Raw genomic sequence first — 57671 nt, 5'->3', positions numbered from 1 at the left:
TGCCGTATGCGTCGGCTTTCATCACGGCGCAGATTTTCGTTTTGCCATCCATGTGCGATTTAAACTGCTCAATATTATCGCGGAACTGACCTAAGTTTATTTCTAGCCAAGCGTTAGCACCTTGAACTTGCTCTGCTTTTGCTGCTGTATTGCTAATTTGAAGAGGAGCAGCAGTAGCTTGCATTACAGGAATCGCGATTGCAGCAGCGATAGTCAGTGATAGTAAGGTTTTATTTAAGCGCATAAAGTCTCCGTACGCGTTTTTTGTATTGGTTATGTTATTGAGTACTTGGGGAAAGTACCTGACGAAGTAAAACGCTCCAAGTGGTGCTTTGGAGCGTTTATTAAGATAGTGATTTAATATATACCTAAATATACCTCAGTGATGACATTCAATTTAAGCAAATCGGGATTGATTTGGTATCTACTAAGGTATCCACTGAGTTTAACTCAGTTTAAAGCGGCTCATTACATCTTTAAGAGAAATGGATAGCTGGCTTAGTTCGCGGCACGCCTGTGCGGTTTGCTCCGAACCTTGCGAGACCTCTTGAGATGCCAAATGTATGTTTTCAATGCTGCGGTTAAGCTCTTCCGCAACAGAGTCTTGCTGGTTACAAGCCGTGGCGATTTGGGTACCCATGTCTGAGATGTCCGAAATCGAATGCTCAATGTCGCTCATCAGCTGTTTTGATTGAATACCTTGCTCTGCACATTCTGAAATACTGGTTCTAGAAAGTTCAGTGGCTGATTTTGCGTCTTTTGCAAGTGATTGTAGCTGCTCAATGATCGAAGTGATTTCACTCGTTGAATCTTGCGTACGGCCGGCAAGAGTTCGAACTTCGTCTGCAACGACGGCAAAGCCACGACCAGACTCACCAGCACGCGCCGCTTCAATGGCTGCATTAAGTGCAAGTAGGTTGGTTTGATCGGCGATGTCGCGGATAACATCCACGATCACGTTAATTTTATTCGATTGCTGTTCAAGCTCTGCTACGGTATCGCCTGCAGCGCCAATTACGTTTGAAACTTCTTGAATCGCGTCAACCATACCTTGGGTTTCACGAACACCGTGTTGTGTGCGGCGGTTTGCTTCGTTAGCTTGGTTCGCTGAGTCTTCAGTGTTACGAGCCACATCGGCTACGGCCGCTTTCATTTCTGTCATTGCTGTTGCGATGTGCGTAATTTGCAGCTGTTGATCTTTCATACCAGACGCAGAAATATCGGAGATTTGGTTCATCTCTTCGACAGCGCTGCTTAACTGAGTAACTGCAGCAATCACGTTATCGATAACTTGGCGTAAGTCATCTTGCATCTTAGTGGTCGCGTCTGCCAGTTCACCAAGCTCGTCATTGCCGATTGCTTTACGGTCAATGTCACTTGATAGATCACCTGTCGCGATGGCATTTGCTTGCTCAACAACAAGTTTAAGTGGGCCACAAATTAGGCGAGTCAGCACGTATGTCATGCCTACCATGATCAGTAGAATAATCACGTTACTTGCAATTGAAGAATTACTCAATCCATTTACAGAGGACAGGATATGAGTTTTGTTGCTATCCATAGCTTCTTTAAGGAGACGGATTAGTTCGCCTAACTCTGAGTCAACCGCTTCGAAAGCAGACAAAGAGTTCGCCAAAATAGGGTGGGCCTTGCTTTTGTCGTTAGCTAGCATCGCTTCATTGTACTGGTCCATAGTATCCAAGTACTTTTTCCACTGACGCATAAGACGCTGGTAAGTTTGCTGCTCTTCGCCAGGCCAGATAGTTTCACCGTAAGCGTTGAGCTCTCTAGTGATCTTTTCGCGTTCTCTAATATTGTTAGAAATTTTAGTTTTGACTTGGTCTGCGTCTTCATAAGTGTACGCAGCAAATTGAGCTCGGCGCCAGCGAGACAAATGATCTCGAATCGAATCGACCCTTTCCATTGCAGGAAGCGTATCATCGGTATAGTTTAAAAGCTCAGATTTGATGCTTTTGAGCTCTGTAGATAAAAACACGCCAAATGCAATGTTGACGATGGCAATGAGTAAAAACGATAGCGATATCTTTTTCGCTATAGAAAGATTCTTGATAGACATTAGTGATATACCTTGTTTTTCTTATGTTGTGTCGCCAAAGTAAACCACATCCTTATATGTGATATATGTCCATTAAATTACTGCAACTCGTGTAACGTACCATTATTTATTGATATTTTCGATAATGAATTGAGCTTTGTTTGAAAATAAAAAAAGTCAATGATTTTATAAAGGTACGACCACATTCGATATAAAGTTATCAGTAACAAAATATGATGTTCTGTACGCAATCGTGCCAAGAGTAGGGAATTAAATTGTTACAGATGTTACAGCGGTGAAAAGATCAGCGTTCATAACGTGATAGTCGCGTGTTTACCTCGAAGCAGTTACGGACACTAGTATGCGTATGACTTCAGGGCTAATGAAAGGGAACGGGTGCTTATTGGTCTAATTGAATGCCAAATGTACTAGTCAGATCGCTTTTTAAGCACTTAAATAAAAAAGATAAAATTTATTGTTGACCAGATAAATTAATCCGTTAAAGTACGCCTCGTTCTCACGGCAAAGGTCGATGAGACAGATGGTGTCTAACCCATCGCATGATTGCGTTGCCCTGGTGGTGGAATTGGTAGACACAAGGGATTTAAAATCCCTCGGCGTTCGCGCTGTGCCGGTTCAAGTCCGGCCCGGGGCACCATCAAAATCTTTGGTGACAGAGATAAAAAATCAGAAAGGCGCCTTGGCAGAGTGGCTATGCAGCGGATTGCAAATCCGTGGACCTCGGTTCGACTCCGGGAGGCGCCTCCACTATTTCGAAAGCCAGTCTTAAATGACTGGCTTTTTTCGTTTTTAGTCCACCTTTTCGTAACCCTTCGCGCTTTCCTAAAGTCTCCCATGTTTTGATCACCATTCAATATTTTTAACGCGCTAATCATTGATTTTATAAATGTTAGACAACTCAATAATTGTATAGTGTGATTGGTGATAGTTTCTCTTCGATTGTAATCCGAACTTTTTGTATTACAGGCAGCAACCTAGCTAGCGTCATAGTTAGCATCGCTTGGTGCGTATATGCAGAAAGGAGGATTCTAGTCCTTAACGTGAGAGAAAAATAATGAAAACATTCAACCTTAAACCTACACTTTTACCCTTAACTTTGCTGCTCAGTTCGCCTGTAATGGCGGCACAAAATGGCACCATGATGCAGTACTTCCATTGGTATGTGCCAAATGACGGTGCACTCTGGACACAAGTTGAAAACAACGCGCCGGCACTATCGGACAACGGCTTCACCGCGTTATGGCTACCGCCCGCCTATAAAGGTGCTGGTGGCAGCAACGACGTCGGTTATGGCGTTTACGATATGTATGACTTGGGGGAGTTTGATCAAAAAGGATTGGTGCGAACCAAGTATGGCACCAAAGATCAGTACCTAAGCGCCATCAATGCTGCCCATAAAAACAATATCCAGATTTATGGTGATGTAGTGTTTAACCACCGTGGCGGTGCGGATGGTAAATCCTGGGTCGACACCAAGCGAGTCGATTGGAACAACCGAAATATTGAACTTGGTGATAAATGGATTGAAGCGTGGGTAGAGTTTGATTTCCCTGGGCGCAACGATAAGTACTCAAACTTTCATTGGACGTGGTACCACTTTGATGGCGTGGACTGGGACGATGCTGGCGAAGAAAAAGCTATCTTCAAATTCAAAGGTGAGGGTAAGGCATGGGATTGGGAAGTGAGCTCGGAAAAAGGCAACTACGATTACCTTATGTACGCTGATCTAGACATGGATCACCCTGAAGTTAAGAAAGAACTTAAAGACTGGGGTGAGTGGTATATCAACATGACTGGTGTTGATGGGTTTAGAATGGACGCGGTGAAGCACATCAAATATCAATACCTGCAAGAATGGATTGATCACCTACGTTGGAAAACAGGGAAAGAACTATTCACGGTCGGAGAGTACTGGAACTACGATGTGAATCAGCTGCATAACTTTATCACCAAAACCTCTGGCAGCATGTCTTTGTTTGATGCACCGTTACATATGAACTTTTATAATGCGTCTAAATCGGGTGGTAGCTACGATATGCGTCAAATCATGGATGGTACGCTGATGAAGGACAATCCAGTCAAAGCGGTTACCTTAGTAGAAAACCATGACACTCAGCCTTTGCAGGCGTTGGAATCAACCGTTGATTGGTGGTTCAAGCCGCTCGCTTACGCGTTTATCTTATTGCGTGAAGAAGGTTATCCATCCGTGTTTTATGCAGATTACTACGGCGCGCAGTACAGTGATAAAGGGCATGACATCAATATGGTCAAAGTGCCTTACATTGAAGAGCTAGTAACACTGCGTAAAGATTATGCGTATGGCAAACAACATTCTTATCTCGACCACTGGGACGTAATTGGTTGGACTCGAGAAGGTGATGCAAAGCATCCACATTCAATGGCCGTGATCATGAGTGATGGACCTGGCGGCTCGAAGTGGATGTATACGGGTAAACCAAGTGCTCGCTACGTAGACAAGTTGGGTATCCGAACTGAAGACATTTGGACTGATGCGAATGGTTGGGCTGAGTTCCCAGTAAACGGCGGATCTGTCTCGGTTTGGGTTGGCGTTGAATAATCCATTCCTGTGATTTTGATACAGAGTAGGCAATTCTTAATAAAACTTTTCAATGAATCAATGTGTTATTTGATATTCATTCGACAAATGAGTAACTTATATTTGAGCATAATCTAGAGGAAGATAAAGAATGGAATCTATTGCTGATGTATTGGTTGTGGCTATTGTGTTCGGTGCCATATTTGGGGGCGGGATAATAAAGTTAATCTTGAACCATCGTAAAGAAGTAAGAGCGTTGGAGATATCTGAACGTAATACGATGAGCCGAGAAGAACAAGATAACCTTAACAAGCAAATTGGTGACTTGAAGCGACGTGTTGAAGTGTTAGAGCGAATTGTCACAGATAACAAATATCAACTTGAAAAAGAAATTGCCTCTCTGTAGATCACCACTTAATCGTAAAGCCGGCGAAGTCCGGCTTTTTCGTGTCTGTACGTCATACCTTTCGGATGTTTAACTCAGCGTTCATCAAAAAAGTCTTTGTCGCGAATGTATTTACTCATAAAGTGATAAGAGAACGGTCGCATTAACCAACTAAATAAGGAGCGCCCAAGCCGTATGAGCGTTGGGGTGTTCTCGTATATTCTCCCGTTATATAACCATAGCATTTTGCCTACATGCCAATACAAAAAAGGTACGGGCGGCATAAAGGTCACGATGTCGATGTCGCAACAAATCCTGTATGTTTTGTGCCCCAAACGGTAGCGTTTCTTAAACGTCCAATCCCCGACAGCGGGCTGTCCGAAAGTGACCACGCGTTTAATGCTTTTTGGGTATTTTTTCTCAATATAGTCAGCAAAAACACTGCCAATCGCGCCACCTGAAGAGTGGCCAGTAATAGTGATTCTTTTCCCCCTGAGAATAAGTGGTACAACGATACCTTCGAGGCGTTCGATCACGGTCAACCCTAACCGATCTTCATTCCGGCTCGGTAAACTTTCTTGGAACAACAGATGATAGAAACCCGCGTGAATGCGATAGTTTAGTCCCAACCTTCGACAGCTTCTCGTCCACATCGCGAAGTTCAACAACCAATCACTGATACTGTGTGAGCCTTTAATCACTACGACCACTTCACTCTGTTTTTTACTCCAGAGCACGCGAATCATAATCTTACCGTGTTCATTTCTAATGACTCGTTGCCCATTAGGATCGAACCCGTATTGAGTTTGCCTGAAGACGCGAGGGTAGGCGAGATTACAAAGCACCGCATAGCGCTCGTATTGGTATCGTTTTAATGGTTTCACGTTAACTTTCTTAGTGGAGCCTAACGGTTGACTGTAATTAATGAATATTAAAAATACATGAACCTTGATTTAGGGTCGGTAGAGATTCTGTGTATTGGTATCGCGAATGAAAGACTCAAACTGGCTTAAATGCGTCAAGATGGTTTGGCGAGAGAGTTCATGATGTTCGCTAAGCACGTTAATTAGCTTTTTCAAAGCCTTACGATCTTGTTTATTGAGATTTGCTGTCTCTTTGAGTTGTGCGAAAAATTCAATTTGACTTGAAGTGTCGTTAAAGTCACCGAGCTTATCTTGCAATAGTTTTAGTTGTTTCACGTTGTTTTTGTGCTGTTGGGAAGGATAGAGCGTGGAAAACCCTTCTAACAGATAACGCAGAGCTTTGCACTTTATCCGCATCGAATGAATCACGCTGTCACGACTTTTGTCCGAGATCTTGCGCCGTGCTTTATCAACTTTTTTAAATTGATCGTAGATTTTTTGGCTTGCGAAGAGTAACGCAGGTACGTTGCTATCCACTGGTTCGTGTTGCGTACTTCGCAGCAGACTATTCCTGACCAAAGTGCAGTGCGTTGTGTATTCTTCTGTAGCTAGCCAACGCGTAACTTTTGCCTGTTCGTAAGCACGTTCGGCTTCGATAAAGCCAAAAAGCTGCTCAAGAGACGATTTGTGGTTTGGGAGCATTTCAATGTATTGTTTTTTGCCCAAGATAAATACGTCCAAATCACGCAGCTTATTTGTTTTCTTCATCATTATTTTTAAATGAGGTTTCAAAATACGCTGTTCAAAAGGAGGGAGCAGTTCGCGAAGTAGTAAGCATAGTGAGCGTATGCGCCTCAGTGTGACGCGATATTGATGTGTAAATTCAGGATCTAAGTCTTCGATGACTCCCAGCTCCAGAGAGCGTGCATAATCAAATTCACTCAGGAAGAAGTAGGGCACTACGAAGTCGAGTTCGGAATCAGTATGTAGCGGTAATTGAAATGATGACTTTCGAAACATGATGAGCGCTTATTTATCCCCTGCGGTACGAGTTAAGTTTATACCCATACTGTCAATTTGTGCGACTTGTCGATTCCTCATTGACATGAAGTGATGAAGCAAAGTAAACGAGAGCAAAGCATGCTGATGTTCTTGTGAGCAAAATGATCGCCCTTTGTTCGTTTGAGTTGGCTTTTTAACCATTTGAATAAAAAAGACTAATTTTTTGTTGACCAGATAAATTAATCCGTTAAAGTACGCCTCGTTCTCACGGCAAAGGCCGCAGAGACAGATGGTGTCTAACCCATCGCATGATTGCGTTGCCCTGGTGGTGGAATTGGTAGACACAAGGGATTTAAAATCCCTCGGCGTTCGCGCTGTGCCGGTTCAAGTCCGGCCCGGGGCACCATCAAAATCTTTGGTGACAGAGATATAAAATCAGAAAGGCGCCTTGGCAGAGTGGCTATGCAGCGGATTGCAAATCCGTGGACCTCGGTTCGACTCCGGGAGGCGCCTCCACTATTTCTAAAAACCGGCCTTGTGCCGGTTTTTTACTATCTGGTATTGTCAAACTATTCTAATACACATTTATTATTGAATAATTAATTTTTGTACAAATACCAACCTCAATTATCAGTTAATCACTCTTTAACAGGTTTTCCTGAATTGCTATCTATAGCGTTATATTATCAATGTGATTTTAGTTCAATATTGAAAATAAAGTTGTGCATATATCCTGCTTGTTTCTCTATATGTCTCTAGTTGATATTGCACTGTATCGCTCAGTCTGTCTTTTAATCGAGTATAAAGCTAGGTGAGCAAAAAACTTTCACCACTTTAATTTAACGTAAATTTAACAATTAAAGATGGATAATATTACTCATGAGTTGTTGAGGTATATTATTAGAATGACTCGCTATTAAGTTAATGAATTTAAAGGTTATAACTTTATGCGATGAAATTGAGATTGTTTTAGTTAAATTTATAATTGTTTGATTTTTAATGATTTAAATTGGCTGTAGTGCAAGTGATTTATTAAAGTCATTGTTGAATACAAAGGTTGTTCATATAAAACAATCATAAGGTTATTTTAAGTAACTGACAAAAATGGATAAATTTATTATTACACAAACTTAACCTAAATTACTTATCACTCTGGTTGAATTTTGACCGGTTGCTTTGCTATGATTCCGGCTCTTATATTTTTGGTGGTTATCCTTTTATAACCATGTTGATGTATATAGGAACATATTTGGCTTTATAGGCTAGGGCATTTTATTGCCTAAAATTTATATGATTTTACCCTACCATTTCTGCTTATATTGGCGGGAAGGTGAACTCGTTATTAAATTAAAATTAGGTGAAGCAGTGATAAAAAATATTAAAATAAATAGAACAACCCTAAATAAAGGGTTGTCATTTTTATTAGTAATATTCGCTTGTTTACAGAGCATCCATTACGCCAGTGCAGCAGGAAATACGACGGGACAGCAAAATACATTGGTTATCCTGCTGAACTTCAAAGAAAACCCAAATGAGCAGCCATTAACTTTGTCAGAAGCAAATAATCTAATCTTTGGTACAGTGAATGACTTCTACCGTGAAAGCTCTTTTGATCAAATGTGGCTGTCTGGGAAAGTCGTGGGTTGGTTTAATCTACCGTTGTCTAATCAGGTTTGTGACTTTACCGCTGTTCAAGATGCAGCGGATCAAGAAGCCATCGCAGCGGGAGTGAAGCTTGAAGAGTACGATCGTATTGTTTACTTGATGACAAAAACGGCATGTGGTGTCGCTGGATCCGCAACTATTGATGGCATGCCTTCACGCGCGCACATCAATGGTGATTTTTCTCCGATGAATATCGCTCATGAGCTTGGACATAACTTTGGTTTGCATCACTCTCGTGCTCTTGATTGTGGCGAGCATACGCTTTCAGACAACTGTACGTTGCGTGAATACGGTGATACCTATGATGTAATGGGTGGTCCAGACATCGGCTATTTGAATACTTTCCAGCGCGAGCGACTAGGATGGCTAGAGGGAGAGCACGCCTCAAAGACACTGGAAGTTACTCAAAATGGTACTTACTCCATCGCGAATTACGAGACGACTAGTGAGCAGCCAGTTACGATAAAAGTACCTCGTGGTACTGATCCTTCTACAGGTGCAAAAAAATGGTTTTACATTGAATACCGCCAGTCTATTGGGTTTGACGACTTTTTAGATGCTCGTTCTTACTCGTTCTATCGTGGGGACGTTACGGATGGCATCATCATTCGAAGCGCTGTAGAAGGTGATGGGCGCAGCAGTAATCTGCTTCACTTTAAAACTGATTCTGAATATCGTGCGGTTTTTGGCCGAAATGACTGGTTTGACCCATCTATGCCGGTCGGTGGTAGCTATACTGACCCAGACTCAGGTGTAACATTGAGTTTGGTGAGTGCAGCGAACGGCATCGCCGAAGTAAGCGTTGTCTTTGACGGCTCTGACAATGGTAATATCGGGACTTGTACTGTTAATGCTCCATCAGTGACTGCGAAAGCTGCAACAAACAATTCGGTTGCAGCCGGCGATGAGGTTCAATATCAGGTCACTATTACCAACAAAGATAGTGCAGATTGTTCAGCGAGCAGTTTTTCTGTAAACGCGTCAGTGCCAACTGGTTGGAAAGCAAGCAGCAATGCAATCACGCTAGCAGCAGGTGAAACCGGACAAGTAATGATATCAGTCGTATCTTCGGTTGAGGCTAGTGATAAAGACTATGCTTTGAAGATGATCGTGACGCACGGAGAAGACTCAAGTCTGCAAACCGCAGCATCCGTGAATTACTCTGTAACCAATGAAATCTCGCCATCACCAGAGCTCGTTGCTGTTGATGATCAGGTGACTATGTCTTCGAAACAGTCGGTGATTATCGATGTGATGGCAAACGATGTTGTTGGAGAGCAAAACTCTGCAAGCGTGGTTTCTTTTACTAGACCAAGTAAGGGGCGACTAGAGCTGTTATCAGATGGCACCCTGCGTTACACACCTGAGAAGAAATTCAAAAATAATGACAGCTTTACCTATACCATAGGTGATGGTCAAAGCAGCTCGACCGCTCAGGTCTCAGTGAAGTTAGAGTCCTCAGCTGGTGGCGATTCTGGCAACTCTGGTAACAATGGGAAAGGTAAGAATAAATAGAACGATATAGTTCGAAAGAAAACGCCTGACGAGTTAACGTCAGGCGTTGTTTTATTAAGTTGTAAGTAGACCTTATTCAGGGCAGTTAACAGGCTCTGGACAAGTTGGACATAGCGTACATTCTGCAGACGCTGTTATCGCTTCTACGACAACATTACCGAAGATAGTTTCACCACTCGCATCCACAGTATCTGTAAACGCTCTGACTTCTTCACCCGGTAATGGAAGGCCTTCACCATCTCCTGGGATTGGCTCGTAGTTACCAGTAAAGTCGTAACACTCAGCAGGCGCAAGCATACCAACCTGGATTGGATTCGAGTCTTTGTTGTCGATTACGACAATGCCGTCAATGGTGACATCGGAGGTATTACATACACTACCACTGTAATTGACTTGAAGACCGTATTCATTAATACCAGTATCTTCAAATCGATTCACGACGACGACACTACAGTCTTTCTCTAGAGACAATGAACCAGGGATGTTTTGGCTTGGGCATTCCCAATCTGCGTTGTCAGAAACCGCTACACCACCACCAGTTTCAAGTGCTGCGCTTACTTCTGCATAGTTAGTGATACCGTTTTGGTCAATAATAAACGAACCATTAAACTCTTGCGTTTGTCCAACGGCGAGCATCGCTAAATTGAACACATGGTCACCAGCAGCCATATCGTTGTCAACGGCTGTAGTGTCTGTTGCCACAACATCATACAATGCAAAGTCACCGGTGTTTTCTACAGTGAGTTTATAGTTGTATTTCAAAGTGTTACCATTGACAACATCACCAAATGTACAAGTTTTAGTGATTTTAATGTCTGGTACGCCTGGTGTGTAACAGAATGAAATATGACTTAAGCCATAGTATCTACCATTTTTCCCTACAGGTGAATGCAGCAAGGCATCATCTTGATACAATAATCCATCTGTAAAGTAGTTATATAGGTTTCCGTCAGGACCACCTTTTACGAAGATAGCTTGCATAATCACAGGGCTATCACCTTGATCCCAACTGAAGGTTTTTGCCCCAGGTTGTTGATCAATAACCACTTCAAGCATGCCATCACCGAAAGTGCCGTCTGTAACTGGCTCAAGCTTGTATTCTATCAAACCATCGATCCCTGGAAGTAATTGTTGACAGGTGTTATTCCCTTCAACAAATATTGGTTGCACGCCTCGGCTTGAAGGGTCGCCAGCGGATGCGTAAACAATTTGAGAGCTCAGCACTAAGCTAACCGCTATGACCCAAGTAAACAGCTTAAACATGCTGCTGATATTGATCGCTGTAAGTATATTCTGGCTACATAAAGTGGAACAACGGTAACTCTTATTGCCCCACCAAGAGTTAAATATGGTTTTCATAAAACCTCCTTGTGTAAGTGGGCTCGCTACGTCCTTGAGCCCACATACGTGATAGTTTTCTCAAAGAGTTAAACTGCGTCGGTTGACTAGCATAGAGTGTTCCATATTTAACCTTTTGTATTTGTTGGTTATTTTTTATTTTTGTACAGAGGGGTGAACAGTTTGTTTATGTTTTCATAAATGGTTGAGCTAAAACTTATTCGCTAAACTACTGAATATGTTTTAGTTAAATGAGTATTCAATTAGATGTGTAAAGGGTGTAACACTATGCAAACAGGTGTTACACATCACCTTCACATTAGTTGGAGCAGGTGAGTAAGCGTCTATTTCATATTCATAGTGGACAGTTTCAATACCGTCGTTTTTGTGCACCTGTCACAGGTGTAAACAATAAAGTGTCAATCTGTAACATTATCCTAGAACACGTATATATCTTTGTTATCGTAGGTTTTTTTGTCTCTTTTGTTTTCTTTCTCTTTCTTTAAAATTGAACACTCTGTTCATTCTCTTCGCTGTTGAAAATATTTAGTTTAATAAAATCATAACCTTAAGTAGTGGCATGCTCTATGCGTTATACAAGCCGAAACGAAAGTTGTATCTCGCTTTCACTCTTTCTTAAAAGGCAATTAATGACATAGGGACCTTCGTCTAGCTTTAGAAGCGTTCTAAGGAGTAGGTTATGAATTCTTGTAAGTCAGGTATCTGGCATACGATGAAGAGCTTTCTTTATGCAATATTTACAAGTTTGCTAATAGGTAGCTCTGCATTTGCAACACCAACAGATGGCGTATTTGAGTTAGAAGCAAATGCTAATGCGATAGATGACTCTGGAGTGGGAGCTCCAGATGACTGGTCAACGCCGCCAAACAGTGGTGGAGCATTAGTATTTAGCTTTGAGAATGACACGGCAACACCGGATACAATCTTTACTGGTGGTAATAAAGACATCAAAGACATACCAGAACTCGGTTGGAAGACTGGGACGGTACTTGATAAAGGGGATATTCTTCATGCGTATGCAGCGGCATACAACATTAATAATGACCTTGTACTCACCTTTGGTGCAGACCGCTTTGGTAACAGCGGTGATGCCTTCTTAGGTTTTTGGTTTTATCAAGACTCAGTCAGTACAAACCCAGACGGTACATTCACTGGTCAACATATTGCTGGCGACCTTTTGATTCAGGTGAATTATTTGCAAGGGGCAAATGAGGGGCCAGAAATTTTGGTTCTTGAATGGGACACAACTTGTGCGAAAGCTGATAACAATAATCCACAAGATGGTCAGTGTGCTGCGACAAACTTACGTTTAAAAGTTAAGACAAATGCACTGTGTTCACCGGGCGCGCAAGATGTGTGTGCTTCAACCAATACAACTGACTCACCTGCACCATGGGCGTATACGCCAAAAAGTGGTGTCGAAAATGTCTTCCCTCCAGAAACCTTCTTTGAAGGTGGTGTAAACCTTACTGAACTTCTACAAACAGACACCTGTTTTAGCTCATTTGCAGCCGAAACAAGAGCATCAAGCAGTATTACCGCTCAGTTGAAAGACTTCGTGGTTGGTGACTTTGAGTTGTGTAGTGTTGATATCACCAAAACATGTAATCAAGCGGTCGTGAATGATACAGAAGATGGTTACGTTTACTCATACAGCGGCGACGTGATTAATGATGGTGTTGGTACGCTATACGATGTTGTTGTAGAGGATTTAGAAGCAGGTACTACACATAGCTTAGGTGCCATTGCTTCAGGTGACAGTGCTTCATACAGCGGCAGTTTTGAAAGTACAAATAACGGTCTAACTAATACAGTAAGAGTCACAGCAGCTGCGACTCCGGGTGGTCAAGCGACCATTACTGATACAGCAAGTGATCCATGTGAGTCATTGAGCTTGTCTCCAATGATTAGTGTAACGAAATCATGTGAAAGCGGCTTCAAACTTACTGAAAACGGTATCATTGCAGAAGTGAGCTTCTCGGGAATGGTATGTAACACAACGCCTGGACTTACTTTAGTGAATGTTTCTGTTGTGGATGACTCAGGTACGCCTGAGGATACTTCTGATGACGTGAAAGTGGTAGATAATATCGAACTCGCTTCGGATCAATGTCAGTCTTATACTGGTAGTTATATCCCAACGGCATTTAGCAATGCAGAAACACAATCTTTCCGTGATACTGTGACAGCGGTTGGTTTCTTGAAAATCGATAATACTCAAGCGACGAATACAGCTTCTGCAGACTGTGACATTTGTCCTGCACCAAGCAACTAATTGACGTCTTGTGAATAAAAAGCCTGGAGTATTCTCCAGGCTTTTTCATATTGAATTGCGTGATTTAGTTCGGTTTCCCTTTACCGTTTCCACCACCATTCCCACCAGAACTCGATTGTAAGGTGATGCTAATCGTCGCGGTTGAAGAAGATTGACCGTCACTGATCGTATAAGTAAATGAATCATTATTCTTAAACTTCTTCGAAGGTATGTATTCAATGGAGCCATCGCTCAGTACACGGGCGCTGCCTTTGTTTGACTTAGCGACCGTAATTGCAAGAGAAGTCGATTGTTCAAATGAGTCATTATTTAACTGTTGGATGCGAACGACGGATTTATCACTGATCGTTACGCTATCATTCACCGCTTCAAGTGGTGACGTTGACTCAGATAACACTGTGTAAGGTAGCTCGGTTTTGGCTGATTGTTCATTTTCAGCATCTATAACGTCAACGGCTATGCTGTAAGAGTTCGGTTGAGCATCGCTGTTTGACGTAACCATGACCGTCGTTTCTGCACTCATGCCGGAAGGAACCGTCAAGGCACTTGCGTCATAATTCCATCCGTCAGGAACGCTTAAAGCTGTTGTATAGGTCGCGTCTGCACATTCTGTATTGTTCTGGTTCGTCACTTTTAGATTATACGCTAATGTTTCTCCGGCATTAGCATCAGAACCTGAAAGTGGGGTTAGAGAGAGTAGAGGCGATGTCGCAACGCATTGCCCTGATTCACCACCAAATATGACACTGACCTGTGCGTTTTGACCATTAGCACTTTCCAAAGTAATCGACACGCCTGTTTTTGGATCGGTGAATGTTCCACCGATTGGAAGAGCGGGGTCTTCCCAGTCATTACTCCCAAATAATTGTCTGAAAGTGGAGTCAGGCTTCATGTGTAGCAAGCGGCTACTTTTAAGATCACCGTCTGTCGCTAGGCGCACAACCACACCTTCTGTCACATCTTGGCGGTATACGATGTACGAACGGTCACGTAAAAAGCTGTCGTAGCCAAGAGCTTGTCGATATTCAACGTAAAACCATTGGCGCTGGCCTGTAATTGGATCGGTACCTCTTGGGATTTTTAAAACTTTTGATGAAGTACTTTCAAAGTCTTCATAGGCATCAATAGAGTAAACACCATCACTAGAAATGATTTGAGCAGGGGAGGTCTGCCACCCTAAGTTTTCCAGTTGGAAGGCGCTAAAGTAACCCATATCGTAGTTACCCATCGTATCGTAGCTATCACCGTACTCTATGACACGGCAATCACCAGCCAACGTACCGTCTTTACAGTCGAGTGCGGAAGCGTGATGCAATCCAAAATTATGTCCTAATTCATGGGCGATAACTCGAGGCTCGAAAACCGCATTTATTGACGCTCTAGAGGGAGTTAATCCTTGACTACCAGAGCCTTCTGATGCACATCCAGTTTTGGTTGTTAAGTAGATAAAACGGTCATAGTTTGATAGTTGATATCCCGCAGTTTCAGCCATTTTGTTGGCTTCCGCAGCTACAGCATCATCATCGCAAATTTGGTTTGATATCGGCAAGGTGAATGTTCCAGCAACATCACCAGTTAGCCAAAGTTGCCCCTGGGACATTTGCGAATAGAAGTCGCTAACGGTATTAAAAACAACATGATGGGCGTCTTCTTTAGAGATCGGGATCTCTTGAGGGTTTTCTTGGAAATTGACGAGTACAACTAATGTTTTTTGTTCACCACTAGCCACTTGCTCAACATAAGCCTCTGATGAAAAAGAATATGCTGGCACGAGGGTTACAAAGCCAAGAGCTAGCAAGCGTAAATTTGACGCAACAAAGCCCAATTGAGGGAGGATGACCTTCTTCAATTTATATACCTACTTAATATTTTGATATTAAATGAAATTACAAATTCATAATGTTTTAAATAAAATAAATAACGAGCTCTACCCAAATAGAACCAGTAATTATCAAGTGTGCATTATGTTTTATAAAGTTTGTTTTATATTTGTGTGTGTTTATTACTTTTAAACACGAGGCAAGATATTAGCAGAAGGGGTGGTTAAAATTCAACCATGCATTTCGGTTTTTATAAGTTCATGAATTATAATGTTTAACTAATTTTTACTGGTGGTTTTTATAAAAATAATAAGAGACAATATTGTATGCAACAAAAGTAGTTACAAAGACAGTAGTAATATTACACCGTGTAGTATGCAACACTCTTAATTGTTTGTTATTTATTTTGTTTTATATATAAATTACTTATTAAAAATAAGATGCTATCAATTCCATAGAGAAAATTGTCAAATTAAAGAAATATTAATTTCAAAAAACAAGAGATTTATTATATCTGGATATAGGCAACGCCATTTTTGCCATTTTTCTTTATCTCATACATTGCATGATCGGCTTTTTGATAAACTTCATTAAACTGTTGTTTTCCTTTATCAAATAGACAAACACCGATGCTCATTCCAATCGTTACTTTATTTAAGTCCTGATTTATCACAGGAATGATGGAACTTAAGAGTCGATCACAAAGTTGAGATATTTCTTCTTGATTTGAATAAGAGCTTAAAACGACAAACTCATCTCCTCCTATGCGTCCAACTTGAGACTTGCTTGGCGCAAGCTCTGTTAATCTATTGGCTATATTAATGAGGAGAGTATCACCAGCATGATGGCCTAGCTGGTCGTTAACTGCTTTAAAATTATCTATATCAACAAACACTAAGGCAGACTGCTGAGACGGCTTGGTTTGAGGTTGATGATTAAAGTTTTCCTCAATTGCTTTTCTATTTAACAGTCCGGTCAATGGATCACTCGAAGCTAACTTAGCCAGTTGCTGCTCATATCGCTTTTCTTTTGTAATATCGATATGAGTGCCCATCATGCGTAGTGGTTCTCCATCAGAACCATACTCGACGATGCGCCCTCGATCGTAGACCCAGCTATCACTGCCGTCTTTATGAATCATGCGATGCACTACCTCATAAAGGTCGGTCTTGCCTGCTAGGTGATCTTCAAATGCACCCACCGCAAGATCGTAATCTTCAGGGTGGAGATTGTTTTTCCATGTTTCAACCGTGGCGGTTAACTCATGGGGCTGATAACCTAGCATTTTGCCCCACTGCATATTGAATATAGTCAAAGTACCCGAAGGAATATGCTGCTCCCACAAACACAGTCCATTACTGTCGAGTGCAGCATTCAACTTTTCTTGTAGTCGCGCATTCTTCCGCTTCAGCTCTTCATTTTCTTTTTCTAAGCAGGCAATTCGAGTTAGATATTCTTCCATTTTGCGCATAATTTACGTCGATTTCGGAGCGACAATATACGAAAAATACTTTGCAATTTCTATGATTGAGCTTGGAGATATAAGTATTGAATATGCGGTAAATAATAAAGAATCGGTGATGTTACTTAAGAGCAGCAAAGTAAATACTTGGAAAAAAGAAGGAAATAGGGGGTAAGCGAGGGGCTCTCCTGGTGCAAAGTCTTAAATGGAGGCCTTTGCACCGGGACTACTGAGGGTTAGCGGTTTAGTGCACCACAACGCTCAGGCTGGTAGGTGATATCGACAATTTCAATTGTCTTCACTTGATTATTTGGCATTGGCCATTCAAGTTTTTGGCCGACAGACAAACCGATCAGTGCGCTGCCTACGGGCGCAAAAATAGAGATATCATCACTGCTTTTCAGTTCAGAAGGGTAAACCAGTGTCTTTGTCATGGTTCTATCTTCACCTGAAAATTTAAACTCTACAGTCGAGTTCATCGTGACCACGTTATCTGGCATTTGTTCTGGCTCAAGAACTGTTGCTCGGTCGAGCTCTGCTTCTAATTCCACAAGCTCCGCTGCGATGTTTGGCATTTTATCCAACAAGGCTGTGATTCGGTTCATATCTAAGCTTGAGATGTAGATAGAATTGTTTTCTGACATTTTATGACTCCCAAATAAAAGGCCGCCTCACAAAAATGGGACGGCACTCTATATGTCAATTACGGTATCAATCATATGGACGCTATTCCATATGAACTAAACCTGATTTTAGTCTTTATAGTGCGACTTAGCTAGTAAAAAATTTTTGTTGTGAAGCTTGATTTTTCTAAATCTTTCAATCACTTCAGATATTGTTCTCTGATCACCTTGAAACGGTGAAGTCAAGTGAGTGAGTCGTTTAGAAGCAAAGCAGGATTTATCGTAGGTGTGCTCGGTTTCGATGGTCAGCCTAACTTCATAAAAGCAAAACGGTATAGTCCGTTGCTAACATGGCTTCGGTTATCTCAGTTTGTTAAAACTACCAATATCCGTTAATAAATTACTTTTTATTTCGCAATAGTCAGATAAATACGTTCATCTACCCCTTTAGGGTAGTTTGAAATTGTAATTGATTTACATCATGTATTAATTTTCTTTCACAATTAACAATGAGCTCAGTGATAAGAACCTAACCCTTAGGAATTATAATGAGCAAGTTGAAGCTAGTAGTCATCGGTAACGGTATGGTAGGGCACCGTTATATTGAAGACTTAGTCGAGAAAGCTGATATGTCTAATATGGACATTACGGTTTTCTGTGAAGAACCTCGTGTCGCATACGACCGTGTGCACCTTTCCTCTTACTTTTCTCACCATACTGCAGATGAACTTTCTTTAGTAAAAGAAGGCTTCTACGAGAAACACGGTATTAACATGCTGATCGGCGAACGCGCGATCAACATCAACCGTGAAAACCGCATTGTTTACTCAAGCACTGGTCGCGAAGTTCAATACGACAAGCTGATTCTTGCTACTGGCTCATTCCCATTTGTTCCACCTATCAAAGGTCACGAAAGCAAAGACTGTTTTGTTTACCGTACTATCGAAGATCTTAAAGCGATCGAAGCGTGTGCGAAGAAGAGCAAATCAGGCGTTGTTGTCGGTGGTGGTCTGCTAGGTCTTGAAGCAGCAGGCGCATTGAAAGCACTGGGTGTAGAAACGCATGTTGTTGAGTTCGCACCGAAGCTAATGGCTGAGCAACTTGACCTTGCTGGTGGTAACCAACTTCGACAAAAGATCGAGCGTATGGGCGTGAACGTTCACACTAGCAAAAACACGCTTGAGATTGCGCCAGAAGGCACAAACGCACGCAACGTTATGCGTTTTGCTGACGGCTCAGAGCTAGAAACAGACTTCATCGTATTCTCTGCAGGTATTCGTCCACAAGACAAACTAGCACGCCAAATGGAGCTGGAAGTGGCACCTCGTGGCGGTGTTGCTATCAACGACCATTGTCAGACTTCTGATGAGAACATCTACGCTATCGGTGAGTGTGCGTCTTGGAACGAAATGTTCTACGGCCTTGTTGCTCCTGGCTACAAGATGGCGACAGTTGCCGTTGATCACCTACTAGGTAACACAGAAAGCAAATTCGAAGGCGCTGATATGTCTGCGAAGCTGAAACTTCTAGGTGTAAAAGTAGGTTCAATTGGTGACGCGAACGGTCGTACTGAAGGCTGTAAGAGCTACGTTTATCAAAACGAAGAGCAAGAAGTTTACAAACGTCTTATCGTTTCTAAAGACAACAAGAAACTGCTTGGCGCGGTTATGGTTGGCGACACCTCTGACTACGGCGACCTGCTTCAACTTATGCTGAACGAAATCGACCTACCAGAGCACCCAGATGCGTTGATCCTTCCTGCACACGCAGGCGCTGAGAAACCAGCACTAGGTGCAGATGCTCTACCAGAAAGCGCAGTGATCTGTTCTTGTTTCGACGTGACAAAAGGCAAGATCGCACAGGCGGTTGCTGATGGTAATCATACGCTTGCTGACATCAAAGCAGTGACTGGCGCAGGTACAGGCTGTGGTGGTTGTATTCCTCTAGTGACGTCTGTTCTAAATGCTGAGCTTGCTAAATCTGGTATCGAAGTGAAGAACGACGTCTGTGAGCACTTTGCATACTCACGCCAAGAGCTGTTCCACCTAATCCGTATTGAAGAGATCAAAACGTTTGATGAGCTTCTAGAGAAATACGGTAAAGGTTACGGCTGTGAAGTTTGTAAACCACTGGCTGGTTCTATCTTGGCTTCTTGCTGGGGTGAGCACATTCTTAAGCCACAACTGGTTAAGCTGCACGACACGAACGATAACTTCCTAGGTAACATCCAAAAAGACGGTACTTACTCTGTTATCCCACGTATGGCGGGTGGTGAAGTAACACCTCAAGCACTGGGTGCGTTAGCGAACGTTGCAGCAGAATACAACCTATACACCAAAGTAACCGGTGCTCAACGTATTGGTCTGTTTGGTGCTCAAAAAGACGATCTTCCAGAGATCTGGCGCAAGCTTATCGACGCTGGTTTCGAAACAGGTCAAGCGTACGCAAAAGCCCTTCGTATGGCGAAGACCTGTGTTGGCTCAACGTGGTGTCGTTACGGCGTTCAAGATTCTGTTGGTCTGGGTTCTTACATCGAGAACCGTTACAAAGGCATTCGTACACCTCATAAGATGAAGTTCGGTGTTTCTGGCTGTACTCGTGAGTGTGCGGAAGCACAAGGTAAAGACCTTGGTATTATCGCGACTGACGCAGGTTGGAACATGTACGTATGTGGTAACGGTGGTATGAAACCTCGTCACGCAGACCTACTTGCAAGTGACCTAGATAAAGAAACACTAATCAAGTACATCGACCGCTTCATGATGTTCTACATCCGTACTGCTGCGCCACTACAACGCACATCAGTTTGGATGGAAAACATGGAAGGTGGCGTTGACTACCTACGCGAAGTGATTGTTGAAGACAAACTTGGCATCAACACTCAACTAGAAGCTGATGTAGCGAAGCTTGTAGACGAGTACGAGTGTGAGTGGACTGCGACCATCAACGACGAATCACAACTGACTCGTTTCGCGCACTTCATCAACTCTGACAAGCGCGATGAAAACGTTGTGTTTGTACAAGAGCGTGAACAGCACCGCCCTGCAACCTTCACGGAAAAACATCCTGAAGCGAAAGGCGACATCCTACACGTAGCGATCACTGAAGCATAAGGGAAGGTTGATTATGTCATTTGAAAAGATTTGCCAAATCAGCGACATCGTACCGGGCACAGGTGTTTGTGCACTGGTTGATGGTCAGCAAGTTGCGGTATTCCGCCCAACACAAGCAGAAGAAGTGCTGGCGATCAGCAACACAGACCCGTTCTTCCAATCAAACGTGCTTTCTCGCGGTTTGATCTGTGAGCACCAAGGCGAGCTTTGGGTGGCTAGCCCACTTAAGAAGCAACGCTTTAACCTGACAACAGGTGCGTGCATGGAAGACGAGCGTTTTAGCGTGAAAGCGTACAAAACCCGCGTAACCAACGGCGAAGTAGAAATCTCTGCGTAAGCTTGGTTTTCATTCCCTCCTCTTAGGGGGAGGGAATGAACTGAAACCTAGATTCAATAGACAAAGGCTTTCCAAGCATCATCTCAGGGGAACAGGGAAGCGAGGTGTTGTAGACAGCGTTCAGGTGTCAACGGGAAGCCTTTCTCTATTCAATCTTTAACTTTTTAACTTTCAATTTTGGATAAGGACACATTCATGTCTACTGATTTTAAGCCTGCAGAATTCGTGCAAACCATGATCAATGTTGGTGAAGCGAAAACCAATACAAGCACGCGAGACCTTCTGCTTCGCGGTACGATGGCTGGCGTTATTCTTTCGCTTGCGGTGGTGGTTGCTATTACCGCGATTGTACAAACGGGTATCGGTCTTGTAGGAGCACTTGTTTTCCCCGTTGGTTTCGTAATTCTAAGTGTGATGGGGTATGACCTAGTAACCGGTGTTTTTGGTCTAGCGCCTCTGGCTAAGTTTGCTAACCGTCCGGGCATCACTTGGGGTCGTATCTTCCGTTGTTGGGGTCTTGTAGGCTTGGGTAACCTTATCGGTTCTCTGATCGTTGCTTACCTAGTGGCTATCTCTCTAACAGGTAACTTCTCTCTAGAACTGAACGCAGTAGCGAAGAAATTTGTGGCTGTTTCTACCGCGCGTAGCCTTGGTTTTGAAAACATGGGTATGGACGGATGGATCACGTGTTTCGTACGCGGCATCTTCTGTAACCTAATGGTATGTCTAGGCGTTATCGGCAACATGACAGCACGTTCAGTATCTGGTCGCGTAGCAATGATGTGGTTCCCAATCTTCATCTTCTTCGCTCTAGTATTCGAGCACACAGTAGTAAACATGTTCCTATTCCCACTAGGTATGATTCTAGGTGCGGATTTTGGTATCGCGACTTGGTTGAACTTCAACCTTATCCCAACCATCCTAGGTAACATTGTTGGTGGTCTAGTAATGACTTGTATTCCACTGTACCTAACTCACGCTAAAACTGCGCCTTCTATCAACGTAGTTGAAGAAGAAGTAAAAGCAGAGCCTGCAATCGCAAAATAAACCGCTTTTATCTGGCCCTACCTATGGTAGGTAGGGCTGTTCAACTCATTTAACTTTCGATAAGTATTGTATTGATTTAGCTATAAAAAGTAATAACTCCTTGGGGTGATTTTAACCTTGAGTTAATGACTTGAGTGTTACTTTTTATGTCCAAATTTTCGATAGGCGTTGATATGACAACTGCTCACTCATCTTTAAACAGCGGCTTTGTTTCTCTTGTTGGTGCAGGTCCTGGTGATCCTGATTTACTCACAGTAAAAGGCTTAAAAGCCATTCAAGCGGCTGAAGTTGTTGTGTACGACCGATTGGTATCAAAAGATATTCTTGAGTTGGCCCATACATCAGCAGAGATGATTTACGTAGGAAAAAAATTGGACTTTCACTGTGTGCCTCAAGATCAAATCAACCAAATCTTGGTGCAAAAAGCGCAAGAAGGTAAACGCGTTGTGCGCCTAAAAGGTGGGGACTCATTTATCTTTGGCCGTGGTGGTGAGGAGCTAGAAGAACTAGCGGAATTTGGTATTAAATACGAAGTGGTTCCGGGGATCACAGCAGCAGCGGGTGCAACGGCTTACGCTGGTATTCCATTAACACACCGCGACCATGCGCAAAGCGTTCAATTCATCACTGGTCACGTACAAAAAGATGGTCGTGAGATTGAATGGCATTCTCTAGCACAATCCAACAACACACTTGTTTTCTACATGGGTTTGAAGCAAAGCGGCCACATTATGGATAAGCTGATCACTCATGGGTTAGATCCTGAGATGTCATGCGCCATTATTGAAAACGGTACGCGCCCAGAGCAGCGCGTGTTCCAAGGAAAGTTGAACGAGCTATCGATCATGGCAGAGCAAGCCGTGAGCCCAGCATTGATTGTGGTTGGCAGCGTGACTCAACTTCACAACAAGTTGGATTGGTTCGCAAAGTAATACTGCCCAGAAGTGACTATATTTTACAGGGGCTTTGTTGCCTCTGCATTTCTTGCTTACGCATCGGCATTTGATCAATGAGGTTGTTGATAAACGACCAGTCTGTTTCTGCGCCCCAGCGGTGCTTTTCTAGACCATCTTTACCAAGCAAAATAGCTGTATGAGAACCTTTTTCGACCTCATAAAGACGAGCTAGCATTTTTAGGTCGAACTCTTCTTTAAGCCAAGCAGGAAAAGTATAACCTTGTTCTGTAATGACCAGCGTGACGACATCTCTGTCTTCCAACTCACACTCATTCATAAGTGTTTCTAGCAAGAATTGTTTGACGTATTCATCATTTTCTGGCGCAAAGTAGAGCACGCTTCTATGTGGCCAGTATTTGGAGTGCGCTGGATAACCAAATGCTGTCGATGACAAGATACAAGAAAGCAGTATCACTAGTAACTTTCCGCCCATGACAGTTCCCCTAGAAACCCAAATAACTTTTTATACGTTAAGTTTAGTGGAATTGGCTCATTGTGCTTTTTCCAAAACTGGCATAGGGTAGGCAGCAAATAAATTGAGCGTAGAAATAGATGAGTTCGGAAAGCAAACAAAAAATCGCCATTTTGGTTGATGTACAGAATGTGTATTACACCTGTCGCGAAGCGTATCGAAGCAATTTTGATTACAACCAGTTTTGGTATGTCGCCACACAAGGGAAAGAGGTGGTAAGTGCTCGTGCTTATGCCATCGCGAGTAACGATCCAAAACAACGTCAGTTTCATCACATTTTACGCGGTGTTGGATTTGAGGTGATGCTTAAACCCTACATCCAGCGTCGTGATGGCAGCTCGAAAGGCGATTGGGATGTGGGTATTACTCTCGATGCAATTGAAATTGCTCCCGAAGTTGAGGAAGTGATTCTAGTTTCGGGAGATGGAGACTTTAGTCTGCTAGTAGAGAGAATTCAGCAGCGCTTCAATAAAACGGTGACCGTTTATGGTGTACCTAAACTTACATCTCAAACTCTGATTGATTGTGCCGACAATTTTGTCGCGATTGATGACGATTTCTTGCTGTAGTGAATAGTGCAATAAAGAAAGGCGAGTCACTCAGGCTGTACGAAACGTACAATGACTCGCCTCTAATTTATCCTTGATTTGGCTAGTTACGAAGGAATGATCATTTGCCCTAGCAAGTAACCCAAGCAACACGCACCAATCACGCCGATTAAGCCCACAGACATGAATGAGTGGTTGAAGTACCACTTACCAATCTTAGTTGTGCCCGAGGTATCGAAGTTCACAGTCGCGATATCTGAAGGGTAGTTTGGAATAAAGAAGTAGCCGTATACCGCTGGCATCAAGCCGATAAGCAGCGCAGGTTCCAAACCTAAGCCGAGACCAACAGGCAACATCATGCGAGCCGTTGCAGCTTGAGAGTTCACCACAACCGACACAATGAATAACGCAAGCGCGAATGTCCAAGGATAGTTGGTTACCATCTCTACGATGCCAGATTTAAATTGAGGCATAGCGTACTGGAAGTAGGTATCTGACATCCATGCAATACCGAAGATAGCAATCGCCGCCACCATACCAGATTTAAATACCACCCCATTTGGTACGTCGCGCGGGTCAGTTTTGGTCGCAAGCAAAATGATACCGCCGAAGCAGAGCATCATCATTTGAATCACAACTGCCATGCTGATTGGCTTCGAGCCATCTACGATGGTACGAATGTCTGGCCACATTGCGATAACGACGATAACCAAGATAGAAGCAATGAACAGCAATACAGAGTTACGAGCACTTGTTGGTAGTACTTCATCAAGAGACGTTGCAGTTGTGTTGAGGATTTTTTCTCTCCACACAGGATCTTTCAAACGCTCTTGGTATTCTTCATCGTCGTCTAGTTCTTTACCACGCTTTAGGCTGTAAAGTGACATCAACAACGTACCGAATAAGGTTGCAGGTACAGTAACGAGCAGAATTGAGAGCAGAGTGATCTCGTGTTGAATATCAGAGAGTTGCGCCAAGTAGTAAACTACGGCCGCTGAAATTGGTGATGCCGTGATTGCGATTTGAGAGGCGACAGAAGCGGCAGCCATAGGACGCTCAGGACGAATGCCGTTTTTAAGTGCAACGTCGCCAATGATTGGCATGATAGAGTAAACCGCGTGACCTGTACCAAGTAGGAAGGTCATAAAGTAAGTCACGAACGGAGCAATAAGGGTGACGCGTTTTGGGTTCTTACGAAGCACACGCTCGGCAACTTGCAGCATGTATTTCAAACCGCCAGCGGCTTCAAGAATGGAAGCACATGTTACCACCGCTAAAATGATCAACATGACGGTGACAGGAGGGGAGGTTGGCGGCATCTTAAAGATGAAGACTTCAATCACCAAGCCAATTCCGGATACGACCCCAAGGCCTATACCACCATAACGTGAGCCGATATACAGCATCACGAGCAAAAATAGAAACTCAAGATACAACATGTGGATTTCCTTATTCAAAACAGAGGGCTACATAGCCAAATTACCTCTTTGTATTGTCTCGATATTCAGAAAGAAAATACTTCATGTTGTTCACAATCCGCTGGATAAGAAACAGCAATATTCAATTATTGGCAATAACTCACGCTACACAGGGGAACTGTTAACACAGTTTTATCAGGGTGTTTTTATGCTGTGTATTTTTGCGATCATGTGAGCGTTAAATGCGAAGAGGTTTAAGAGTTTGTTGCTATTCATCGCATACGTAACCAGACCTTACAGTTTCACAGAACGCGGAAATACATTCATAACTAACCCTAAGAGTGCGTCTTTGTTATGAAAACGCAAAGGATAATAGTTTGCATTGCGATTGGTGCTTGGGTATAAAGGTGTCAGAATGACTACACCAACAATAAGCCATCATGTCTGAGCAATTTTTCCCGCAACTGTTTCAAACTTCGAGTGAGATTACACCTTACCTACACGGTGATATCGGCGAGATAGGGCAAGAAGCTATCCATATCGAGAATGATATCAACCCGATCATCCAAGGCCTTTACCAGCAAATCTCGGAGGCTCATCCGGAAGCGGGAAAAGCATATTGGTTGACAAGAACGTGGGATTTACTTTGTTGGCAGCCAGTTTATGTCGCATTCATCTCTATTTACGGTTACCACACGTTGCCAAACATTCGCGAGATAGCGCAGCACCTCAAACCTTGTTTTGTTTCTGGGTACCGATTCGCCGACGAAGCGCATATACATGGCGAGCCAGAAGCGTTGATAAAAGAGGCGGGGCGTCAAATCCGAGAACTGTTCGACTTCTATCAACAAGAGATGAGTCAATGGACACGCATTCGTCCTGGCTTCACCCATCAATTGATGTCGGACGGAATCATGGCTTGTTTAATTCGTCTCCAACAGCGCTTTCCGCAAATGACTAACTCGACACTTCAGGAGCATGCGGTCTTGTGGCTAAGCGCAATGGGTTTGGATGTTGATAATAGCCGCTCACTTCATGAGACGGAATCTGATCAGCCGCTAAAGTTAGTAAGAAAAAGTTGTTGTTTAGTCTATAAGTGTGAAGGCAGAAAGCTTTGTGCAGATTGTCCTCGTTTAGAGGAAAATCGACAGCTTATGAGCAAGAAGGTTCTTAATTAACATTTATTTAACTTGTGTAACAGTGCTCGATTTGAGAGTGAGAATAAGTATCATTGCATGCTCTTGTTGACAACAAAAAGATAAATACAATGATGAAAAGGACGTTTTCTTTCAATCTCATCGTACTTGCGATGAGCAGTGGATACGCAGTTAGCTCAATAGCAGCAGAAGATCTTCAACAAACATCGACTCCGAGCGATGAGCAATTGGTTGTTGTAGGCAGTGTGATGCCGAAATCGATCTCCGATATTCCAGGAACGGTTTGGTTTGTTGGCCAAGAAGAGATTGCTCAGCAATATCGTGCGGGCAAGACACTGGGTGATATTCTTTCTGCAACCATCCCTTCTTTAGACGTCGGCACCGGTGGTCGAACTAACTATGGTCAGAACCTTCGCGGTAGAGCAATGTTGGTAATGATTGATGGTGTCTCGTTACAGTCTTCTCGCCCGATTAGTCGTCAGTTAGACGCAATAGACCCATTCAACATCGAGCGAATTGAAGTACTATCTGGTGCAACCTCCATTTATGGTGCAGGCGCTACTGGTGGTGTTATTAACATTATCACCAAGAAAGCGTACTCGGATGACTTGTCGTTTGAATCCTACGTGAGTGGCACTACAGGCTTTAATAGCAGCGATGACTTTGATTACAAACTCGCTCAGTCTATCTCGGGTGGTAATGAGCGAATTACCGCTAGAGGTTCGGTTGTGTACACCGAGACACAAGGTGTATTTGACGCAAATGGCGACATTGTCACCCCAGACATTTCACAGGGCTCTTTGCAGTATAATTCAACGCTCGATGTTATGGGATCGACCGAGATTCAAATCTCCGATGCCAGCAAGTTAAACCTTGTCGCACAATACTATGACAGCCAGCAAGATTCGCCATACGGTTTGTACATTGTTAACAATAAATTTGTTGATGTACGAGAGGGGTTCGATTCCGACCGTGAACATGGTACAGAGCGAGTTCTCTTAAGTGCGAACTACGCTCACGACAGCGTATTCGGTCATCAACTGATAGGCGAGTTATCTTACCGTAGTGAAGACCAAACCTTTACTCCTTATTACCAAAGTGCCTCTCAACAAAAAACAGAAGTTTTTGCTGGGCGCTTAGCGTTAGCTAAAAGCTGGGAGTCATTCAAACTTGTTTATGGTGTCGATGCGTACTTAGACCGTTTTGAAAGTAACCAGGCTCTGTTCGATCCAACCATTGCGAACAGCTCTGGGAACTTAATTAATCGAACCTATGCCGAAGTGGGGCGTTACCCAGATGTTGATGTGGCGTCTTACGCAATGTTTGTCCAAGGGGATTACCAAATCAATCAAGATTGGTCAGTACAAGCAGGCTACCGCTACCAATACATGGACAATAAGATTGATGATTTTGTTGCCTATAGTATACAAAAGAAGATCGCATCGGGTAATGGTGTATCAGCGGATGCGGTACCAGGTGGCAGCACTGACTACTCTGTGAGCTTATTTAATTTGGGCACCATTTATCAGCTTAACGATGAATCTCAGCTTTGGGCGAACTTCTCTCAAGGTTTCGAACTCGCTGATCCTGCAAAGTACTACGGCCAAGGTAGCTACGATGCCGCGGATGCAAATGGTCACTACGCGTTGAACAATAGCATTAATGTATCTGACTCAAAAATGTCGGGCATCAAAACGGACAGCTATGAAATTGGTTACCGATTAGATACGGATACTGTCGCACTGCAAGCGGCGGGTTACTACTCGGTTTCGGATAACTCAATCAAGTATGACAAGAAGACGCTCCTAATCACCAATGTTGATGACGAGCAACGTGTATACGGTGCCGAAGCAAACATTAACTACTGGGTAAACCGTGATATTTTGTTAGGTGCATCAGGTCACTATGTGGTTTCTGAGCTGAAAACCAACGGTAAGTGGGAAGATCTAAGTGCGGGTAAAGCAAGTACATCAAAAGCGAACGCGTGGGCGGCTTACTATCAGGATGGCTATTCAGTACGTTTACAAAGCCAGACGATGTTTGATTACGAAGATGACGCAAACAATAAACTAGATGGATACACTACGTTTGATCTTCTTGGTAACGTAACACTACCTATCGGGCAGTTAGGTTTTGGTATTCAAAACCTATTTGACGAAGACTACACAACCGCTTGGGGACAACGTGCGCAGATTCTTTATGCAGCACACTACGATGCTGCAGCGTACGACTACAAAGGAAGAGGTCGCACATTCACACTGAACTACAGTGTCGAATACTAAAGCTAACTACCTCCGAATATCAAAAAAGCCGCTTGAAGCGGCTTTTCTTTTAGGCTTGATCTGTCTGCGCTGTGTCTACAACGTTTTCCGTGTGTTCTGAAGCTTGGTTTTGTTCTTCAGCTTCCATTTTCGCGCGTTCAGCTTTGGAGATATAACGTGGCTTATTGCTCTTATGTAGCTTAGCGTTATGCTTCTTCTGCTTCGCTTTCAAGATCTGATTGATTTTCTTCTTGCGGTTCATGGTGGTGGTCCTTTAATTTAGCGAGGCAGGATAGTTACTTTTTTATCAAGTTACAACTAAATAAGCGCCGGTATCGGTCGCAAAATTCAAGTACGTTCCTATGTCCAATCATCTATCGCGTTTTAATGGAGCCCAAATGAAAACACTGTACACCGAACGTTTGATACTGCGTCTTGTGAGTGTAGATGATGCACCATTTATACTAGAACTTTATAACCACCCAGACTTCTACCGTTTTGTCGGAGACAAACAAATTCGTACCGAATATGAAGCGGCGCGTTACATAAAAGAAAACATGCTACGCATGCAACAAATTAAAGGCGTGAGTTTACTCGTTGTAGAGAAGAAAGAAGATGGGCAACCCATCGGGATTTGTGGGTTGGTTAAACGTGACACATTACAACACTATGATCTCGGATATGGATTTTTACCTTCCGCTTATGGCTTCGGCTACGGAACGGAGTCTGCAACCGCAGTGCTGGAATACGCTAGAGAGGAAATGAAACTCGATAATTTGGTTGCCATCACCAATAATGACAATATTCGTAGTATAAGTTTGCTCAAAAAACTGGGCTTTGAGTTTGAACGAGTTGAGCAGCAATATGATAATGGCCGCACGTTAGAACTTTACACAATGATGTTGTGATTTTTGGATAGCGCATGAGCGATATTTTACTTGGCAAACTCGCCACTGAATTTAAGACAGTAAAAGCCATGGTAGAGGTTTACTGTCATGACCATCATGGAACAAAACGTGACTTATGCTCAGAATGTCGTGAGCTGCTTGAATACGCAGAAGTGCGCCTCGACCGCTGTCCTTATGGAGAGAATAAACCGACGTGTAATAAATGTCCGATTCACTGCTACAAACCAGAGCCGAAAGAACAAATGCGTTTGGTCATGCGTTACTCTGGCCCCAGAATGTTACTGAAACATCCCATCTTGGCGGTTCGTCATTTGCTTCATGAAAAGCGCATGGTACCGGAAAAGCCTGCAGCGAACGCGTCAAACCGTCACAAGCGTTTATCTAAACAAAAATGCGAAGAATAAAAAAACGAGGGCGACATGCCCTCGTTTTCGTTGAGTAGAAGCGGCGTGATTAGAGGTCAGCGGCCATACGCTGCTTGGTTTTGCTCGCAGCAAGTAGCATGTATACGCCAGTCGCAACCAAAGCGGCAAACAAGTAGCCTAGTAAGCCGTGTTCTTGGCCCATAAATTTATCAGCGACAACTGGGCCAGCAACAGAGCCGATGCTGTAGCTAAACAGCATGACTTGTGTCGCAGAGACAATAAAGCGTTCATCAAGTCCTTCGCAACCTAAGTTGATTGCTATCGGGTACAAGGCAAAAGTAGCTGCACCTAAAAAGAATAATGCAGCAGCCAATACCACGGCTGACGAGGAAATAAAGGTCATACCGATCGAAAAAATACCCAAAATACAGAAAAACGCCATTAGCACTGTGCGGCTCATGTATTTGTTTAACGCGGTCACCATTGGTTGAACTAGCATGCCACCTAGAATCACTAGCGCCATCAATGTACCAATGTCTTGATGGCTAATTTTACGGTTAGTTAACTCAACTGGCATTAATCCGTAGATCGCACCTAAGGTCAAACCTGAAACAACACAACCAATAATTGCTGCATGGTTTAGTTTGGCAATTTGCTTAAATGATAAAGCGGTTGATTCATGGCTGTTTGGCTGCTCACACTCAATGAACATTAACACCAGCATAGCCATTAGGATCAACGTCGTGATCGCAATAAACGGAACGCCGCCACTTACGCCAAGCACGCCAATACCAAACTGACCTAATGCTGAACCACCATAAAGCGATAGCATGTACAAGCTCAAACGTTTCGCACGCGATGCTTCGTCTCCAGACATTAGCCAAGACTCAACAATGACAAAAACACCAGCAACCGCGATACCCGCAATAAAGCGAGCGGCAAGCCACATCAATCCGTTAGCAAACACGGGTAGTGTGACGATAGTTAGCGAAAATACGGCCAAGCAACCAATAAACGCGTTACGGTGACCAACTTGACGTACGATACGTTCAATAAAAATAGCACCGGTTAATAAGCCGCCATAAAACACACTCGCCAACCAACTCGCGTAATCTGCTGAGATGTTGTATTCACCGAGCATGAGAGGGATCAAGCTCATTAAATAGCCCGAAGCCACCGCATAAAGAGACAGTGCGACGACTGGAACTGTAACTCGTGGTGATGCTGCAGGAACGACTGTGTTTTCCACTGTTTTGCGCCTATAAGTTAAATGAAATCTAAGGGTTATTCGGCGCGAATATGAGGCTAATAGTTAGGCAAGTAAAATGATAAATTTAAGTCGTTTCGATAAATAATATTTGTTAACTAGATAGGTTGATAAGTTGCATAAAAACGCCAACCTACAAACAAGGTTGGCGTGGAAGATTATTTAGTAAGTGCTTGATTTAACCATTGATCGAATTGAGTTTTAGGTAACGCACCATTGATCATATCAACGCGTTGACCATTCTTGAAAACCATAATGGTAGGAATACTGCGAATACCAAATTGCGCCGCAAGTTGTTGTTGAGCTTCGGTATCAATCTTAACAAAACGAGCCGTTCCGGCTTGCTCATGAGCAACATCAGAGAAAACAGGAGCAAAACCAACGCACGGGTTGCACCATGGGGCCCAAAAATCTACTACAACAGGCATATCACTTTGTAATAGAGCAGAAAAGTTATCTTGTGTACCTTCGATAGGCGAGCCGTCTAAAAGTGCACTTTTACATTTACCGCAAGTTGCAGATTCGGCAACGCGCTCATTAGGGACACGATTTAGACCGCCGCACGAAGGGCAGCGAGTTTTAAACGATGACATGACTTCTTCCTTTATTACGTATTGATGAAAACATGACTTACCAGTCAGCCTCATTATTTGTATACTTATTTTTTAACCTGCCGAAATAACGCAGCGCAGGTTTGTATTTGAGCCTAAGGTTCTAAGAAATTTTATTAAAATACAACAATAAATAGGTCTGCGATGACAAATTACTACGCTGAAATTACAGGTTGGGGGAAATGTGTTCCGCCAGCCGTGCTCTCTAACGATGATCTTAGCACTTTCCTCGATACTTCCGATGAGTGGATTCGTACCCGCACTGGTATCGAAAACCGCCGTATTAGTCATGTAAACACGTCAGACATGGCGACCGTTGCTGCTAAACATGCATTAGCTCGAGCAGGCGTCGATGCAACAGACGTGGATTTAATCATTGTGGCGACTTGTTCACCAGATTCATTGATTCCAAATATCGCGTCTAAGGTACAGCAGAACCTAGGTATTCGTGCAGCCGCTGCCTTTGACTTAAATGCCGCATGTACGGGATTTGTCTATGGCCTAGAAACGGGCACACGTTTGATTCAATCAGGTAACTATCGTAACGCGATCATTATGGGTGCGGAAAGATTGTCTTTCTACATCGATTGGGCAATGCGAGATACCGCTGTTCTATTTGGTGATGGTGCGGGCGCCGTTGTGTTATCAAGAACGGAAAAAGAAACGGGTTTACTACAGTCTCAAATCGGTTGTGACGCAAAAGGCCGCGATATTCTGTCCGTACCAAAGTTTGGTACTTGTATGGATCGCTTTGCGGAAGACAACGGTTACTGGGATTTCAACTTTGTAGGACAAGAAATTTTCAAACGTGCAGTAAAAGGCATGGGTCTAGCTGCGAAAACCGTACTGAAAGCATCACAGTTAACGACGGAACAAATCGATGTTGTGATTCCGCATCAAGCGAATATTCGTATTATTCAAACCTTGTGCGACCTGTCTGGAATTCCACACGACAAAGCGTTTGTTAACATTCAAAACTATGGCAATACTTCAGCTGCGACGGTGCCAATTGCATTGTGTGAAGCGGTAGAGCAAGGTCGAGTTAACCCAGGTGATAACATGCTTCTTGCTGCGTTTGGTGCAGGTTTGACATGGGGTGCGGCAGTATTGAAATGGGGTGACCGCGTAACGCCAATTGGTGAAAGTGATGCGGTTCTGCCTGAATGTGAGCAATCCGCGCTAGAATTACTTGAGCGTGCCATCAAGCTGTGTAACGAACGCCGTCGCGACGAGGTGTAACGGACACTTTGCAAACATAAGATGAGTAAGGGAGCGCGAGGCTCCCTTATTTGATGATGTGTTCTACAGCTACCTGTAAAATATCTTACGACATAAAACCCAGGTTTGAATGGGTAAAATTACGGATGTTCGGGAACACGTATTCCAGTGCAGCGTTATCACTCACGCCCATCCACTGCGCTAGTGTTGAACCAACTTGATCAGCGGCAATTTTGGGTATGAGTCGGCCTTGAGAGTAATCATCGTTTCCGCCCAGTATTAGTTCCGGCCATGTACCGATAGGTTGTTTCCCATTTACCGCGCCTCCAATTAATAGTTGATGGCCACCCCAGCCATGATCGGTACCATTTCCGTTGCTCATCATCCGTCGACCGAAGTCAGACATAGTGAAAGAGGTGACTTGCTTGTTTAGCCCTAACCGTTCGACCGCACGATACATTGCTAAAAGGTTTGTCGCGAGATCCTCAAGTAACACTGGATGACGTGCCAATTGCGAATCGTGCAGGTCATACCCAGAGTGTTTAACGAAAAAGACTTGTCGTTGCTGCTTCAGGACATCTTGGCTTGCTATCAATTTGTACACGGTTTGCATTTGCTTGCCGAGCGTCGATGACGTAAACAGCGGCTCGTCAGCAATGTGGTTGAGTTGCTCGCTCAGTACACTGCTCATTACCATCGACTCATCAACCATCAAATTAAAATGACCATTAAATGGATTGTCAGTTTGATGAGAGAGAAGGCGATCATAGATACCTTTGTATAAAGGGTTATCAATCGCGGTAAGCTGAACTGCGCGATCTTTTTTCAGGACGGTTTGGCGGTGTTCCATTGCCCGTAACCAAAGCGAGTTGCCATGCACACTGTATAGCGGTGTTATTTCTGATTCAGAGTTTAATACATCCAACATTCTGCCAGCCCAACCAAGATTTTTAGACTCGCTCATTCCACCAAGTAACCAAGCGTCTGTTTGAGAATTATGAGAAAACAGTTGCTCGGGAAGTGATGCTTCACCTTGCTCAATAGCTTGTTTGGTGACGGGATGGTTGAGAATGCCACTATTGAGCACGATGCTGGCATCGCCTTGTTCGAAAACGGAAGTCAACGCATTTAACTTTGGGTGTAAGCCGAGCTTCACTGGGTGATTTGAGCTATCGACAGCACTCAAATTGATAGGGAGTATGTCTTCTTTGGCGACAGAGAGTGGCCCTCTGACTTTGGAATATTGACGATAGTGCGCCTCCGATAATGGCAGTATGGTGTTGAATGCATCGTTTCCGCCTGCTAAATACACACATATTAATGCTCGAAAGTCATTGGATGGCGCTGCGAGAGAGTAACCTGGCAGACTAAGAGAGGCTAATGCGCCCATCGATAGCGTGCTTTGTATAAAATGTCGTCGTGAAATATCCATAATTCACTCCTAATCCTGAATATAGAATTCGTCGCCAGAAATGGCGGTAAATATCACTAGAGCGAGTTTTGTTGTTGGCACATAGTCCCCACGATAATCATTCAGGGCGGTGAGCATGAGCTCTTTCAATTCAGCAGAAGCCGTTCCAGCAAAGAAACGCTCGTTAACCAATTCGACTAAGGCACGGTGATCGTCCAGAAGAAGATAAAACTCGTTAAGATCGAAGTGGTAGGAATCACCACCTCCTCTACGAGTGCTGGTTAACATATAGTTGACCAAATCGGTATAAACAGACCAATTGAGAAGTTCATACTCTGGAGAGTTAATACCAGACTCCGTAAACTCGTTAGACGGCTGATAGTCTGGAGAGTAAAAATTAAACACGGAAGGAGAACGAAGCGGCCCTTGATTAGCGATGTTCATCATCGTTGTTGCGTCTTCGTAACGTGATCCTTTAACCGTAAAACCTGATGCTCGATGAAAATTAGTCAGGACCAGTATCGGTTCTTTCACTTTTATAGGCGGGGTATCCGTCATCCCTAATGCTTCAGGGTCGAGCAATATGGCTCGAACAACGGCGGTTAGATCGCCTTTTTCTCCTTCCCCATTGTTGTTAAATATCGTAGCAACACGCGCGACGTACGCTGGGCTTGGATTTGAACTGACCAAACGTTGGATAAGTAACTTTGAAACAAATGGAGCAACATTTGGGTGAGACATCAACATATCAATCACTTTTGAAAGCTCTTCTTGTGCGGTTAGACCTGATGGGATCACGTTCCCTAGAAATCGCTTCTCGCCGGTGTCGTGTCTTTGACTGATAACTCGCATCGGTTTCACGAATGCGATGTCGGAATTTTTCCATCCAGTTAATGCTCGCGCGAGCTCTTGAATATCAGTTTGATTGTACGTGGGGATAGGTTTGCCTGTTGCGTGGTTTAGCTTTTTACTGCCATCTAAATTGAGTTCATACAAACCGATAGTGAATAACTGCATTAACTCTCGAGCAAAGTTCTCATCGGGAAGCGTTCCTGTCGCACTATTTTCTTTTGCACTACCGAGCATAGACAAATAGCTCCCCATGACTGGATGGATGGAAACGTCATACAACAGGTCTCGGTAGTTGCCAAACGCATGCTCAACCAACAGATCGTAGTAATTCACTAACCCTGTAGGTTTGCTGGAAAGAACGCCGCCATAACGAGAAACGACTACGATCTGACTCAATGCATAAGCCATTCGCTGTCTGAGCTGATCTTCAGCAGTAACAACAATTTGATACCAAGCATTTTCGCGGTTTGACTGTAGGCCTTTAGAAAAAGGCGTTTGATAAAGTGGTTGATGGTAGGTTGCTGGCAGGTTGATTTGTTTCTGTATCCAATCCTCTAACCCGTTTTCCCTAACCTCATTAATTAACGCAGGTGTTGGTCCAAAAGAGGTTTGATAGAGAAAACGCGCAACGGTTTGATCGGATGGGGATTGCTGTATTTGTGCTGATACATTAGACACATGGCTCAGCAATAAGATAGCCAATCCTAGTACCCAAGCAGAGATTTTATTTAGCTTCTGACGTCTCATAGTTAACTCGCTTACCCGAAGTAACGATTTAAGTCCATTTAACGGGAGTTATTAAGCTCTTTTGAGCTGTTTAGTAAATTTATGAAAATCAAGCAGCTGCATAGGCGAGTATAGTAGCTATAAGTGGTGAACAAAAAACTCAAACGATGAATTTGGTACTATAGTGCTAGAAGTTTTTGATGCTATTTTTTCTAAGATACTGATATTAAATATGGCCAATGAAGGGTAACAAGCAGAGATATCGCAATGGATATATAAGGTGGACAGCTAAAGTACTGTTAACAAGAGATTGGTATGTTTGTTAAGGCTTAAGTTAGTTTCAAGAAATTATTGAGCCAATAAATAAAGTCCATTGGTTTGCACAAGAGAAAACCACACGGATGTTCTCTTGTACCAAGCAACAAAGGTTATTTTCGGGCAAGCTTATGGTGAGCACGAGAAAAGTGATCGGCACAAAATGCGCCCACAATCGAGAGTTCGCCAGCCAGACAAAGCGCAGCTGCGACTTCGGCTAACGCTTTCGCATTGCCGTTGCCGTGCAAACCCAAAATATCCAAACATGCTTTTTGCGTTGGAAGGCCAGTACCACCACCAACCGTCCCCACCATGATGTTTGGCAAGGTCACGCACGCGTACAAGTTGCCTTGAGCGTCCACATCCATACGAGTGATTCCAATGGCAGACTCTGCAACACAAGCTGCATCTTGACCACAAGCAATGTACAGCGCGGCAAGGGCATTTGCGTAATGCGCGTTGACGCCAATTGTCCCGCTGAGTAAACCACCCACCGTGGTCATTTTGCCAAATTGAACTATAGACTCCGGCGTCGTATGCAGATATTTTTCCACTAACTCAGCAGGAATGGTCACTTCGGCGGATACTTTTTTACCTCGTACCGAGCGCAGCGTGTGCGCGTTTGGTTTTTTGTCACCTGATAAGTTGCCATCCAAGAATGCTTGAGTTGGTTTGATTGGGCTGGTCGCCAAAATATGATGGAACACTTCGTTTGTTGCGATGGTCACCATGTTTTGTCCGGAAGCGTCACCAGTCACGTATTCAAAGACCAAATAAACATGGTTTCCTTCGATATTTACATTGATGTCTTTGAGTTTGCCATGTGAGGTGGTGGATTCCGCAATTTGTCGAAATGCGTCAAACTGGGTCACAACCCAACTGACGAACTGGCCGGCGTCAGCAAGGTGATTAAAGGCGAATACTGGTGTTCGGCTCACCCCTTCACTTAGTAACAATGCGCTCGCGCCACCAGCGGCGGTGATAAGATTTGCGCCACGGTTGTAGGAAGCGACTAACGCGGCTTCTGTCGTTGCGAGCGGAACCAAAAAGTCATCGTTCGCATACAAGCCGTTGACGCGCAAAGGGCCTGCAATGCCGACCGGCACATTAACAGTACCAATGAAGTGCTCGATGTTGTTGGAGTAAGCATCGCAATGTGACTGCGTGAAAGGATCAAGGAGATGATCTTTATTGGTCACGTGTTCCAATACTTGCCAACGGCGCGCCAAATGCTTATCCGACAGGCCAGGGCTTAAGCAGAGACGTTTCTCTGGCTTGTGAAACTTCGGTTCTAATGCCGATTGAATCTTACTGCTGGTTTCGATATCGGAAAGGGCGGAGCTTTGAACAGGGTTATCTTGGTTTAACTTCGGCATACAAACGTTAACTGAAAAATCGAACCAGAGATTGTAGTGATTGAGGCTTTGATTACAACGTTGATTATACGTTTTGCAACAAATACCACTGTGCAAGCGCCTTTATTATCCAAGTGATTTGATATTGGAGCGACGAATTTACCGGACATAAATGGGTTTTGACAATGAATGTTGCAGTAAATGGCAGATCCGGGAGGTTATGGCTTTTAGAGAAACTGGCCTGTAGGTGTTTGGATTCGACAAGGTGTAAGCATGAGCGCCTTAAAAGCGGAATGGTTCAATCTATGAAAGGAATAAATTGTCTAACCCAGTCCCTTGGGTCAGACGTTAGTTTGAATCGGTTGTTCAAAAACTAGTTGAAGGCGCGAGCCACACGTCCCGCACTTTGAATACGGTAATGGCCAACGTAAGCAGGAACAAATACAGATTGTCCCTTCGCGGCGGTTAACGTCTCACCGTTATCACTGATGAGTGTCAGGTCGGCATCAATCGCCATCAAAATCTCTGCGCTATTGGCATCAACCACTTCATTGTTCGGTTGGTTAAGAATGCTGAAACTAAAGTCTGCCACTGGGACCGGATAAAGGCTTTGGCAACCATCGGCATTGGGTTCTAGAACAAGGCTGTTAAACGGCTTAGGCACAAAGTCTGTGCATTTAACCAGTTCTTCAACATCCATGTGTTTCGGCGTGAGTCCTGCACGCAAAACGTTATCTGAGTTCGCCATGATCTCTAATCCCGTACCTTTAATGTAAGCGTGTGGCGTTCTTGCGCTCAGGAACATCGCTTCGCCAGGTTGCAGCGTGATGACATTCAACAGTAATGGCGCAAACAAGCCGACATCGCCAGGGTATTGAGTGGATAGATCCAAGATGAGCTGGAAAACGTCGCTGTCAGTGCCTTGCTCCGATTGACGTGAAGCGTGGGCAAGAAGCTGTTTCAGTGCTTGCTCTTTTGTTTCTCCTTCCATGGTAAGAATGTGCACAAAGAAATCGCGTAAACCTTGTGAGTTGATTTCGCGTTTGAATGTGTCAAGAGGCGCGCGTAGCTCATCGATATCGCAAAGGCTAAATGCCTCAATAATCTCGGCATACGAGCGAAAACCGTTCATGGCTTGGTAACTTGTCAGCGCGTACACCAACTCAGGTTTGTGGTTTGGATCCTTGTAGTTACGATGGCTTGCGTTTAGTGGGATCCCGGCACTTTGTTCTTTTTCGAAGCCTATTTCGGCATCTTGTTTGCTTGGGTGAACTTGAATCGACAGTGCATGTTCGGCCGCTAAGATCTTAAACAGAAAGGGCAGGTTGCCAAATTTTGCTGCGGTTTCTGCTGATAAGTAAGCGCGTTGGTTTTGTTTGATCAGTTCAGACAAAGGCAGCGTGTTTTGCTCAACCTGAACTTCAGAGCAGCCGTTTGGGTGAGTACCCATCCATACTTCTGCTTGAGGCTCATTCGTTTCGTTAGAAAAGCCAAACAAATCGTGAATAGAAGAGGTGCTTCCCCAAGCGTAGTTTTGGATTTTGTTGTTCATTTGAAAGAAGCTATGCGATGAAATAGTGTTCAAATTCATGAATTTTTCCCATAGTTAACCCTCCGAACTGAATCGGAAGAAAAATTGAGCAGAGATACGTTAAATAAGGAGGGCGAGCGCGGTTAGGTCACTCGCCAATTTGCCCTAAGGGCGATAAGTCGATTTACAACCGAGGTTTTGGTTCGAGTGGTTTTCGTGATGGTTGCGCTTGCAAAAATGGCAGTAACAAAAGGCCAATGACGGCTGCACAAACTGAAATGGTGATGAAGAAACCCGTCCAATGCTATTCTTCAAGAATTAACGCCAGTGGATAACCAGACAATGCTGCGCCCATGTAGGCGAACAAGCCCACGAATCCTGTTGCCGCGCCGGCAGAATCTTTGTGAGAGCACTCCGCCGCCGCCATACCGATCAGCATTTGTGGTCCAAAGACAAAGAAGCCGATGGAGAATAATCCCGCCGCTTGGAATGCAAAGTTGGTAAGAGGCATTAGCCAAAGCGCGGAGACAGATAAGAAAATCCCAATCGCGAACAGCAAGTTCATTGGCCCACGGTTACCGCCAAAGAGTTTGTCTGAGCCCCAACCCGCAACCAATGAACCAACAAAACCACCGATTTCAAACATCGACAGAGCAGCGTTGGCGTTAATCAGGCTATAGTGATGCTGCTCGGTTAAGTACAGGTTTCCCCAGTCATTGATTGCGGTACGAACGATGTAAACCAACACATAACTGAACGCGAGCAGCCAGATGTATTTGTTGTTAAATACGTACGATTTCAGAATTTCGCGGTAGGTGAGGCCACGTCCGTAATTTTCTTGCGCAAGTTCTAGCGCGTCGTTGCGCCATTGTCCGACACTTGGTAAACCCATTGTTGTGGGTTTGTCGCGCAATCGCCAACAAACGAATAGACCGAGCAATACCCCGATGATGCCGGGTAGAATAAAGCCTTCACGCCAGCTGTAGTGCAACGTTAAATAGCCCACCCAAATAGGGATCAGCGCGCCACCAACGTTGTGTGCGGTGTTCCAAATGGCCCATAAGAAGCCACGCTCGGAGCGTGAATACCAAGTGGTTAACAGCTTGGAGCATGAAGGCCAGCCCCAGCCTTGGAACCACGCGTTTAAGATCCACAGAGTAATGAAAGCCGCGAGTGAGCTAGAAAAACCGAACGCGATATTGACCAGACCTGTCGCAATCAATCCTAATCCCATGAAATAACGAGGATTAGAGCGATCTGAAATCGTACCGGAAATAAACTTCGAGCAGCCGTAAGTAATGTAGAAAAGTGTACCGATAAGACCCAAATCGCCTTTATCTAAGCCAAGATCGGTAATCATCGCTGGTGCGGCGTAGTTAAAGGTCTTACGGGTAAAGTAGAAACCTGCGTAGCCGATGTACATCCCCAACATAATGTGCAAACGCCAATGGTGGTAACGCTGGTCGATTTGCTCGTTGCTCAGGCTCGGTTGAGTAAATTTAGGTGAACGTAAAAATCCAAACATCTTGAGTTACACCTTAGGTAAAGTAATGCTGATTTGTGTGCCGATCACTTGATCGCTGGTGGAGTAGATAACCATTTTTCCACCTAACGCGTGCACACGTTCTTGCATGCCGCGAACGCCCATGCCTTTCATGCTGTCCTGAACTTTGAATCCGACACCATCATCGTGAATCATCAGTGACACCGCAGCTTCTCCAATTGTCAGTTCAATATTGATCAACTGCGCTTCTGCGTACTTGGCAGCGTTATTTAATGACTCTTGGCATAAACGGAATAGGGTTACTTTGAGTGTGTCACTCAGGCTGGTGTAATCGCCTTGCCAGTTCAGTTGAACAGTTGTTCCGTGATTGGCGAATTCCATCTCTCGCGTCAGTTGCTCGACGGATTCTTTTAAGTCCAAATCATCCAGCATTTTTGGTCTTAGCTTGCTTAACAGTCGCTTAGTGGTGTCGTACACGTTGAGGGAAAGCCCTTCGATCATGTCGGCGCAACCCACGCTTGTTTCGGCGTTATTTACCCGCTTAATGATGTTGGCTTGTGTGCGGATCGCCGTGATGTTCTGTCCAATTTCGTCATGTAGCTCGCGCGCAATATCGCGTCTTACCGATTCTTCCGCTTTGATAAGCTGGCGAGACAAATTCTGATTGCGTGCAAGTTCGCCGCGCAGTTTGTGATTGAGGTCTTTTTGTTTCTGAACCCCTAAGCCGAGCATAATGCCGGTGATGGTTTGCGCCGAGAGAGATAATAACAAATCGGTGATTTCTAGATTTGATACGCCGCTGCGAGCCGCAATCAGCGCAATGCTGTTGAGCATGGTGGCGAGCAGAGCACCTTGCCAGCCGTAACGCAGAGCAAGCACGATGATTGGAATCGCCATACAAAATGGCGCAAATCGTTTTAGCTCTTCAGGCAAGCTGGTTTGCACCAAAATACTGCCGATCAAAAGCAGCGCATAAAGCACGATATGACGTACCTGAAATACAACGGCATTACTAAGTAGGAGAGAGCTAAGCGGAGACCAACGACTTTGGAACAAATAGCTCCACAACAGGTAGCACATAGGCACCACGAGCAAGCCTCCAGAAATGCTAGCCAGCCATACCATGTAAACAGAAGGCACGTGAAATCCGACCGCCATTACGTTGATGAAGGCGGTAATGATGATCACAATGCCCATGACGGCTAAGTGGCGGTTTTGGTCACCGTAGTAGTATTTTTTCGCAATCAGTGTAACCGGGATACTGGTAATGCTCGCAATCAGCACGGTAAGCCACTGCGGTTGACCCAGTAACATCGCAAGTGCGATGGAAAGTCCCCACTCCGAAAGGTAAATCGTCGGCCAATAAGCGGTGCGAGTGTGTAGGGTGACACCTAATCGTAAAGCGAAAGGAAACAATAAGATCGCCAACTCGGGATCATTGACAAAGTAATAGGCAATCACCCACAAGCAAAACCAGGCGCAAGCCATAACAAATAGTCCGCAAATGGTGGTAACAGCGTAAGCTCGCATTAAAAGGACTCTTGAGAAAATAGTTTGGCGAGCTCAACGTTGTTTTTCACGCCGAGTTTGTCGATGGCATTCGCACGATGCACATGCACGGTCTTGTGGCTCAAGCCAAGCTCTGCCGCGACAGACTTTACATCCAACCCGGTCGCAAGTAGCTGACATACCTCGTTTTCACGTTTTGTCAGTTGGCATAGAGAGGTGGTGTTGTCGCTAGGCGTTGCAAGTTTAAGTGCAATATCTGATGTGAGGTAACAGCCGCCACAAGCACTGGTTCTCACGGCTTGAATAAGTTCGTCTGGGCTACAGCGTTTACTAAGATAGCCTTTTGCACCTAGCTTTAGTGATTTTTCCACCATCGCAGGGGAGTCATGCACGCTAAGCATCACGCAGGCAATGCCAGTTGGTATTTCGCTAAGAAAGTTTAAGCCGCTTTCATCTGGCATGGAGATATCTAGGATGACGACATGAGGGTGTACCGCAGGCAAGCCTTTTCGCGCTTCGGCGACAGAGCCGAATTCACCAACAACGGTAATATCACTTTCTAAATTTAATAATTGTGCGAAACCTGAACGCACGATGACGTGATCATCAACTAGAGCAACATGAATCATTATTACAACCAAATAGAGCAGACGACTAACAACAATAAGCTCCAACAGGAGCCAATAGAAAAACCTTTAATGATACTGAATTGATCAACTCATTTTAATGATCTTGCGCGCTTTACCGAAGTAAAGCGCGCAGAGAAGTTAGGCTTGGTTTTGTGCAAGTTGAAGCTTCTTCGCGTGTCGAATCTTCTTCTCTTCCGCGATAGCAACGAAAGCAAGCAAAACAATACAAATCATGGCGGAGGTATCTAGGGCTGCGAAGGTACCTTTCCAGCCTGTTAGACCGAAGATTGGTGTACCGTCTGCAATCATACCGAGACCAAGTTTCGCGAAGCTGTCACCGATTAGGTAAGCGAATGTACCTTTTACGCCGTCAGCCACACTGATTGCTTTTTTAGGGACAAAACCAACCGCGGCAACACCGATAAGAAGTTGCGGACCAAACACCAAGAAGCCCAATACAAATAGAGAGGCTAAGTACATGAACTCGCTAGTGGCGTGTTGGTAGAACTCAAGCGATACGATGATCAAACCAAGAGACACACAAGCAACCAATGCGCGGCGACCGTTTGCTAAGTCAGATAAGTAACCCCACATCAAAGTACCCACAAGCGCACCGACTTCGAATAGAGTAAAGCCAGAGATTGCCGTTTCTTTTGACAGACCAAGTTCTTGGTACGCGTATACCGTTGACCATTGGTCGATACCGATACGAACGATGTAAAGGAAGATGTTGGCAAAGCAAAGTAGCCAGATAACTTTGTTTTTAAGAACGTATTCAACAAAGATTTCTTTTTTGGTCATCTGGTTTTCTTCAGCGGCGGTGTCTTCTTCACTCACTGCTTCATCGAAAAGTTCTTCTACTTTACCTAGACCGTAAGCTTCTGGAGAGTCGCTACCAAAGCGCATACCGATAAAACCAACGATGATCGCGATGATAGAAGGGAACACGAACATGCCGATTACGTGTCCGTCGAATAGGTAGTTGGCACCGAAAAGAGCAACACCCGCTGCGCCCGCACCACCAACGTTGTGTGACATGTTCCACAAGCCTAGGTAAGAGCCGCGTTTGTTACGAGGTGTCCATTTTGTAATGGTTGAGTAACTAGAAGGGCCACCAGTACTTTGGAAGAAACCACTCAGAGCGTAGAAAGCCACCATCAAGAACAGGCTTGCACTACCGCCGCCCATGCTGAAGCTGAAACCAAGCATTGCAAGACCAGAAAGGATCAGCATAAAAGGGAGGAATTGCTTGGTGTTCTTACCGTCAGCGTAGTAAGACACAACGGTTTTACCGATGCCGTATGTGATGGAGAAGCCAAGGCCAATAAGACCTAGGTCTGTCATGCTCAAACCGTAAGTTGAGATCATGTCGTTTTGCGCGACATTGAAGTTCTTACGAATCAAGTACATGGTTAGGTAGCCGATAAATACGACCAAGTAAGATTGGATGAACGGTTTAAACCACATCTTTCTTCTAACTTCGACAGGAAGATCGAGGGTCGGCTTCCGCACCTGTTCGAGGAATTTTAACATGATGAACTCTCTTGTAATTGTTTTAGAAACACAACGGAGACCGTTATGCGCTCTTGTTACCTTTGACTGAGCGGAATTCTAGAGAGTGGTTTTGTGAGGCACATGAGATGGTTGCCTAGATCGGCTAGGAAAAATTCCTAGAAATGCCTAGTAAGGCGGAAAAGCGTGAAAAGAGTCACACAAAATCCTTACTAATCTATGGGTTTTTGACTGGGTTCTTATCAGATTGGAAAGCGTTCAAATCCAAGCGGGTTAATATGCGTAAGCTTAGTGCAGACAAGGGGTGAGCACGTTTGGTTGGAGAGAATGGTGGCTTGTCGCTAAGTATCAATTGGGAATGAGAAGCAAACAACAGAAACCCGGAGGTCTCTGTTAGAAATATTAGGAATTCGGCTAGGTTGACGTGTTAAGGCGCAGGGCTGTATAGACGCGGCGAGCCGTGTTTTGGTAAGTGAATTAGGTTCAAATGGTTTCTTCTTGCCCATTCGACGGTTAACGCTGTAGGTGCAGATAAGCAAACCAGAGTGGGGATACGCGCGCGAACGGCTTTGTGGATCAACTCTAAGCTGCAACGGCTTGTCATGATTGCGAAGCCACTTTGAGGCTCGATGTGATTGTTGGCCAATGCGCCAATCAACTTATCTAGCGCGTTGTGGCGGCCGATATCCTCTCGGCACAACTTGATGTTGCCTTGTAAATCTGCAAATAAGGCGGCGTGTAACGCGCCAGATTCACGTGCGGCTTCTTGATGCAGTGCGACTTTGTCTCGCAGCCCTTCGAATACATCGGAGCGCGGAGGAAGAGACGGTGTCAGCGGCACCAAATCAGGCAAAGCTTGTTCCAGAGCCTCGACGCCACAAATGCCGCATCCGGTTGTGCCAGCAAGATTTCGGCGTTGTGTTTTTAACGCCCAGAAAGCGCGGTTGCTGATTTCCACTTCCGCATAGTGAGATTCGTGATCGCCGCCAATTTCAATGTCTTTGATCTCTTTGAAATCGTGGACGATGCCTGTGCTTAGGCTAAATCCTTTTACGAAGTCTTCCAGATGGCCTGGCGTCACCATCATGACCGCTTGGCTAATGCCGTTGTAGCTGATAGCTAAGGCGGATTCACTCGCCAGCGACATTTGTTGTACTGGGCGGCCATCAATCAATTCTCGGTAATTGAACGCACTTGGTTGAGGTGGTGCTTGATTGAAATCGGACAGTTCAAAATAAGATTGAGTAGTACATCTCATGAAATCACCTCATAAGCCGTTATGTATGCCAAAAATTGACGTGTGGATTCTTGTTATCGATTGAATATGTTTTTTGCTTCTGCGAAGCACTGATCGGTTAGCGCGGAGAAGGGTTCTTGTTTTCGCTTTAACAAACCTAGTGGGGCGTGAACGGCGGCTTCTTCGATAGGGATAATGCGAAGCGTATCGTTCAACTCTTCCAATCCACAATTCAGAGGCATAATGGCGCAACAAAGGCCACTGGTTACTGCTTGGATCAAGTGAAAGGTGGAGTTACTTTCAATGACGGTTTGCGGAACCAGCCCTTTACTCACAAAGCTAAGATCAATGGAGTGGCGATAGTGCATGCCCTTCGAAAGCAGCCCTAGCGGAATGTTATTGAGTGACTCCCATAACACTTCAGATTCGGCAAAATCAAAATGACGCTCATCGAATAAAACGCCAAGTTTGGTTGAATCTAGCTCGATAACATCGAAGTAAGCGGTGTTGACTTGATCGACATAACACATCCCTAAATCCAGTTGATTGCGATTGAGTTGGTCTATGATCTGTTCGGTCGTCATGGAGAGTATTTGAAAGCGTAACTCAGGGAACTGTTGAGCTAATGGTTTGAGCAATTGCATAGGGTTTTGGCTGGCGAGTGGCACCATTCCAAGCCGAAGAGAGCCGACCAACTGACCACGGCAGTTGGCGGCTTCGGCTTGCAATCCATCATGAGCTGCTAAGACGGTTTTTGCCCAAGCTAAAATGCGTTCTCCGGCTTCAGTAAATCCTTCAAATCGTTGACTTCTTTGGATTAATTCGAGATCGAGTTCTTCCTCTAAGCTTCGGATTCTCATGGACAAGGTAGGCTGCGTAATGTGGCACAATGCGGCGGCTTGACCAAAGTGTTTGGTCTGTTCAAGTGCGATGAGATATTTAAGTTGTTTTATATCCATAATGGCTTGTTAACCTTGCGTTGTGAGTCACATGTACGGGGGAACTCCCTAAAAAGGGCACAGCACTACCGTACTTTTTAAGCGCTGGAGCGTTTTAACTGGGGAATGGAAAACCAAAACCAAGTCAAGAATAAAACCACACTCAAAATTGATCTGAATCAAGGCTATTCCTGATATTAATTAGGGTCAAATTTAAAGTATCTATAGTGTGATAGATACTATCTATTATCAAGAGGGCCGATTTTATTGAGTTCGTTAAGCGAACTAGGTGGAATCGAATGGGAAAACGATTAACCTCATAAGTTGTATTGATTAAAAATGTGCTGACCGTCAGTGGAAAAAATCGTCATAGATTTTGTTTATCACTCGGTCAGGATTATCAATTGGACGCATATTGAATAACGACTTAATCTTTGATTTAGATCAAGGCGCAACAATGCGAATTGAATCTACCAGTCTTAGAAACAGTAGGCGGGTATCCGATATCAAGAATCTAGATAAGTAAACGCTCGGACAAGCGAGAGTATGTTGAGTGGTTACTTATTTGGATTAAAAAATACATGGATTAGAAACTAAGCCCTTCAATACTTCCGCATTATCTCAATAAATAACGCGCTTGTTTTCACGGGCACCCTGCTTGCTGGTATATCTGCGAGGAGTAAAGTCGTGAGCCAAAAAGAACAAATAAAAACATACAAAGGTCCAGCTGGTGGTTGGGGTGCACTGAAAGCCGTAACCAGAAGTTGGTGGGGCAGTGAAAATGCAGTTAAAAACATTCGCACTATGCTCAAAACCAACCAAAATGGCGGTTTCGACTGTCCGGGATGTGCATGGGGTGAGTCGCCAGATAGTGGTAAAGTCAATTTCTGTGAGAATGGCGCGAAAGCGGTAAACTGGGAGGCGACCAATCGTCTGGTTGATCCTGAGTTTTTTGCCAATCACAGCGTATCTTCTCTCTCAACGCAAACCGATTACTGGTTGGAATACCAAGGCCGTATCACGCACCCAATGCGATACGATGCTGAATCCGATCACTACGTGCCAGTCTCTTGGGATGAGGCTTTTGCACTTGTCGCGAAACATCTCAATCAATTGGATTCACCACACCAAGCTGAGTTTTATACCTCTGGTCGTGCAAGCAACGAAGCGGCGTTTTTGTATCAGCTATTTGTGCGCGCATTCGGTACCAATAACTTTCCAGATTGTTCCAACATGTGTCACGAAGCCAGTGCAATAGGGATGAAAGACACCATTGGCGTTGGTAAAGGCACAGTGATCTTTGATGATTTTGAAGAAGCCGATGCGATTTTCGTGATTGGTCAAAACCCGGGCACGAACCACCCACGAATGCTTGAACCTCTGCGCGAAGCGGTAAAACGTGGTGCACAGGTTATCTGTCTAAACCCGCTGAAAGAGCGCGGATTAGAGCGTTTCCAAAACCCACAAATGCCGATTGAGATGTTGAGCAACGGCTCAGAGCCTACCAACACGGCGTACCTGCGTCCTGCTTTGGGCGGAGACATGGCAGTGTTTCGTGGCATCGCAAAATTCTTGTTGCAATGGGAACGCGAGGCATTGCAAAACGGTGGCAAAGCGGTATTTGACCGTGAATTCATCAAACAACACACGATAGGTATTGATGAGTATTTGGCTGAAGTGGACGCAACCTCTTGGGAACACATCGCGGAACAATCGGGTCTTGATTTAAGTGAAATCGAGATGGTGGCGAGCATGTATCGACGTGCAGAACGTGTGATCATGTGTTGGGCGATGGGGTTGACTCAGCATCGTCACTCTGTGCCAACCATTAAAGAAGTCGCAAACGTGCAAATGTTACGAGGTAACGTTGGTAAGCCGGGAGCGGGGCTTTCACCAGTGCGTGGTCACAGTAACGTTCAGGGCGACCGTACGATGGGCATTGATGAAAAACCTTCAGATCTGTTGTTGGATCGCATTGAAAGTCGATTTAACTTTGACGTCCCGCGTGGTGAAGGCCACAACACTGTGCAAGCCATTAAAGCGATGGAAGAAGGGCAAGCGAAAGTATTTATCGGTTTGGGCGGTAACTTTGCACAAGCAACGCCAGACACAGAACGTACGCACAACGCGATGCGAAACTGTAATTTAACCGTACACATTTCGACGAAGTTAAATCGTTCTCACCTTGTCACAGGTAAAGATGCGCTTATTCTTCCATGCTTAGGCCGTACTGAGATTGATCAGCAAGCGACTGGCCCACAAGGTGTGACGGTTGAAGATACTTTCAGCATGGTACATATCTCATTTGGTCAGCTAAAACCGCGTTCGGAGCATTTGCGTTCAGAACCAGCGATTATTGCCGGTATTGCCAATGCTACACTCGGGGCAAAACCAATTGATTGGTTGTGGGCGATTGAAGATTACGACCGTATTCGCGATTTGATTGCCGACACGATTCCGGGCTTTACCGACTTTAACCATAAGCTTAAACACCCGGGTGGATTCCACTTGGTAAACCCAGCTGCTGAGCGTCGATGGAACACACCAAGCGGCAAAGCGCAGTTCAGATCTAGCGAGTTGCCGAAGCAGTTGATCAGCGAAGCGATACTCGAAAAAGGCCAAAAGCCAGATTTGATCTTGCAAACCATGCGCTCACACGACCAATACAATACGACACTTTACGGCTTGAATGACCGTTATCGTGGAGTATTTGGTATGCGCGAAGTGCTGTTTATCAATGAAGCGGATATTCGTAAACTCGGTTTTGAACCGGGCGACAAAGTGGACATGGTGTCATTGTGGGAAGATGGCGTTGAGCGCCGTGTGAGCGGATTTACGCTTGTTGCCTATGATGTACCAGCAGGTCAGGCGGCGGCTTACTATCCAGAAACAAACCCATTAGTTCCTTTGGACAGTTATGGGGATAGAACGTTTACGCCAACCTCTAAGTTTATTGCGATCAAATTGGAAAAATCGACATCCGATAAGATCGCTTTGGTGGAAGCGGAATAGTGACCAAACCGGCACAACGACATTTCCGATAAGCAAACGGCTGATATTAATTATCAGCCGTTTTTAATTGCGCTCAGTCTGCATTTAGTGCGCATAGCTTGTGTATAATGTTAATGACATTATGCTGCTCGATGATAGACAGATAAGGCCGATTTGAATCTAATTTCAAGTAGTAAAACTAATAAGAAGATGCTTATGACCTTGAAAAATATAATTAAATTAACAATCAGTCACTTAGTGGCAGTTTCTATTGGCATTGCGATAGGTATCTATACTTTACCGATCCTTATTGCACCACCTGCGCCGACCGATGAACAAGTTGCTAAGAGCAAGCAAGGTGCAGAATACAGCGCAGTGTTTAAGAGGGAACTCAAAGGTAGCGATGCTTTTCATTGGGGAGAGGGAGAGATTCATTTGAGTTCTGAAGTCATTACGTTGGTAGGAAAACTCGCTCCCGGACCAGACTATAAACTCTATCTATCTCCTAAGTTTGTCGAAACGGAACAAGCGTTTAATGACCTTAAATCTGAGATGAGCTTAATTGGTGATGTCAAAACGTTCGATAACTTCGTTGTTGAGGTTCCTCAAAGCACTTCAATTTCTGAATACAATACGGTTGTTGTATGGTGCGAGACATTCGGTGAGTTCATTACTTCGGCAAAGTATCAATAAACCTTAGCAGTAGAGTGAAAGGCTTTTCTTTTCACTTTACGCTAGGATGTTGTTTCGCATAATTAAGAGGCAAAGACTCTTAAACACTCTAAATTTAAGAGCCTTTGTTTAGAGTTATTGACAGAACCATTCGACCTGTAAGTCGTTTGCACCTTTCAGGCTACGTTCTGGAAAAACAAGATTTCGAACTATTTAGAGTTATTCTCTGTTTGGCTTGTTTCGTTCGATGACGCTAATCGCAATGGCTAAAAATAGAATATCTTTTACTAAAAAGAAGTTTGTCACCAAAACCCCATCAGACACTTTCCATGTATTCGGTGTCGTAATTAGAAAGCTGAGTGTCGCAAGAAAAATAATTGCGGCGGCTATGCCAGAAAAATAAGCGACTCGTGTGTTTTTAAGGCCAACGATTAATCCAATAGCGACAATGATTTCTGTTGCGCCAATGATGTTTGATACGGCTTGAACTGACATCACATCATACAACCAACTCATCAGAAAATGATTTTCAACGAGCGGTTGTATAAGCTTGGCCTCTGTAGGTGTGAATTTATAAATACCAATCCATATTAGAACTAAAGAAACGCCGAAAACTCCGATAAGATATCCAATTGAGTCACATTGATGATGGCTTTTTACGTTTTGCATAATTAACTACATTCTCCTGTTTGTTAGCGCTTCCAACAAGACCTATAAGGTTGGTAGAAAATTTCATAGGTTTTTTTCGCTCAAACAACAGATATTAAAAATCACGTGATACAGAATTACGTGTTTGATAGAACTTAAGGATATTTCGTGGAAGTTAAAATTTTTCAGGTTGACTCGTTTACATCAGAGGTTTTCAAAGGTAATCCCGCGGGTGTTTGTATCACAGAGTCAAGCCTTGATGAGGAAACGATGTTGGCCATCGCGGCCGAGATGTCGTTATCTGAAACGGCATTTCTGTCACTCAATACAATGCAACTTCGTTGGTTTACACCGAGGACGGAAGTTGCTTTGTGTGGACACGGCACACTTGCAACGGCGCACGTTCTGAAAGAGCAGGGGTTATATAATACTGGAGATACGATTGAGTTCGTTACGCTATCTGGGGTTTTAACTGCACAACTCGATCATGAAGAAATTCATTTGGTGTTTCCTGCGCCAACTTTAGATATGAGAGCGAGTATTAACAAAGACTTACTTCATGGCTTGGGGCTAGATGCCGCCAATGTAGTCGCCTACGGTCAGTTTGATAATAAGCAGTTGATCGTCATTAATGATGAATTTGTGCTTGAACAGCTCGACCCTGATTTTGGTGCGCTGCTTAAACAAAAAGGCCGTGGCGTCGTCATCACTGCTCAATCAAGCACTGACGCCGATTTTGTCTCTCGATACTTCGCGCCTTGGGTAGGTGTTAATGAGGACCCAGTTACAGGCTCTGCACATTGCGCTTTATGTGTTTACTGGGCTAAAGAGCTCAACAAAAAGCAACTGAAAGGCTTCCAAGCCTCCAAGAGAAGTGGGGTCGTCCATACAGAGTTGTTAAGCACTGAGCACGTTAAGCTTTCTGGAAATGCAGTAACGATATTGCGAGGATATATGAGAATCGCGTAGCGGTCCTTGTGGGAATGATTTTATTTTCGTGTTACCCAATACTCAATAGTGAAGACGCTTGAATGCTGCTTATTTAAGTGGCTGATTTTTTTTTAAAACACCCCTGGCACGGTGGTGTATAACGATTGGAGAGTTATATGAAAACTATCGGTCTTCTAGGTGGTATGAGCTGGGAGTCGACGCTTAGTTATTACAAATTGATCAACGAAGGAGTCAAAGAGGCGTTAGGCGGCCTAAATTCCGCAAAAATTTGTATGTATAGCGTGAATTTTTCGGAGATAGAGAAACTTCAACATCAAGGTAAATGGGAAGAAACGGCAAGCATTCTATCTGATGCTGCATCTTTAATAGAAAAAGGGGGCGCTGACTTCATTCTTATTTGTACTAACACAATGCACAAAGTTGCGCCTCAAATTGAAGCCAGTATTAATATCCCCATACTACATATCGCAGACGCGACTGCTGAGTTACTTCGTGAGAAAGGGGTTCAAAAGGTCGGACTCCTTGGTACTCAATTCACAATGGAGCAAGACTTTTATAAAGGAAGGCTTTCAGACCTCTATGGGCTTGATGTCGTCATTCCCGATCAAGACGACCGCTCTAAAGTACATAACATTATTTATAAAGAGTTATGCCAAGGTGAAATCAAAGAGGAGTCAAGGACGATATACTTGCAAATTATTGAAAAACTAAAAGAGCACGGAGCTGAAGCTGTGATTCTCGGGTGTACTGAAATTGCCTTACTTGTAAACCAAAGTCACACCGATGTTACACTACTCGATACCACTTCTATCCATGCTCAAGCAGCAGTCCGTTTGGCAATTGAAGGTGAATGATCTACGCTTTCTTTCCTGCAAAAAAAGAGAAAACCAAGCACGTGGTTTTCTCTTTTTTATTATCAAGTTATAAGCGAGCAAATTTGAGAGTTCTGTATCCACCAATCAAGTTGCGGGCTTTGTAACCATTGTTGACCAGCTGACGGTATGCTACGTTACCGCGTAACCCAACTTGACAGTAAATCACGATCTCTTTGTCTTTAGGAAGTTCGTGCATGCGACGACGTAGTTGATCGACAGGAATATTAATTGCACCTTCAAGATAACCAACGGACTCCAATTCACCAGGATTACGAACATCAAGTAACAGTTGGTCTTCTGTCAGTGAATCCATTTCATCATAATGAATTGCGGTCGCATCGCCTTTGATGATGTTATTTGCCACAAACGCCGCTTGGTTAATTACATCTTTAGCAGAGCCATAAGGTGGCGCGTAAGTTAGCTCGAGGTGTTGCAGTTGCTCTACCGTCATACCAGCACGCTGAGCAACTGCCATTACGTCGATACGTTTATCAACACCGTCTTTACCTACTGCTTGCGCACCTAATATTTTACCTGTTACTGGATCAAACAACATTTTGAACGACACAGTTTCTGCACCTGGGTAGTAACTCGCGTGACTTGCTGTATGCACATACACTTTTTCATAAGCGATGTTTTCACGTTTCAGCTGTTTCTCGTTTTTACCAGTAGAAGCGACGGCTAAATCAAAGATCTTACAGATCGCCGTGCCTTGCGTACCTTGGTAAGTTTCTTGGCGGCCAAGCATGTTGTCTGCTGCCATTCGGCCTTGACGGTTTGCCGGGCCCGCAAGTGGCACTAGAGTTTGCTCGCCAGTCACGAAGTCTTTCTCTTCTACCGCGTCGCCGACAGCGTAGATCGAAGGATCGCTGGTTTGCATGTATTCATTGGTATAAATACCACCAAGAGCGCCGATTTCTAAGCCAGCTTCTTTTGCTAATTTGGTCTCGGGGCGAACACCAATTGCCATAATCAGAATATCGGTGGTGAGTCTTTCACCATTGTTTAGTGTTAATTCCAATTCACCTTCTAGATGTTGGTGTTTTTCGCTTTCACCAGAGTCGAAACTTGCCACGTGCTCGTTAGGTACGAATTTCACCGACTCAAGTGCGACGCCAAGTTTAAGGTCGATGCCTTTCTCACGAATTTCAGCATGTGCGAAGCCAGCCATTTCACGGTCAACGGGCGTCATCACTTGATCCGCCATTTCAACTAATGTGGTTTTTATGCCTAGCTGGTGGAAGGCTTCCATCATTTCCAAACCGATAAAACCACCACCAACGACCGTAGCGTGTTCAACTTTGTTGGTTTCGATCGTTTTAATGATGCGATCCATATCTGGAATATTGCGCAGCGAGTGCGTTAACGGGTTATCAATACCCGGAATAGGCGGCACAACTGGACCTGCGCCAGGGCTGAGTAGAAGAAAGTCGTAGCTCTCTTGGTATTCCGAGCCATCAAGCAAATTCTTAACCGTAACCGTTTTGTCTTGACGGTTAATAGAAACCACTTCGTTCATCACACGGACATCAACATTGAAACGCGCTAGAAAGCTCTCAGGCGTTTGAAGAAGCAGTTTGCTGCGCTCTTGGATATCGCCACCAATGTGATAGGGTAAGCCACAGTTTGCAAATGACACAAATGGACCGCGTTCAAACATAATGATTTCTGCGTCTTCACTAAGACGACGAGCGCGAGCTGCTGTAGATGCACCGCCAGCAACCCCACCAATAATCACGATTTTGCTCATGGATTTCTCCTGCTGAATGATCGAAAACGCCTACACCTTACTTAAATAAATTAGCTAAGTCTAATGTTATTTAATCTACATTAGCATTGACTTAATAATATTAATTAGTAATATCTAATAAAATGTAATGTAGTAATGAAGAGGCATAAGAATGGGCGACAGTATGCTACAAAGTGCGACCGAAGCGAGTGAGCTGCTTAAAATTATGGCTCATCCAGAGCGCCTAATCGTGATGTGTAAGCTGATTGAAGGCGAGAAAGGGGTCGGTGAACTTTTTGAAGGTTCATCATTAAGCCAATCTGCTTTTTCACAACATCTCACCGTATTGAGAAAGCACGACATTATTAAAGCTAGAAAAGTTTCTCAGCAGGTATTTTATTCAATTTCTGATGAAAGAGTTGGTCCGCTGGTTGAGGCCTTTAAGCAAGTTTTCTGTAAGTAATTAGTTTGGCGGTTGCTATGTTTGAAGTTCCTTGGATGTCGCTGTTGGGCGGCATAATAGTTGGCGTATCAGCGATAACACTGATGCTATTTACTGGCAAGACTGCTGGGATCAGTGGGATCTTAAACGGTGCCGTTGAGAACGCAGATCGCGTTTGGCGCATTGTTTTTTTAATTGCGATGGTATTAGGTGGCGTGTTTGCTGTTTATGTTCTTGGCGGGCATGTACCAGAACAGTACAGCGGCTCTGTTGTTTTAGTTATCGTTGCTGGCTTGTTAGTCGGTGTCGGTACGCGTATCGGCAATGGTTGTACTAGTGGTCATGGCATTTGTGGGATAGGGCGTTTCTCAATCCGTTCTGTGGTCGCGACGTGTACTTTTATGGCCACAGCCATGTTAACCGTCTTGCTAGTATCGTGAGGAATAGTGCCGTTATGAAAACTCATGTAATGAAAAGTATTAAGCAAATGTCCGTTGTTGCATTTTCTGGTGTGCTCTTTGGTATTGGTATGGTGGTCTCTGGTATGGCTGAACCGGCAAAAGTGATTGGCTTTCTCGATATTACTGGAGCATGGGATCCAAGCTTAGCCTTTGTAATGGGCGGAGCACTTGCGGTGTTCGTTCCAGCTTATCTTTTATTAATAAAGCCAAGAAGCGAATCTGTGTTTGGTGATGAGATTGTATGCCCAACTTCTAAAGCGATAGACAAAAAGTTAGTCGGTGGTGCTGTACTGTTTGGTATTGGTTGGGGGTTACTGGGTGTGTGTCCTGGTCCTGCGGTTGCCAGCCTTTTCACTGGCAACACACAAGTTCTGCTCTTTATAGTGGCAATGTTGGCTGGGTCATTCACCGCTAAAAGAGTGGTTCGTCAATAAAGAAAGTACTTCAACGTTAAAAATAGTACTTAAACGCTAAAAAGTGAGTGTCGTAGAAACCGGGCAATGGTCACTCAGTTTATAGTCGAGTACATCTTGTGTTTTGAAAACGGTTTGAACACCAGACGACGCCTTTAAATCACCACTCACAATAATGTGGTCTATCACCGAGCGGAATTGGTGGGTTTTATTCGGATTACGATTAGAACGCACTTTACATTCCGCTTTAGTGTCTTTAGTCACTAGATTTGCACTAGTATTGTCCGATATCACGTCCCACAACCAATCTCCTTGATAACCCAAGTTGTGGTTAAAGTCGCCAAGCACGACATAATGTTGTTTGTTGTCCTCGCGCGCCTTTATCCACTTAGCTAGTGCCTGTCCTTGTTGTTTCACTATCTTACAATCGCGGTTATTACGATACGTGCCACTGCAACCCGCTTTCAGATGTACAGAGAGTAGGTGAGTCTCGTTTTCTTGGTTTGGATTTAATATAAGGTAGCTCGCGAAGCGCAGCTTGCTGTTGCCTCGTGTGATAGAGAAGTCTGGCTTGTCTAATACGCTTACACCATTGCGCACGGCAAAGCCTGTGTATTGGTTGGTGTCGTTAAACTGAAGGTGTCGGTTGGAGGCGTTTGAACGATCGGAAAGATAGATAGTGAAGTCATTGCCAACAGCTTTTTGCATTGCAGCGACGCTTTCGACTTCTTGAAAAGCAAGAATGTCGGCTTGTGTTTTATCCACATAGTGGGTCAGTTTTTCAAAATCTTGTGGTGTTCTCGACACTTTTCCACCATCTATAGATAACCATTCTATGTTCCAACTGGTTAGATTGATGGAGTTTTGAGCAAATGAAAGAGAACTAAAAAGTAATATTAACGTAACAAAAAGTGATCGCATTTTGGCCTGTTGCACTCCTATCTTTTAGCGTATTCCTTTCCATCCTTTATCCTACAAGACCTCCAAAAATAGCAAGTAGATTTAGTACCAATTTTGCAATTTTCATGGTTTTCTTCGCAACTGAGATCAACGCCAATAAGATCGATTTCTTCTTGTTCGCTAGCCAATCTTTATTGATCAAAATCAATGTTTTCGAGTGGTGCTTCTCGTTAAATACGCCACAATATATTGTGTTGCTAGAATAAAAAATAACCCCATATAGTGTGTTTATGGATAACTCTGTGAGTATGCTCGGGTAAGGAGAACAAGGTGAAACCAATCGTAATCAAACGCGACGGATCAAGAGCTCCGTTCAACAGGGATCGTATCCAAGCAGCAGTTGAAGCAGCAGCGGAAAACAAAGATAAAGATGTCGCTATTTATGCTCTTAATGTGGCTCTTGCTGTCGAGTTACAGTTAAGAGAACACGATGAAGTTCATATCCATGAGATTCAAGACTTAGTCGAAAATGAACTCATGCAAGGTCCTTACAAAGCCCTAGCGCGTTCTTACATTGAATATCGCCACGATCGCGACATCGCTCGTGAGAAGCAAAGTGCACTAACTCGCGAAATCGAAGGTTTGATTGAAGAAAGTAATCTGGATCTAATCAACGAGAACGCGAACAAAGACGGCAAAGTAATTCCGACTCAACGTGACTTGTTGGCTGGTATCGTAGCGAAACACTACGCGAAGACGCACATTCTTCCTCGCGATGTGGTTCAAGCG

Annotated in this window: 47 protein-coding genes, 4 tRNA genes and 1 pseudogene (2 of these 52 running past the window's edge); 26 read left to right on the top strand and 26 right to left on the bottom strand. The window is 44.1% G+C overall.

All coding sequences use genetic code 11. The annotated features are described in order from the left end of the window. Both alr and KI742_RS05080 read right to left on the bottom strand, forming a co-directional pair. Nucleotides 1-244, bottom strand: the 5' portion of a protein-coding gene (gene alr / locus KI742_RS05085; protein WP_172563840.1) for an alanine racemase. Its footprint begins 986 nt before the window's first position; only the first 244 of its 1230 coding nucleotides appear in the window; the start codon lies at nucleotides 242-244; the stop codon falls past the left edge of the window. A gap of 201 nt (nucleotides 245-445) precedes the next feature. Continuing rightward, nucleotides 446-2077 (bottom strand): methyl-accepting chemotaxis protein, encoded by a 1632-nt coding sequence (locus KI742_RS05080; protein ID WP_053303666.1) that lies wholly within the window; start codon nucleotides 2075-2077, stop codon nucleotides 446-448. Nucleotides 2078-2627: 550 nt separating this feature from the next. On the opposite strand from KI742_RS05080, the gene KI742_RS05075 reads away from it, so the two are divergent. The 4 genes from KI742_RS05075 to KI742_RS05060 all read left to right on the top strand — a co-directional run bounded on the left by KI742_RS05075 (nucleotide 2628) and on the right by KI742_RS05060 (nucleotide 5040). Continuing rightward, a tRNA-Leu gene (locus tag KI742_RS05075) sits at nucleotides 2628-2714 on the top strand. A 36-nt stretch (nucleotides 2715-2750) separates the two neighbouring features. Beyond that, nucleotides 2751-2824 (top strand) — tRNA-Cys (locus KI742_RS05070). Nucleotides 2825-3131: 307 nt separating this feature from the next. Further along, a complete protein-coding gene (gene amyS, locus KI742_RS05065; protein WP_285384897.1) occupies nucleotides 3132-4655 on the top strand; it encodes an alpha-amylase in 1524 nt (507 codons plus the stop codon). Between the two features lie 130 nt (nucleotides 4656-4785). Next, nucleotides 4786-5040, top strand: a complete 255-nt coding sequence (locus KI742_RS05060) for a hypothetical protein (protein WP_005375990.1) — start codon at nucleotides 4786-4788, stop codon at nucleotides 5038-5040. 74 nt (nucleotides 5041-5114) lie between these two features. Here the strand turns inward: KI742_RS05060 and KI742_RS05055 are convergent, their stop codons facing one another. Together KI742_RS05055 and KI742_RS05050 are read right to left on the bottom strand one after the other, a co-directional pair. Then, a complete protein-coding gene (locus KI742_RS05055) occupies nucleotides 5115-5903 on the bottom strand; it encodes a lipase (protein WP_005375991.1) in 789 nt (262 codons plus the stop codon). A gap of 69 nt (nucleotides 5904-5972) precedes the next feature. Further along, nucleotides 5973-6902, bottom strand: coding sequence for a CHAD domain-containing protein (locus KI742_RS05050; RefSeq protein WP_285384896.1), 930 nt, complete (start codon nucleotides 6900-6902; stop codon nucleotides 5973-5975). Nucleotides 6903-7203: 301 nt separating this feature from the next. Between KI742_RS05050 and KI742_RS05045 the strand changes: the two genes are divergently transcribed. The 3 genes from KI742_RS05045 (at nucleotide 7204) to KI742_RS05035 (ending at nucleotide 10064) form a co-directional block, all read left to right on the top strand. Continuing rightward, nucleotides 7204-7290 (top strand) — tRNA-Leu (locus KI742_RS05045). A gap of 36 nt (nucleotides 7291-7326) precedes the next feature. Then, nucleotides 7327-7400, top strand: a tRNA-Cys gene (locus KI742_RS05040). Between the two features lie 981 nt (nucleotides 7401-8381). Continuing rightward, the gene (locus KI742_RS05035; protein WP_262902076.1) at nucleotides 8382-10064 is read left to right on the top strand and encodes an Ig-like domain-containing protein; all 1683 of its coding nucleotides are present in this window, start codon (nucleotides 8382-8384) and stop codon (nucleotides 10062-10064) included. A 72-nt stretch (nucleotides 10065-10136) separates the two neighbouring features. Here the strand turns inward: KI742_RS05035 and KI742_RS05030 are convergent, their stop codons facing one another. Continuing rightward, nucleotides 10137-11423, bottom strand: coding sequence for a hypothetical protein (locus tag KI742_RS05030; RefSeq protein WP_151515534.1), 1287 nt, complete (start codon nucleotides 11421-11423; stop codon nucleotides 10137-10139). A 679-nt stretch (nucleotides 11424-12102) separates the two neighbouring features. On the opposite strand from KI742_RS05030, the gene KI742_RS05025 reads away from it, so the two are divergent. Further along, entirely contained in the window at nucleotides 12103-13698 is a 1596-nt protein-coding gene (locus tag KI742_RS05025; protein WP_167416012.1) for a DUF11 domain-containing protein, read from the top strand. Between the two features lie 64 nt (nucleotides 13699-13762). On the opposite strand, the gene KI742_RS05020 is transcribed toward KI742_RS05025, so the two are convergent. The 3 genes from KI742_RS05020 to rnk form a co-directional block, all read right to left on the bottom strand. Then, nucleotides 13763-15547: an Ig-like domain-containing protein gene (locus tag KI742_RS05020; RefSeq protein ID WP_285384894.1), complete on the bottom strand. Its 1785-nt coding sequence runs from the start codon at nucleotides 15545-15547 to the stop codon at nucleotides 13763-13765. Nucleotides 15548-16026: 479 nt separating this feature from the next. Next, nucleotides 16027-16980 (bottom strand): sensor domain-containing diguanylate cyclase, encoded by a 954-nt coding sequence (locus tag KI742_RS05015; RefSeq protein ID WP_285384912.1) that lies wholly within the window; start codon nucleotides 16978-16980, stop codon nucleotides 16027-16029. 236 nt (nucleotides 16981-17216) lie between these two features. After that, nucleotides 17217-17624 carry a nucleoside diphosphate kinase regulator gene (gene rnk, locus KI742_RS05010; RefSeq protein ID WP_005376048.1) on the bottom strand — a complete coding sequence of 136 codons (408 nt, stop codon included), beginning with the start codon at nucleotides 17622-17624 and terminating at the stop codon, nucleotides 17217-17219. Between the two features lie 527 nt (nucleotides 17625-18151). On the opposite strand from rnk, the gene nirB reads away from it, so the two are divergent. The 4 genes from nirB to cobA all read left to right on the top strand — a co-directional run bounded on the left by nirB (nucleotide 18152) and on the right by cobA (nucleotide 23032). Continuing rightward, nucleotides 18152-20716 (top strand): nitrite reductase large subunit NirB, encoded by a 2565-nt coding sequence (nirB, locus tag KI742_RS05005; RefSeq protein WP_262638437.1) that lies wholly within the window; start codon nucleotides 18152-18154, stop codon nucleotides 20714-20716. Between the two features lie 13 nt (nucleotides 20717-20729). After that, the gene (gene nirD / locus KI742_RS05000; RefSeq protein ID WP_005387969.1) at nucleotides 20730-21053 is read left to right on the top strand and encodes a nitrite reductase small subunit NirD; all 324 of its coding nucleotides are present in this window, start codon (nucleotides 20730-20732) and stop codon (nucleotides 21051-21053) included. Between the two features lie 195 nt (nucleotides 21054-21248). Beyond that, nucleotides 21249-22100 (top strand): formate/nitrite transporter family protein, encoded by an 852-nt coding sequence (locus tag KI742_RS04995; RefSeq protein ID WP_025767739.1) that lies wholly within the window; start codon nucleotides 21249-21251, stop codon nucleotides 22098-22100. 173 nt (nucleotides 22101-22273) lie between these two features. After that, entirely contained in the window at nucleotides 22274-23032 is a 759-nt protein-coding gene (gene cobA / locus KI742_RS04990) for a uroporphyrinogen-III C-methyltransferase (protein ID WP_285384892.1), read from the top strand. A gap of 16 nt (nucleotides 23033-23048) precedes the next feature. Here the strand turns inward: cobA and KI742_RS04985 are convergent, their stop codons facing one another. Continuing rightward, a complete protein-coding gene (locus KI742_RS04985; protein WP_005387976.1) occupies nucleotides 23049-23489 on the bottom strand; it encodes a DUF4174 domain-containing protein in 441 nt (146 codons plus the stop codon). A 119-nt stretch (nucleotides 23490-23608) separates the two neighbouring features. Between KI742_RS04985 and KI742_RS04980 the strand changes: the two genes are divergently transcribed. Further along, nucleotides 23609-24097 carry an NYN domain-containing protein gene (locus KI742_RS04980; protein ID WP_005387978.1) on the top strand — a complete coding sequence of 163 codons (489 nt, stop codon included), beginning with the start codon at nucleotides 23609-23611 and terminating at the stop codon, nucleotides 24095-24097. 86 nt (nucleotides 24098-24183) lie between these two features. Here the strand turns inward: KI742_RS04980 and KI742_RS04975 are convergent, their stop codons facing one another. After that, nucleotides 24184-25515, bottom strand: a complete 1332-nt coding sequence (locus KI742_RS04975) for an anaerobic C4-dicarboxylate transporter (RefSeq protein WP_005376060.1) — start codon at nucleotides 25513-25515, stop codon at nucleotides 24184-24186. A 419-nt stretch (nucleotides 25516-25934) separates the two neighbouring features. On the opposite strand from KI742_RS04975, the gene KI742_RS04970 reads away from it, so the two are divergent. Both KI742_RS04970 and KI742_RS04965 read left to right on the top strand, forming a co-directional pair. Further along, nucleotides 25935-26672 carry a siderophore ferric iron reductase gene (locus KI742_RS04970; RefSeq protein ID WP_042520969.1) on the top strand — a complete coding sequence of 246 codons (738 nt, stop codon included), beginning with the start codon at nucleotides 25935-25937 and terminating at the stop codon, nucleotides 26670-26672. Nucleotides 26673-26761: 89 nt separating this feature from the next. Continuing rightward, nucleotides 26762-28933, top strand: coding sequence for a TonB-dependent receptor (locus KI742_RS04965; RefSeq protein WP_239932445.1), 2172 nt, complete (start codon nucleotides 26762-26764; stop codon nucleotides 28931-28933). A gap of 49 nt (nucleotides 28934-28982) precedes the next feature. Here the strand turns inward: KI742_RS04965 and KI742_RS04960 are convergent, their stop codons facing one another. After that, nucleotides 28983-29174, bottom strand: coding sequence for a DUF2986 domain-containing protein (locus tag KI742_RS04960; protein ID WP_005376066.1), 192 nt, complete (start codon nucleotides 29172-29174; stop codon nucleotides 28983-28985). Between the two features lie 136 nt (nucleotides 29175-29310). Between KI742_RS04960 and KI742_RS04955 the strand changes: the two genes are divergently transcribed. Beyond that, nucleotides 29311-29820, top strand: coding sequence for a GNAT family N-acetyltransferase (locus KI742_RS04955; protein WP_054865303.1), 510 nt, complete (start codon nucleotides 29311-29313; stop codon nucleotides 29818-29820). Between the two features lie 14 nt (nucleotides 29821-29834). Further along, the gene (locus KI742_RS04950; RefSeq protein ID WP_005387988.1) at nucleotides 29835-30224 is read left to right on the top strand and encodes a nitrous oxide-stimulated promoter family protein; all 390 of its coding nucleotides are present in this window, start codon (nucleotides 29835-29837) and stop codon (nucleotides 30222-30224) included. Between the two features lie 49 nt (nucleotides 30225-30273). Here KI742_RS04950 and KI742_RS04945 read toward each other — a convergent pair whose 3' ends face one another. Then, nucleotides 30274-31434 (bottom strand): MFS transporter, encoded by a 1161-nt coding sequence (locus KI742_RS04945; protein WP_239932446.1) that lies wholly within the window; start codon nucleotides 31432-31434, stop codon nucleotides 30274-30276. Between the two features lie 176 nt (nucleotides 31435-31610). Then, on the bottom strand, nucleotides 31611-32045 hold the full coding sequence (trxC, locus tag KI742_RS04940) for a thioredoxin TrxC (protein ID WP_005376074.1): 435 nt from the start codon (nucleotides 32043-32045) through the stop codon (nucleotides 31611-31613). A 162-nt stretch (nucleotides 32046-32207) separates the two neighbouring features. Here trxC and KI742_RS04935 point away from each other — a divergent pair, with 162 nt between their 5' ends. Continuing rightward, nucleotides 32208-33302, top strand: a complete 1095-nt coding sequence (locus tag KI742_RS04935) for a ketoacyl-ACP synthase III (protein ID WP_285384890.1) — start codon at nucleotides 32208-32210, stop codon at nucleotides 33300-33302. Nucleotides 33303-33387: 85 nt separating this feature from the next. On the opposite strand, the gene KI742_RS04930 is transcribed toward KI742_RS04935, so the two are convergent. From KI742_RS04930 to KI742_RS04885, 10 genes and pseudogenes are all read right to left on the bottom strand, one after another. Further along, on the bottom strand, nucleotides 33388-34713 hold the full coding sequence (locus KI742_RS04930; protein ID WP_054730250.1) for a DUF1501 domain-containing protein: 1326 nt from the start codon (nucleotides 34711-34713) through the stop codon (nucleotides 33388-33390). 9 nt (nucleotides 34714-34722) lie between these two features. Continuing rightward, complete coding sequence (locus KI742_RS04925; RefSeq protein WP_285384889.1) at nucleotides 34723-36291, bottom strand: DUF1800 family protein; 1569 nt, start codon at nucleotides 36289-36291, stop codon at nucleotides 34723-34725. A gap of 407 nt (nucleotides 36292-36698) precedes the next feature. Further along, entirely contained in the window at nucleotides 36699-37961 is a 1263-nt protein-coding gene (locus tag KI742_RS04920; protein WP_285384888.1) for a hydroxymethylglutaryl-CoA reductase, read from the bottom strand. A gap of 352 nt (nucleotides 37962-38313) precedes the next feature. Further along, a complete protein-coding gene (gene manA / locus KI742_RS04915) occupies nucleotides 38314-39531 on the bottom strand; it encodes a mannose-6-phosphate isomerase, class I (protein ID WP_285384887.1) in 1218 nt (405 codons plus the stop codon). 124 nt (nucleotides 39532-39655) lie between these two features. Next, a pseudogene (locus KI742_RS04910) lies at nucleotides 39656-40996 on the bottom strand (MFS transporter). Between the two features lie 6 nt (nucleotides 40997-41002). Next, a complete protein-coding gene (gene uhpB, locus KI742_RS04905) occupies nucleotides 41003-42505 on the bottom strand; it encodes a signal transduction histidine-protein kinase/phosphatase UhpB (protein ID WP_285384885.1) in 1503 nt (500 codons plus the stop codon). Then, entirely contained in the window at nucleotides 42505-43113 is a 609-nt protein-coding gene (uhpA, locus tag KI742_RS04900; protein WP_285384883.1) for a transcriptional regulator UhpA, read from the bottom strand. The genes uhpB and uhpA overlap by 1 nt, the downstream gene beginning before the upstream one ends. Nucleotides 43114-43251: 138 nt before the next feature. Further along, entirely contained in the window at nucleotides 43252-44646 is a 1395-nt protein-coding gene (gene uhpT / locus KI742_RS04895; protein ID WP_021707729.1) for a hexose-6-phosphate:phosphate antiporter, read from the bottom strand. A 406-nt stretch (nucleotides 44647-45052) separates the two neighbouring features. Further along, nucleotides 45053-45883, bottom strand: coding sequence for a formate dehydrogenase accessory sulfurtransferase FdhD (fdhD, locus tag KI742_RS04890; RefSeq protein WP_140287408.1), 831 nt, complete (start codon nucleotides 45881-45883; stop codon nucleotides 45053-45055). A 53-nt stretch (nucleotides 45884-45936) separates the two neighbouring features. Beyond that, nucleotides 45937-46821, bottom strand: coding sequence for a LysR family transcriptional regulator (locus KI742_RS04885; protein WP_005460961.1), 885 nt, complete (start codon nucleotides 46819-46821; stop codon nucleotides 45937-45939). Nucleotides 46822-47487: 666 nt separating this feature from the next. Between KI742_RS04885 and KI742_RS04880 the strand changes: the two genes are divergently transcribed. Then, complete coding sequence (locus tag KI742_RS04880; RefSeq protein WP_285384880.1) at nucleotides 47488-49812, top strand: FdhF/YdeP family oxidoreductase; 2325 nt, start codon at nucleotides 47488-47490, stop codon at nucleotides 49810-49812. Between the two features lie 195 nt (nucleotides 49813-50007). Then, entirely contained in the window at nucleotides 50008-50484 is a 477-nt protein-coding gene (locus tag KI742_RS04875) for a DM13 domain-containing protein (RefSeq protein ID WP_262680670.1), read from the top strand. Nucleotides 50485-50682: 198 nt separating this feature from the next. Here KI742_RS04875 and KI742_RS04870 read toward each other — a convergent pair whose 3' ends face one another. Further along, nucleotides 50683-51132, bottom strand: coding sequence for a YkgB family protein (locus KI742_RS04870; protein ID WP_005376100.1), 450 nt, complete (start codon nucleotides 51130-51132; stop codon nucleotides 50683-50685). Between the two features lie 147 nt (nucleotides 51133-51279). Between KI742_RS04870 and KI742_RS04865 the strand changes: the two genes are divergently transcribed. Next, nucleotides 51280-52080 (top strand): PhzF family phenazine biosynthesis protein, encoded by an 801-nt coding sequence (locus KI742_RS04865; protein ID WP_042520943.1) that lies wholly within the window; start codon nucleotides 51280-51282, stop codon nucleotides 52078-52080. Nucleotides 52081-52217: 137 nt separating this feature from the next. Next, a complete protein-coding gene (locus tag KI742_RS04860) occupies nucleotides 52218-52916 on the top strand; it encodes an aspartate/glutamate racemase family protein (protein ID WP_285384879.1) in 699 nt (232 codons plus the stop codon). Between the two features lie 67 nt (nucleotides 52917-52983). Here the strand turns inward: KI742_RS04860 and KI742_RS04855 are convergent, their stop codons facing one another. After that, nucleotides 52984-54687 (bottom strand): FAD-dependent oxidoreductase, encoded by a 1704-nt coding sequence (locus KI742_RS04855; protein WP_285384878.1) that lies wholly within the window; start codon nucleotides 54685-54687, stop codon nucleotides 52984-52986. A 151-nt stretch (nucleotides 54688-54838) separates the two neighbouring features. Between KI742_RS04855 and KI742_RS04850 the strand changes: the two genes are divergently transcribed. Genes KI742_RS04850 through KI742_RS04840 form a run of 3 tightly spaced genes read left to right on the top strand, consistent with a single transcriptional unit; the run spans nucleotide 54839 to nucleotide 56003 of the window. Then, a complete protein-coding gene (locus KI742_RS04850; RefSeq protein WP_005376206.1) occupies nucleotides 54839-55129 on the top strand; it encodes a metalloregulator ArsR/SmtB family transcription factor in 291 nt (96 codons plus the stop codon). Nucleotides 55130-55134: 5 nt separating this feature from the next. After that, on the top strand, nucleotides 55135-55548 hold the full coding sequence (locus KI742_RS04845) for a YeeE/YedE family protein (protein ID WP_372058356.1): 414 nt from the start codon (nucleotides 55135-55137) through the stop codon (nucleotides 55546-55548). 14 nt (nucleotides 55549-55562) lie between these two features. Further along, nucleotides 55563-56003, top strand: coding sequence for a YeeE/YedE family protein (locus KI742_RS04840; RefSeq protein WP_031781165.1), 441 nt, complete (start codon nucleotides 55563-55565; stop codon nucleotides 56001-56003). 36 nt (nucleotides 56004-56039) lie between these two features. On the opposite strand, the gene KI742_RS04835 is transcribed toward KI742_RS04840, so the two are convergent. Continuing rightward, entirely contained in the window at nucleotides 56040-56903 is an 864-nt protein-coding gene (locus tag KI742_RS04835) for an endonuclease/exonuclease/phosphatase family protein (protein ID WP_285384877.1), read from the bottom strand. 309 nt (nucleotides 56904-57212) lie between these two features. On the opposite strand from KI742_RS04835, the gene nrdD reads away from it, so the two are divergent. Then, nucleotides 57213-57671, top strand: partial view of an anaerobic ribonucleoside-triphosphate reductase gene (gene nrdD / locus KI742_RS04830; protein WP_005388026.1) — the 5' end (the start) only. Its footprint extends 1662 nt past the window's final position; the window shows 459 of its 2121 coding nt (coding positions 1-459); the start codon lies at nucleotides 57213-57215; its stop codon lies beyond the right edge, outside the window.

Source organism: Vibrio sp. D417a (assembly GCF_030248595.1).
In the GTDB taxonomy this organism is placed as follows: Bacteria; Pseudomonadota; Gammaproteobacteria; order Enterobacterales; family Vibrionaceae; genus Vibrio; species Vibrio alginolyticus.
The sequence above is the reverse complement of the archived record's forward strand: the minus strand, read 5'-3'. Positions and strand labels throughout refer to the sequence as shown.

Excerpts from the sequence above, each read along its gene's own strand:
- KI742_RS05080 (WP_053303666.1), bottom strand. The coding sequence starts at position 2,077 with ATGTCTATCAAGAATCTTTCTATAGCGAAAAAGATATCGCTATCGTTT.
- amyS (WP_285384897.1), top strand. The coding sequence starts at position 3,132 with ATGAAAACATTCAACCTTAAACCTACACTTTTACCCTTAACTTTGCTG.
- KI742_RS05060 (WP_005375990.1), top strand. The coding sequence starts at position 4,786 with ATGGAATCTATTGCTGATGTATTGGTTGTGGCTATTGTGTTCGGTGCC.
- KI742_RS05050 (WP_285384896.1), bottom strand. The coding sequence starts at position 6,902 with ATGTTTCGAAAGTCATCATTTCAATTACCGCTACATACTGATTCCGAA.
- KI742_RS05030 (WP_151515534.1), bottom strand. The coding sequence starts at position 11,423 with ATGAAAACCATATTTAACTCTTGGTGGGGCAATAAGAGTTACCGTTGT.
- KI742_RS05025 (WP_167416012.1), top strand. The coding sequence starts at position 12,103 with ATGAATTCTTGTAAGTCAGGTATCTGGCATACGATGAAGAGCTTTCTT.
- KI742_RS05015 (WP_285384912.1), bottom strand. The coding sequence starts at position 16,980 with ATGGAAGAATATCTAACTCGAATTGCCTGCTTAGAAAAAGAAAATGAA.
- rnk (WP_005376048.1), bottom strand. The coding sequence starts at position 17,624 with ATGTCAGAAAACAATTCTATCTACATCTCAAGCTTAGATATGAACCGA.
- nirB (WP_262638437.1), top strand. The coding sequence starts at position 18,152 with ATGAGCAAGTTGAAGCTAGTAGTCATCGGTAACGGTATGGTAGGGCAC.
- nirD (WP_005387969.1), top strand. The coding sequence starts at position 20,730 with ATGTCATTTGAAAAGATTTGCCAAATCAGCGACATCGTACCGGGCACA.
- KI742_RS04995 (WP_025767739.1), top strand. The coding sequence starts at position 21,249 with ATGTCTACTGATTTTAAGCCTGCAGAATTCGTGCAAACCATGATCAAT.
- cobA (WP_285384892.1), top strand. The coding sequence starts at position 22,274 with ATGACAACTGCTCACTCATCTTTAAACAGCGGCTTTGTTTCTCTTGTT.
- KI742_RS04985 (WP_005387976.1), bottom strand. The coding sequence starts at position 23,489 with ATGGGCGGAAAGTTACTAGTGATACTGCTTTCTTGTATCTTGTCATCG.
- KI742_RS04980 (WP_005387978.1), top strand. The coding sequence starts at position 23,609 with ATGAGTTCGGAAAGCAAACAAAAAATCGCCATTTTGGTTGATGTACAG.
- KI742_RS04975 (WP_005376060.1), bottom strand. The coding sequence starts at position 25,515 with ATGTTGTATCTTGAGTTTCTATTTTTGCTCGTGATGCTGTATATCGGC.
- KI742_RS04970 (WP_042520969.1), top strand. The coding sequence starts at position 25,935 with ATGTCTGAGCAATTTTTCCCGCAACTGTTTCAAACTTCGAGTGAGATT.
- KI742_RS04965 (WP_239932445.1), top strand. The coding sequence starts at position 26,762 with ATGATGAAAAGGACGTTTTCTTTCAATCTCATCGTACTTGCGATGAGC.
- KI742_RS04960 (WP_005376066.1), bottom strand. The coding sequence starts at position 29,174 with ATGAACCGCAAGAAGAAAATCAATCAGATCTTGAAAGCGAAGCAGAAG.
- KI742_RS04955 (WP_054865303.1), top strand. The coding sequence starts at position 29,311 with ATGAAAACACTGTACACCGAACGTTTGATACTGCGTCTTGTGAGTGTA.
- KI742_RS04950 (WP_005387988.1), top strand. The coding sequence starts at position 29,835 with ATGAGCGATATTTTACTTGGCAAACTCGCCACTGAATTTAAGACAGTA.
- trxC (WP_005376074.1), bottom strand. The coding sequence starts at position 32,045 with ATGTCATCGTTTAAAACTCGCTGCCCTTCGTGCGGCGGTCTAAATCGT.
- KI742_RS04935 (WP_285384890.1), top strand. The coding sequence starts at position 32,208 with ATGACAAATTACTACGCTGAAATTACAGGTTGGGGGAAATGTGTTCCG.
- KI742_RS04930 (WP_054730250.1), bottom strand. The coding sequence starts at position 34,713 with ATGGATATTTCACGACGACATTTTATACAAAGCACGCTATCGATGGGC.
- KI742_RS04925 (WP_285384889.1), bottom strand. The coding sequence starts at position 36,291 with ATGAGACGTCAGAAGCTAAATAAAATCTCTGCTTGGGTACTAGGATTG.
- KI742_RS04920 (WP_285384888.1), bottom strand. The coding sequence starts at position 37,961 with ATGCCGAAGTTAAACCAAGATAACCCTGTTCAAAGCTCCGCCCTTTCC.
- manA (WP_285384887.1), bottom strand. The coding sequence starts at position 39,531 with ATGAATTTGAACACTATTTCATCGCATAGCTTCTTTCAAATGAACAAC.
- uhpB (WP_285384885.1), bottom strand. The coding sequence starts at position 42,505 with ATGCGAGCTTACGCTGTTACCACCATTTGCGGACTATTTGTTATGGCT.
- uhpA (WP_285384883.1), bottom strand. The coding sequence starts at position 43,113 with ATGATTCATGTTGCTCTAGTTGATGATCACGTCATCGTGCGTTCAGGT.
- uhpT (WP_021707729.1), bottom strand. The coding sequence starts at position 44,646 with ATGTTAAAATTCCTCGAACAGGTGCGGAAGCCGACCCTCGATCTTCCT.
- fdhD (WP_140287408.1), bottom strand. The coding sequence starts at position 45,883 with ATGAGATGTACTACTCAATCTTATTTTGAACTGTCCGATTTCAATCAA.
- KI742_RS04885 (WP_005460961.1), bottom strand. The coding sequence starts at position 46,821 with ATGGATATAAAACAACTTAAATATCTCATCGCACTTGAACAGACCAAA.
- KI742_RS04875 (WP_262680670.1), top strand. The coding sequence starts at position 50,008 with ATGACCTTGAAAAATATAATTAAATTAACAATCAGTCACTTAGTGGCA.
- KI742_RS04870 (WP_005376100.1), bottom strand. The coding sequence starts at position 51,132 with ATGCAAAACGTAAAAAGCCATCATCAATGTGACTCAATTGGATATCTT.
- KI742_RS04860 (WP_285384879.1), top strand. The coding sequence starts at position 52,218 with ATGAAAACTATCGGTCTTCTAGGTGGTATGAGCTGGGAGTCGACGCTT.
- KI742_RS04855 (WP_285384878.1), bottom strand. The coding sequence starts at position 54,687 with ATGAGCAAAATCGTGATTATTGGTGGGGTTGCTGGCGGTGCATCTACA.
- KI742_RS04850 (WP_005376206.1), top strand. The coding sequence starts at position 54,839 with ATGGGCGACAGTATGCTACAAAGTGCGACCGAAGCGAGTGAGCTGCTT.
- KI742_RS04840 (WP_031781165.1), top strand. The coding sequence starts at position 55,563 with ATGAAAACTCATGTAATGAAAAGTATTAAGCAAATGTCCGTTGTTGCA.
- KI742_RS04835 (WP_285384877.1), bottom strand. The coding sequence starts at position 56,903 with ATGCGATCACTTTTTGTTACGTTAATATTACTTTTTAGTTCTCTTTCA.